The sequence below is a fragment of the Escherichia sp. WS33 genome (genome assembly GCF_046486385.1).
Classification (GTDB): domain Bacteria; phylum Pseudomonadota; class Gammaproteobacteria; order Enterobacterales; family Enterobacteriaceae; genus ECMA0423.
Window position 1 is genome coordinate 115344 of the sequence record NZ_JBJQLJ010000004.1, and the last position, 57671, is coordinate 173014.

The 57671-nt window shown below is 50.7% G+C and carries 48 protein-coding genes and 3 tRNA genes (1 of these 51 only partly in view); 30 read left to right on the forward strand and 21 right to left on the reverse strand.

The features are described from left to right. Positions 1-17 precede the first annotated feature (17 nt). The 4 genes from yqeJ to ACJHXA_RS05260 form a co-directional block, all read right to left on the reverse strand. Positions 18-500, reverse strand: a complete 483-nt coding sequence (gene yqeJ, locus ACJHXA_RS05245; protein WP_283512259.1) for a protein YqeJ — start codon at positions 498-500, stop codon at positions 18-20. Beyond that, entirely contained in the window at positions 493-1302 is an 810-nt protein-coding gene (locus ACJHXA_RS05250) for a transcriptional regulator (RefSeq protein ID WP_001313226.1), read from the reverse strand. The genes yqeJ and ACJHXA_RS05250 overlap by 8 nt, the downstream gene beginning before the upstream one ends. 332 nt (positions 1303-1634) lie before the next feature. Beyond that, a complete protein-coding gene (locus ACJHXA_RS05255; protein WP_001406068.1) occupies positions 1635-2267 on the reverse strand; it encodes a helix-turn-helix transcriptional regulator in 633 nt (210 codons plus the stop codon). Positions 2268-2726: 459 nt separating this feature from the next. Next, positions 2727-3956, reverse strand: a complete 1230-nt coding sequence (locus tag ACJHXA_RS05260) for an amino acid permease (protein ID WP_000065950.1) — start codon at positions 3954-3956, stop codon at positions 2727-2729. Between the two features lie 254 nt (positions 3957-4210). On the opposite strand from ACJHXA_RS05260, the gene ACJHXA_RS05265 reads away from it, so the two are divergent. From ACJHXA_RS05265 to ygeA, 5 genes are all read left to right on the forward strand, one after another. After that, entirely contained in the window at positions 4211-5392 is a 1182-nt protein-coding gene (locus tag ACJHXA_RS05265) for an acetyl-CoA C-acetyltransferase (RefSeq protein WP_000656029.1), read from the forward strand. 286 nt (positions 5393-5678) lie between these two features. Beyond that, the gene (gene kduI, locus ACJHXA_RS05270; protein ID WP_283512260.1) at positions 5679-6515 is read left to right on the forward strand and encodes a 5-dehydro-4-deoxy-D-glucuronate isomerase; all 837 of its coding nucleotides are present in this window, start codon (positions 5679-5681) and stop codon (positions 6513-6515) included. A gap of 29 nt (positions 6516-6544) precedes the next feature. After that, complete coding sequence (gene kduD / locus ACJHXA_RS05275; RefSeq protein WP_000603518.1) at positions 6545-7306, forward strand: 2-dehydro-3-deoxy-D-gluconate 5-dehydrogenase KduD; 762 nt, start codon at positions 6545-6547, stop codon at positions 7304-7306. A 307-nt stretch (positions 7307-7613) separates the two neighbouring features. Beyond that, entirely contained in the window at positions 7614-9032 is a 1419-nt protein-coding gene (gene araE, locus ACJHXA_RS05280) for an arabinose-proton symporter AraE (RefSeq protein ID WP_000256438.1), read from the forward strand. Positions 9033-9160: 128 nt separating this feature from the next. After that, positions 9161-9853: an amino acid racemase gene (gene ygeA, locus ACJHXA_RS05285; protein WP_000848664.1), complete on the forward strand. Its 693-nt coding sequence runs from the start codon at positions 9161-9163 to the stop codon at positions 9851-9853. On the opposite strand, the gene lysR is transcribed toward ygeA, so the two are convergent. Continuing rightward, positions 9840-10775 carry a DNA-binding transcriptional regulator LysR gene (lysR, locus tag ACJHXA_RS05290; protein ID WP_000741827.1) on the reverse strand — a complete coding sequence of 312 codons (936 nt, stop codon included), beginning with the start codon at positions 10773-10775 and terminating at the stop codon, positions 9840-9842. The two genes, ygeA and lysR, sit on opposite strands and share 14 nt — an antisense overlap. Positions 10776-10896: 121 nt before the next feature. On the opposite strand from lysR, the gene lysA reads away from it, so the two are divergent. Next, positions 10897-12159 (forward strand): diaminopimelate decarboxylase, encoded by a 1263-nt coding sequence (lysA, locus tag ACJHXA_RS05295; RefSeq protein ID WP_072711698.1) that lies wholly within the window; start codon positions 10897-10899, stop codon positions 12157-12159. 6 nt (positions 12160-12165) lie between these two features. Here lysA and galR read toward each other — a convergent pair whose 3' ends face one another. Next, a complete protein-coding gene (gene galR / locus ACJHXA_RS05300; protein ID WP_000201048.1) occupies positions 12166-13197 on the reverse strand; it encodes an HTH-type transcriptional regulator GalR in 1032 nt (343 codons plus the stop codon). A gap of 585 nt (positions 13198-13782) precedes the next feature. Here galR and aas point away from each other — a divergent pair. Together aas and lplT are read left to right on the forward strand one after the other, a co-directional pair. Beyond that, positions 13783-15942, forward strand: a complete 2160-nt coding sequence (gene aas / locus ACJHXA_RS05305; protein WP_000899049.1) for a bifunctional acyl-ACP--phospholipid O-acyltransferase/long-chain-fatty-acid--ACP ligase — start codon at positions 13783-13785, stop codon at positions 15940-15942. After that, on the forward strand, positions 15935-17128 hold the full coding sequence (lplT, locus tag ACJHXA_RS05310; protein ID WP_000004616.1) for a lysophospholipid transporter LplT: 1194 nt from the start codon (positions 15935-15937) through the stop codon (positions 17126-17128). The genes aas and lplT overlap by 8 nt, the downstream gene beginning before the upstream one ends. A 31-nt stretch (positions 17129-17159) precedes the next feature. On the opposite strand, the gene ACJHXA_RS05315 is transcribed toward lplT, so the two are convergent. The 4 genes from ACJHXA_RS05315 to mutH all read right to left on the reverse strand — a co-directional run bounded on the left by ACJHXA_RS05315 (position 17160) and on the right by mutH (position 20135). After that, positions 17160-18200 (reverse strand): NADP(H)-dependent aldo-keto reductase, encoded by a 1041-nt coding sequence (locus ACJHXA_RS05315; RefSeq protein WP_039023468.1) that lies wholly within the window; start codon positions 18198-18200, stop codon positions 17160-17162. 107 nt (positions 18201-18307) lie between these two features. Continuing rightward, positions 18308-18526: a lipoprotein YgdR gene (gene ygdR, locus ACJHXA_RS05320; RefSeq protein ID WP_000758655.1), complete on the reverse strand. Its 219-nt coding sequence runs from the start codon at positions 18524-18526 to the stop codon at positions 18308-18310. A gap of 137 nt (positions 18527-18663) precedes the next feature. Next, complete coding sequence (locus ACJHXA_RS05325; protein ID WP_000895624.1) at positions 18664-19377, reverse strand: TerC family protein; 714 nt, start codon at positions 19375-19377, stop codon at positions 18664-18666. 68 nt (positions 19378-19445) lie between these two features. After that, positions 19446-20135, reverse strand: coding sequence for a DNA mismatch repair endonuclease MutH (mutH, locus tag ACJHXA_RS05330; protein WP_000082188.1), 690 nt, complete (start codon positions 20133-20135; stop codon positions 19446-19448). Between the two features lie 185 nt (positions 20136-20320). Here mutH and ygdT point away from each other — a divergent pair, with 185 nt between their 5' ends. The 13 genes from ygdT (at position 20321) to recD (ending at position 39163) form a co-directional block, all read left to right on the forward strand. After that, positions 20321-20467 (forward strand): protein YgdT, encoded by a 147-nt coding sequence (gene ygdT, locus ACJHXA_RS05335; RefSeq protein WP_000953278.1) that lies wholly within the window; start codon positions 20321-20323, stop codon positions 20465-20467. Positions 20468-20819: 352 nt separating this feature from the next. Then, complete coding sequence (gene rppH / locus ACJHXA_RS05340; RefSeq protein ID WP_000564489.1) at positions 20820-21350, forward strand: RNA pyrophosphohydrolase; 531 nt, start codon at positions 20820-20822, stop codon at positions 21348-21350. 12 nt (positions 21351-21362) lie between these two features. Continuing rightward, positions 21363-23609, forward strand: coding sequence for a phosphoenolpyruvate--protein phosphotransferase (gene ptsP / locus ACJHXA_RS05345; protein WP_000957914.1), 2247 nt, complete (start codon positions 21363-21365; stop codon positions 23607-23609). Positions 23610-23759: 150 nt separating this feature from the next. Beyond that, positions 23760-24635 (forward strand): prolipoprotein diacylglyceryl transferase, encoded by an 876-nt coding sequence (lgt, locus tag ACJHXA_RS05350; RefSeq protein ID WP_000204658.1) that lies wholly within the window; start codon positions 23760-23762, stop codon positions 24633-24635. A 6-nt stretch (positions 24636-24641) separates the two neighbouring features. Next, entirely contained in the window at positions 24642-25436 is a 795-nt protein-coding gene (gene thyA, locus ACJHXA_RS05355; RefSeq protein ID WP_000816232.1) for a thymidylate synthase, read from the forward strand. Between the two features lie 184 nt (positions 25437-25620). Continuing rightward, the gene (locus tag ACJHXA_RS05360) at positions 25621-26091 is read left to right on the forward strand and encodes a prepilin peptidase-dependent protein (RefSeq protein ID WP_000857051.1); all 471 of its coding nucleotides are present in this window, start codon (positions 25621-25623) and stop codon (positions 26089-26091) included. Continuing rightward, positions 26082-26645, forward strand: coding sequence for a prepilin peptidase-dependent protein (locus tag ACJHXA_RS05365; protein WP_001144322.1), 564 nt, complete (start codon positions 26082-26084; stop codon positions 26643-26645). Before ACJHXA_RS05360 ends, ACJHXA_RS05365 begins: the two co-directional genes overlap by 10 nt. Continuing rightward, positions 26642-27049 carry a DUF2509 family protein gene (locus ACJHXA_RS05370; RefSeq protein WP_001078393.1) on the forward strand — a complete coding sequence of 136 codons (408 nt, stop codon included), beginning with the start codon at positions 26642-26644 and terminating at the stop codon, positions 27047-27049. Before ACJHXA_RS05365 ends, ACJHXA_RS05370 begins: the two co-directional genes overlap by 4 nt. Further along, complete coding sequence (locus ACJHXA_RS05375; RefSeq protein ID WP_001276478.1) at positions 27034-27357, forward strand: prepilin-type N-terminal cleavage/methylation domain-containing protein; 324 nt, start codon at positions 27034-27036, stop codon at positions 27355-27357. The genes ACJHXA_RS05370 and ACJHXA_RS05375 overlap by 16 nt, the downstream gene beginning before the upstream one ends. 12 nt (positions 27358-27369) lie before the next feature. Next, complete coding sequence (gene recC / locus ACJHXA_RS05380) at positions 27370-30738, forward strand: exodeoxyribonuclease V subunit gamma (RefSeq protein WP_000946870.1); 3369 nt, start codon at positions 27370-27372, stop codon at positions 30736-30738. Between the two features lie 175 nt (positions 30739-30913). Then, positions 30914-33802 carry a pitrilysin gene (gene ptrA / locus ACJHXA_RS05385; RefSeq protein WP_001138163.1) on the forward strand — a complete coding sequence of 963 codons (2889 nt, stop codon included), beginning with the start codon at positions 30914-30916 and terminating at the stop codon, positions 33800-33802. Beyond that, positions 33795-37337 carry an exodeoxyribonuclease V subunit beta gene (gene recB / locus ACJHXA_RS05390; protein ID WP_153677277.1) on the forward strand — a complete coding sequence of 1181 codons (3543 nt, stop codon included), beginning with the start codon at positions 33795-33797 and terminating at the stop codon, positions 37335-37337. Before ptrA ends, recB begins: the two co-directional genes overlap by 8 nt. Continuing rightward, positions 37337-39163, forward strand: coding sequence for an exodeoxyribonuclease V subunit alpha (gene recD, locus ACJHXA_RS05395; protein ID WP_000775946.1), 1827 nt, complete (start codon positions 37337-37339; stop codon positions 39161-39163). Before recB ends, recD begins: the two co-directional genes overlap by 1 nt. 61 nt (positions 39164-39224) lie before the next feature. On the opposite strand, the gene argA is transcribed toward recD, so the two are convergent. After that, on the reverse strand, positions 39225-40556 hold the full coding sequence (gene argA / locus ACJHXA_RS05400) for an amino-acid N-acetyltransferase (RefSeq protein WP_000237948.1): 1332 nt from the start codon (positions 40554-40556) through the stop codon (positions 39225-39227). Positions 40557-40787: 231 nt separating this feature from the next. Here argA and amiC point away from each other — a divergent pair, with 231 nt between their 5' ends. After that, a complete protein-coding gene (gene amiC, locus ACJHXA_RS05405; protein WP_000016907.1) occupies positions 40788-42041 on the forward strand; it encodes an N-acetylmuramoyl-L-alanine amidase AmiC in 1254 nt (417 codons plus the stop codon). 74 nt (positions 42042-42115) lie between these two features. Here amiC and ACJHXA_RS05410 read toward each other — a convergent pair. The 3 genes from ACJHXA_RS05410 to ACJHXA_RS05420 all read right to left on the reverse strand — a co-directional run bounded on the left by ACJHXA_RS05410 (position 42116) and on the right by ACJHXA_RS05420 (position 42412). Beyond that, positions 42116-42192 (reverse strand) — tRNA-Met (locus tag ACJHXA_RS05410). 33 nt (positions 42193-42225) lie between these two features. Further along, a tRNA-Met gene (locus ACJHXA_RS05415) sits at positions 42226-42302 on the reverse strand. Positions 42303-42335: 33 nt separating this feature from the next. Then, positions 42336-42412: transfer RNA gene (locus ACJHXA_RS05420), tRNA-Met, on the reverse strand. 208 nt (positions 42413-42620) lie between these two features. On the opposite strand from ACJHXA_RS05420, the gene mltA reads away from it, so the two are divergent. After that, a complete protein-coding gene (gene mltA, locus ACJHXA_RS05425) occupies positions 42621-43718 on the forward strand; it encodes a murein transglycosylase A (protein ID WP_000678646.1) in 1098 nt (365 codons plus the stop codon). A gap of 76 nt (positions 43719-43794) precedes the next feature. Next, positions 43795-44601 carry a tRNA cyclic N6-threonylcarbamoyladenosine(37) synthase TcdA gene (gene tcdA / locus ACJHXA_RS05430; RefSeq protein ID WP_000117728.1) on the forward strand — a complete coding sequence of 269 codons (807 nt, stop codon included), beginning with the start codon at positions 43795-43797 and terminating at the stop codon, positions 44599-44601. A gap of 50 nt (positions 44602-44651) precedes the next feature. On the opposite strand, the gene csdE is transcribed toward tcdA, so the two are convergent. Together csdE and csdA are read right to left on the reverse strand one after the other, a co-directional pair. Next, a complete protein-coding gene (csdE, locus tag ACJHXA_RS05435) occupies positions 44652-45095 on the reverse strand; it encodes a cysteine desulfurase sulfur acceptor subunit CsdE (RefSeq protein WP_000184253.1) in 444 nt (147 codons plus the stop codon). Further along, positions 45095-46300 (reverse strand): cysteine desulfurase CsdA, encoded by a 1206-nt coding sequence (gene csdA, locus ACJHXA_RS05440; RefSeq protein WP_001300698.1) that lies wholly within the window; start codon positions 46298-46300, stop codon positions 45095-45097. The genes csdE and csdA overlap by 1 nt, the downstream gene beginning before the upstream one ends. Positions 46301-46491: 191 nt before the next feature. Between csdA and ACJHXA_RS05445 the strand changes: the two genes are divergently transcribed. The 4 genes from ACJHXA_RS05445 (at position 46492) to rlmM (ending at position 49494) form a co-directional block, all read left to right on the forward strand. Continuing rightward, positions 46492-46719, forward strand: a complete 228-nt coding sequence (locus ACJHXA_RS05445) for a YgdI/YgdR family lipoprotein (protein WP_000750398.1) — start codon at positions 46492-46494, stop codon at positions 46717-46719. Between the two features lie 350 nt (positions 46720-47069). Continuing rightward, positions 47070-47987: a glycine cleavage system transcriptional regulator GcvA gene (gene gcvA / locus ACJHXA_RS05450; protein ID WP_000044401.1), complete on the forward strand. Its 918-nt coding sequence runs from the start codon at positions 47070-47072 to the stop codon at positions 47985-47987. An 18-nt stretch (positions 47988-48005) separates the two neighbouring features. Continuing rightward, a complete protein-coding gene (locus ACJHXA_RS05455; RefSeq protein WP_000203905.1) occupies positions 48006-48401 on the forward strand; it encodes a DUF423 domain-containing protein in 396 nt (131 codons plus the stop codon). Continuing rightward, on the forward strand, positions 48394-49494 hold the full coding sequence (rlmM, locus tag ACJHXA_RS05460) for a 23S rRNA (cytidine(2498)-2'-O)-methyltransferase RlmM (protein WP_001045520.1): 1101 nt from the start codon (positions 48394-48396) through the stop codon (positions 49492-49494). Before ACJHXA_RS05455 ends, rlmM begins: the two co-directional genes overlap by 8 nt. 43 nt (positions 49495-49537) lie before the next feature. On the opposite strand, the gene fucR is transcribed toward rlmM, so the two are convergent. The 5 genes from fucR to fucP form a co-directional block, all read right to left on the reverse strand. Then, a complete protein-coding gene (fucR, locus tag ACJHXA_RS05465) occupies positions 49538-50269 on the reverse strand; it encodes an L-fucose operon activator (RefSeq protein ID WP_000642344.1) in 732 nt (243 codons plus the stop codon). 57 nt (positions 50270-50326) lie between these two features. Further along, entirely contained in the window at positions 50327-50749 is a 423-nt protein-coding gene (gene fucU / locus ACJHXA_RS05470; RefSeq protein ID WP_000920840.1) for an L-fucose mutarotase, read from the reverse strand. Between the two features lies 1 nt (position 50750). Continuing rightward, positions 50751-52169 (reverse strand): L-fuculokinase, encoded by a 1419-nt coding sequence (gene fucK, locus ACJHXA_RS05475; protein WP_000808376.1) that lies wholly within the window; start codon positions 52167-52169, stop codon positions 50751-50753. A gap of 108 nt (positions 52170-52277) precedes the next feature. Continuing rightward, the gene (gene fucI / locus ACJHXA_RS05480; protein ID WP_000724173.1) at positions 52278-54053 is read right to left on the reverse strand and encodes an L-fucose isomerase; all 1776 of its coding nucleotides are present in this window, start codon (positions 54051-54053) and stop codon (positions 52278-52280) included. Between the two features lie 32 nt (positions 54054-54085). Further along, positions 54086-55402 (reverse strand): L-fucose:H+ symporter permease, encoded by a 1317-nt coding sequence (gene fucP / locus ACJHXA_RS05485; RefSeq protein WP_000528603.1) that lies wholly within the window; start codon positions 55400-55402, stop codon positions 54086-54088. 546 nt (positions 55403-55948) lie between these two features. Here fucP and fucA point away from each other — a divergent pair. Next, positions 55949-56596, forward strand: a complete 648-nt coding sequence (gene fucA / locus ACJHXA_RS05490) for an L-fuculose-phosphate aldolase (protein ID WP_000440782.1) — start codon at positions 55949-55951, stop codon at positions 56594-56596. A 27-nt stretch (positions 56597-56623) separates the two neighbouring features. Further along, positions 56624-57671 carry the 5' portion of a lactaldehyde reductase gene (gene fucO / locus ACJHXA_RS05495; protein WP_000013588.1) on the forward strand. Its footprint extends 101 nt past the window's final position, so only the first 1048 of its 1149 coding nucleotides appear in the window; its start codon is at positions 56624-56626; its stop codon lies off the right edge, out of view.

Below are 57671 nucleotides of genomic sequence, written 5' to 3' on the forward strand. Positions count from 1 at the left end.
TTGTTATCTATTTTAGTTTACCTTGCACAATGCATTATTGCTCTGTTACCAATGCTCAAAATAAAAGCATGCTTACCTTGCTTTAGTATATTATAGCTTACACTTTTTTCTGGAAAGACATAAAAATCAGGAATAAGTTGTACAAGTCTATCATCATCAACTTGATCCATAATCTCAAACTTATTAACTTTCTTTGATGTTAAATGGGCTGTGTCATAGTTTTCAATCCATGTGTATTCAATATTTCGCCGTATTGATTTACTTTCTCTGTTACCTTGTTGCCAGGTTCCACTCAACGCAACAGTTCCTGTTTTATTTTTTTTGTTAAACATAAAGTCGATGGTAAGATTTGCTCGTCCCTGGTCATTAAAAATTACCCAATTTGCAGTGCATGTTTCGTTATATATCATTTTTTCTGCAGTGTAAGAATAGACAGTGAAGAGAATAAACCCACTGATAAAAACTAAAATAAATAATAAGTTTTTTTTATGATCAATCACGATTAACCTCACGGTAAGACAGGGTTAAACAGCCAGCCACTTCATGTTGGTTATAGTTTTTATTGCATGCCATAACAATCATCCCCGGTGAGGATTTTGCAAGAGGGAAGTATAACCACGGATATTTTTTACAGTTAATCCCCGAATCCAGTATCCGTGTTTTATATTTATCGAACTCTTTCAACCCATCAATTGTATCTTCTGTTACATTAAAATGGCAGCCATTAATTTCCGCAACAGTCTTGTAATCCTTGAAAAATGGTTTCGGTTGATTATTATTCCATAGCCAATATGCAGAATATGCGCCTATGACAAATGCGCTCAACATAATTAGATAACTTTTTATATGTTTGAGGATTTTGTTATTGAAATTCTTTGCGCCACCAATGCTCTCTTTGTATCCCGCATTAACTTTTATGGCAGGTGGGGCATTGTGTGTATGTGCGTCTGTTGATGAGTTTATTACATGATTTTGTATGTTAATGTCATTATGGATCTTGAATCCTCTTCTCGGTACGGTTGCAATAAGCGAGTGGGTAGTATCACCAACAGCGCGAAATCCGCGTCTGATAATGGATATGTTCTGATATAACGTGTTAGTAGGCACACGCATACCTTCTTCTTCCCAGACTCTGGTGAAAAAATCTTGTTGTGCAACCACATCAGGAAAAGCTTCAAGTAGAAGTGATAAACAACGACTGGCTGGCGTTGTCAGAACGACGTTAAGATCGGCGTTATGTACCGATATTAATTTTCGGTGCTCAGGCCAGAACTCGATATTATCGTTAATAATCCAGTACATACGTCAATAAACACTAAATCAATCGAAATGGAAATCACATAGTTTGCTAAGTATATTGGTATTTACGGCATAAATATATATTAATTTTATATTTATCATGATGATTGAAATGAGGCTTTAATGTCGCAACGTAAAACTTTATGTAAATTAACATGGTTAACATTTATGCCACTATTGTTTGTAAGTTCATATTTCGTAATGCTTCTGAATTTTTCGTGTGATGGTTTTAAATACTATGTGTTTACTCTTGAGGGGACGGCCTATTTATAAAATACGGGCATTTCCATAAATGCCCGTATAAACAGAGTATGATTCTTGCAGATTGTTGAGTATCAATGTTGGACTGAATGTGAACGAATAAATAATTCGTTTATTTTACCAGCCATTCTCTTTTCGATTCGTTGCTTGTACGCGTAGATGCTACGGATATCCATATCCAGAACTTCAGCAATCTGATATGGATTATAACCAGAAACCATATACCCCATTATGGTGAATTCCATCTGAGTTAATGTGTTACCTCTGGTAAATGATAAATAACGACCAATAAATAGTTGTCTGATCTTTTCATTGGCAACATCAAGACCATCATCATTATATATGACAGCAGATATTGCTGAGTTGTGTTTTCGCCAGTAATTAGCTAACGATTGCATATTGCGGTCGCTGACTAAAACAATCCCCATGTCAGTACTTGCAAGATAGTCAATCCAGTCTTTTTCAAGGAATAGACGTAAAAAACTTACTGAAAAATCGACAAAAATATATCCGCTTAATCTCGCATTGTGGTTTTTTGTTAAGATACCTTCTACCACACCACGATTAAAATATGAACTTTCTTCGGGCCACATACAAAAACACGAGTTTGCGCAGTACTGCAAACGCGGTGACTCTTCTGGCATTATTTGGCAATGCATTGAGCAACTATTGCATGTAAGACTTTTATAACGACTACAAAGCCCCATGTTAAGAACCTCCCTATCCGTATATAATTGCATAATTTCATTGGTGATTGATGATGTCAATACACCATGATTTTGTAATTTTGCTGGAAAAAATTGCGATTAATCTGTATTTGCTATAATTCTGATTAAGACATTTTAAAATGCATTTCTCGTTATTAAATATGATTATGTTTCACTGATTTAATCTTACCTGGTTGAGGGTGGTTCAGATAACTATCTCATGGTATGAGAATATCTATATCGCAAATTGTTTTTGAATGACCAGAAGATATCTTGCGAATCTAAGTTATGCATCTTAAATAGTCTTATTTAAGATGTTCAGATCTCTTTGTGTGTTTAACTAACTGATAATACTAGGATATGATGAGGGAAGTGATAGTGCGGAATAATAACGAATGAACATTATGAAAACTGGAATGGTTCAAAATTGTAGCAATTTTGAACCATTCACAATGGATATCAGCTAAAGAACATTACCGATACGCACAGGATACCCACGATCAGCGTAATCAGATTTCCGATGGAACGCCAGGGTTTAAGCGCCGGGATCAGATACGTTGACAACGTAGGCATGATGAAAAGTATCATGGCAATGAGCGGGCCGCTGATCGCGTAAATCATCGAAATCGCGTTCGGGTTAATGCAACAAACAATGAAGGTGATCAGCGATACCAACATAATTGATAGTGCGCGGTTAAATGCACGACTTTTCTTTACACCAACCTGCTGTAGTGTTGTTTTGACGACCTCCGTGGCACCTTCAATAACGCCAAAGTACGTACCCAGGAATGATTTCGACATCGCAACTACTGCGACAATAATCCCGGAAATTGACAGCCATGCTGGGGCGTTCGGCAGCATAGAAAGCGCCGATAAAATGGTGACCCCTTCTTCTTTAGCCGCTTCAATATACGAAGGTGGAATAGAAAGCAGGCAGCTAAAGACAAAGAACAGTACACTTATGCAGATGATGAGATAAGCGACTTTCATAATTTTTTTGCATTTATCCATAGCGTGTTCGCCATATTTTTCACGTCTGTCTATGGCAAACGTAGAAATAATGGGCGTATGGCTAAAGGCGAAAACCATCACGGGAATCGATATCCATATCTGGTGAAGGGTATTCTGATTGAACTCTACCTGGGTCGTTAATAGATCAGGTTGCCAACTACCGACAAGGTAAATGGAAAGAAATAAGAAATAGGCAATCAATGGGAATACCAAAAAACCCATTACCCGAATGGTTGCATGGCGTCCCATCAGAAAAATGAGATTCAGGATTAATACAACACCCAGACTCACCAACATACGGATGCGAAGATCAATAACCATATGCTTTGCCAGCTGTTCCGTAAGTGAGTTGGTAATTGCCACTGCATATATCAACACGACGACAAAAAAGGCGATGAAGTACAGCGTGGTAATCAGATTACCAATCTTCTTGCCATAGTAGTGTGTTACTGCGCCCGTTATCCCTTCACCTGCTGATGTTTTCGATGAGAGGATGAACTGGCATAAGGCTTTATGTGGCCAATATGTTAAAGGCCAGGCGACCAGAGCAGTAATAAACAGGACCACAGCCCCTGCCGAACCTAACTGAATAGGAAGGAAGAGCGTGCCTGCACCAACGGCTGTGCCGTAGAGCGCGAAACTCCACAGAGTTTCTTCTTTAGACCAAATATTAGACATTATCTGAACGTATCATCTACAAATTAAACAAAATGGAGGGCAATTTACCATAAACCAGGTTAAGTATGGGAGATTAACGCCCTATCTACCCCTCTATTGGTGGGTTAGTGGTTGCAAACCTTACGTGCCAGTTATGACTCTGACTACTGCTCAGGCATATTTCCTTTGTGATAAAAATCACTTTTTTTAAACAATTAAGATAACTGTAATTAACAATCATTTACTATTGCACTGTTAATTGGTGCGAGGTTGTGATGAAAGACGTTGTGATTGTCGGGGCGTTACGGACACCTATCGGCTGCTTTCGCGGTGCGTTAGCGGGTCATTCCGCCGTGGAACTTGGTAGTCTGGTCGTGAAAGCGTTAATAGAACGTACCGGCGTTCCTGCATATGCGGTGGATGAAGTAATTCTTGGTCAGGTGTTGACTGCAGGGGCAGGGCAGAATCCGGCAAGGCAATCGGCTATTAAAGGTGGTCTGCCTAATAGCGTTTCTGCAATCACGATTAATGACGTCTGCGGTTCCGGACTTAAAGCACTGCATCTGGCTACTCAGGCGATACAGTGTGGCGAGGCTGATATTGTCATCGCCGGTGGCCAGGAAAACATGAGCCGCGCACCACATGTTCTGACTGATAGCCGCACCGGTGCACAGCTTGGCAATAGCCAGCTGGTTGACAGTCTTGTGCATGATGGGTTATGGGATGCCTTCAATGATTATCATATTGGTGTCACCGCCGAAAATCTGGCTCGCGAATATGGCATCAGCCGTCAATTGCAGGATGCTTACGCACTTAGCTCGCAACAAAAAGCGCGAGCGGCGATTGACGCCGGACGATTTAAAGATGAGATCGTCCCGGTAATGACCCAAAGTAACGGTCAGACGTTGGTTGTTGATACCGATGAACAGCCACGCACTGACGCCAGTGCAGAAGGTTTAGCCCGTTTAAATCCTTCATTTGATAGTCTCGGTTCTGTGACAGCGGGTAATGCATCATCCATAAACGATGGCGCAGCTGCGGTAATGATGATGAGCGAAGCCAAAGCACGAGCGTTGAATTTACCCGTGCTGGCCCGCATTCGCGCATTTGCCAGCGTTGGTGTAGATCCGGCATTGATGGGAATTGCGCCGGTGTATGCGACCCGCCGTTGCCTGGAGCGTGTAGGCTGGCAGTTGGCTGATGTCGATCTTATCGAGGCTAATGAAGCGTTTGCTGCACAGGCGCTTTCGGTTGGCAAGATGCTTGAGTGGGATGAGCGTCGGGTCAATGTCAATGGTGGTGCGATCGCACTTGGTCACCCGATAGGCGCTTCCGGTTGCCGAATCCTGGTTTCTCTGGTTCATGAAATGGTGAAACGTAATGCCCGCAAAGGACTGGCAACGCTTTGTATCGGCGGGGGCCAGGGCGTGGCATTGACCATTGAACGTGACGAATAGCTCTGCATTTCCTCCTTACCGATAAATATCTGCCGTCATTAATCTGTTGAATAATGATGGCTGGCAAGTCGACATACATTTTCTGGGCTCCCTCATTTTTCCATTCTCATGACATATTCGTGATCGACACTGCACTTTTTTTAATCCTTAACTTAAAAATGAAACATTGTTTTATTTTTAATTGAAAACCCTAGCCCATGGGCATATCATCCCTTTATAGAGAAAACGAAACAGTGTTTCACTATCGTTTTCTATTTTCACGCTTCACTGATTATCGGAGGTTGATGTGGACGTAAGACAGAGCATCCACAGTGCGCACGCAAAAACGCTGGATACCCAAGGGCTGCGCAATGAATTTTTGGTTGAAAAGGTATTTGTCGCCGATGAGTACACCATGGTTTACAGCCACATTGACCGAATTATTGTTGGCGGCATTATGCCGATAACTAAAACGGTTTCCGTTGGCGGGGAAGTTGGTAAACAACTCGGCGTAAGCTATTTCCTTGAACGTCGCGAGTTAGGTGTTATCAATATTGGCGGTGCCGGTACGATTACTGTCGATGGCCAATGCTATGAAATCGGTCACCGCGACGCCCTGTATGTTGGTAAAGGTGCAAAAGAAGTTGTCTTTGCCAGTATTGATACCGGCACTCCGGCGAAGTTTTATTACAATTGCGCACCCGCGCATACGACGTATCCCACCAAAAAAGTCACACCGGACGAAGTATCTCCAGTCACGTTAGGCGATAACCTCACCAGTAACCGTCGCACGATTAACAAATATTTTGTCCCGGATGTACTGGAAACCTGCCAATTGAGTATGGGGCTGACGGAGCTGGCTCCGGGTAACTTGTGGAACACCATGCCGTGTCACACCCACGAGCGCCGGATGGAAGTTTATTTCTATTTCAATATGGATGATGACGCCTGCGTTTTCCACATGATGGGGCAGCCGCAAGAAACGCATCATATTGTGATGCATAACGAGCAGGCGGTGATCTCCCCGAGCTGGTCGATTCATTCCGGCGTCGGAACCAAAGCTTATACCTTTATCTGGGGCATGGTCGGTGAAAACCAGGTCTTTGATGATATGGACCATGTGGCCGTTAAAGATTTGCGCTAGTTGTGGGCATAAACGAATAAGGTATTGTTATGATTTTAAGTGCATTTTCTCTCGAAGGTAAAGTTGCGGTCGTCACTGGCTGTGATACTGGGCTGGGCCAGGGGATGGCGTTGGGGCTGGCGCAAGCGGGCTGTGACATTGTTGGCATTAACATCGTTGAACCGACTGAAACCATCAAGCAGGTCACGGCGCTGGGGCGTCGTTTTTTAAGCCTGACCGCCGATCTGCGAAAGATTGATGGTATTCCAGCACTGCTGGATCGCGCGGTAGCGGAGTTTGGTCATATTGATATCCTGGTGAATAACGCCGGATTGATTCGCCGCGAAGACGCTCTCGAGTTCAGCGAAAAAGACTGGGACGATGTCATGAACCTGAATATCAAGAGCGTATTCTTCATGTCTCAGGCAGCGGCGAAACACTTTATCGCGCAAGGCAATGGCGGCAAGATTATCAATATCGCGTCAATGCTCTCCTTCCAGGGCGGGATCCGTGTGCCTTCTTATACCGCATCAAAAAGCGGCGTGATGGGTGTGACGCGATTGATGGCGAACGAATGGGCTAAACACAACATTAATGTTAATGCGATAGCCCCGGGTTACATGGCGACCAACAATACTCAACAACTACGGGCAGATGAACAACGTAGCGCGGAAATCCTCGACCGCATTCCAGCTGGCCGTTGGGGACTGCCGAGTGACCTGATGGGGCCGGTAGTGTTCCTTGCCTCCAGCGCTTCAGATTATGTGAATGGTTATACCATTGCCGTGGATGGCGGTTGGCTGGCGCGTTAATTCATTCTTCTTACTTTTATGACCCTGCCGCATGGCAGGGTTTTTTATATCTGTAGATCATCATAATCCATATCATGGTTATGAAATAATCCATATCAATTAATGAACTTTATGAATTTTATCTGCTGTAAAATTAGGTGGTTAATAATAATATCAATAATTCAACTTAATTTGAAAATTGGAATATCCATCACATAACGACATGTCGTAGCAATTTAATCCATATTTATGCTGTTTCCGACCTGACACCTGCGTGAGTTGTTCACGTATTTTTTCACTATGTCTTACTCTCTGCTGGCAGGAAAAAATGGTTACTATCAATACGGAATCTGCTTTAACGCCACGTTCTTTGCGGGATACGCGGCGTATGAATATGTTTGTTTCGGTAGCTGCTGCGGTCGCAGGATTGTTATTTGGTCTTGATATCGGCGTAATCGCCGGAGCGTTGCCGTTCATTACCGATCACTTTGTGCTGACCAGTCGTTTGCAGGAATGGGTGGTTAGTAGCATGATGCTCGGCGCAGCAATTGGTGCGCTGTTTAATGGTTGGCTGTCGTTCCGCCTGGGTCGTAAATACAGCCTGATGGCGGGGGCCATCCTGTTTGTACTCGGTTCTATAGGGTCCGCTTTTGCGACCAGCGTAGAGATGTTAATCGCCGCTCGTGTGGTGCTGGGCATTGCTGTCGGGATCGCGTCTTACACCGCTCCTCTGTATCTTTCTGAAATGGCAAGTGAAAACGTTCGCGGTAAGATGATCAGTATGTACCAGTTGATGGTCACACTCGGCATCGTGCTGGCGTTTTTATCCGATACAGCGTTCAGTTATAGCGGTAACTGGCGCGCAATGTTGGGGGTTCTTGCTTTACCAGCAGTCCTGCTGATTATTCTGGTGGTCTTCCTGCCAAATAGCCCGCGCTGGCTGGCGGAAAAGGGGCGTCATATTGAGGCGGAAGAAGTGTTGCGTATGCTGCGCGATACGTCGGAAAAAGCGCGAGAAGAACTCAACGAAATTCGTGAAAGCCTGAAGTTAAAACAAGGCGGTTGGGCACTGTTTAAGATCAACCGTAACGTCCGTCGTGCTGTGTTTCTCGGTATGTTGTTGCAGGCGATGCAGCAGTTTACCGGTATGAACATCATCATGTACTATGCGCCGCGTATCTTCAAAATGGCGGGCTTTACGACCACAGAACAACAGATGATTGCGACTCTGGTCGTGGGACTGACCTTTATGTTCGCGACCTTCATTGCGGTCTTTACGGTAGATAAAGCAGGTCGTAAACCGGCTCTGAAAATTGGTTTCAGCGTGATGGCGTTAGGCACTCTGGTGCTGGGCTATTGCCTGATGCAGTTTGATAACGGTACGGCTTCCAGTGGCTTGTCCTGGCTCTCTGTTGGCATGACGATGATGTGTATTGCCGGTTATGCGATGAGCGCCGCGCCAGTGGTGTGGATCCTGTGCTCTGAAATTCAGCCGCTGAAATGCCGCGATTTCGGTATTACCTGTTCGACGACGACAAACTGGGTGTCGAATATGATTATCGGCGCGACCTTCCTGACACTGCTTGATAGCATTGGCGCTGCCGGTACGTTCTGGCTCTACACTGCGCTGAACATTGCGTTTGTGGGCATCACTTTCTGGCTCATTCCGGAAACCAAAAATGTCACGCTGGAACATATCGAACGCAAACTGATGGCAGGCGAGAAGTTGAGAAATATCGGCGTCTGATTTCACGGGCCGGATGTGCTGTACATCCGGCCCTTTTTTCGTTAATAGAGATCGGGCACCTGGCCGTTGAGGCGTTTGTCTCGTTCCTTATTCAGCCTTGTTGCGGTAACACACATCAGGAGAGAGGAATGAAAACAATTGGTTTGCTGGGAGGAATGAGCTGGGAATCCACCATTCCTTACTATCGTCTGATAAATGAAGGCATTAAACAGCGGCTTGGTGGGCTTCACTCTGCGCAAGTGCTGCTACATAGCGTCGATTTTCATGAAATAGAAGAGTGCCAGCGTCGCGGGGAATGGGATAAAACCGGGGACATTCTGGCTGAGGCGGCGCTTGGCTTACAGCGGGCGGGCGCAGAAGGTATTGTGTTATGTACCAATACGATGCATAAAGTGGCGGATGCCATTGAGTCACGTTGCACTCTGCCTTTCTTACACATTGCGGATGCCACCGGACGTGCAATTACCGGGGCCGGAATGACTCGTGTGGCGCTGCTGGGTACGCGTTACACCATGGAACAGGATTTTTATCGCGGGCGGCTGACGGAACAATTTTCCATCAATTGTCTTATTCCTGAAGCGGATGAACGGGCGAAAATTAATCAGATTATTTTTGAAGAACTGTGTCTGGGGCAATTTACCGAAGCGTCACGCGCTTATTATGCGCAAGTGATTGCTCGCCTTGCAGAACAGGGCGCACAGGGCGTCATTTTTGGCTGCACAGAAATTGGTTTACTGGTGCCAGAAGAGCGCAGTGTTTTGCCTGTGTTTGATACCGCGGCGATCCATGCCGAGGATGCTGTCGCTTTTATGCTGTCGTAGCTGACGACAAAATCGCGTCAAGAGAAGTGACCAGTTTCGGTAACCCCGCTTGTAAATGCTCACTAAACGCCTGCACCAGCGCTGATGACGGGCGGTGCAGGGGGCGGATCAGGCTGACGGTGAACGGAACCGCAATACTGAACCGCCGCACCACTAAACCGCTTGCCGCATAATCCAGTGCGGTGAGCGGGTTAACCACCGAAACACCTACCCCCGCCCGTACCATTGCGCAGACTGACGCGGCGCTGTGGGTTTCTACGATCATGCGTCGTTTAACCTGATGTTCAGTAAATAGCTGATCCAGCAACTGGCGATAGCTGTCAGTACGGGAAAGGCTGATGTAGTTCTCACCCTGAAAATCATCCGGCGTTAATACCTTTTTTACCGCCAGCGGATGACCCGGAGGTAACACACACACTTCATCTAAAGAGAGTAATTCGGTACGTTCTGTTCCCGCAGGCGTATGGAGTGTCTCAGTGAGTCCTAAATCATGACGCTGGGCCGAGAGCCACTCTTCAAGTAGCGGTGATTCCTGGGGCACGATATTTAAGCTGACATCGGGATAACGTGCCAGAAAGGGTTGCAGGAGCTGCGGTAAAAAAGATTGCGAAAAGACCGGCAGGCAGGCAATAGACAGTTCTCCCTGGCGAAACTCGCGCAGACTTTCTGCGGCGCTGACAATGCGATCCAGTCCGTACCAGGATCGTTGCACTTCTTCAAACAGACGCAGTCCTTGCACGGTAGGATGTAATCGTCCACGTACGCGCTCAAACAATTTTAGCCCGATCACCTTCTCAAAGCGCGCCAGTTCGCGGCTGACGGTTGGCTGTGAGGTGTGTAGCAGGTGTGCTGCCTCAGTCAGGCTTCCGGCGGTCATTACCGCATGAAAAATTTCAATATGACGTAAGTTAACGGCGGCCATTAGCGCTCTCTCGCAATCCGGTAATCCATATCATTTTTGCATAGACTCGACATAAATCGATATTTTTTATTCTTTTTATGATGTGGCGTAATCATAAAAAAGCACTCATCTGGAGTTTGTTATGCCACATTCACTGTTCAGCACCGATACCGATCTCACCGCCGAAAATCTGCTGCGTTTGCCCGCTGAATTTGGCTGCCCGGTGTGGGTCTACGATGCGCAAATTATTCGTCGGCAGATTGCAGCGCTGAAACAGTTTGATGTGGTGCGCTTTGCACAGAAAGCCTGTTCCAATATTCATATTTTGCGCTTAATGCGTGAGCAGGGCGTGAAAGTGGATTCCGTCTCGTTAGGCGAAATAGAGCGTGCGTTGGCGGCGGGTTACAATCCGCAAACGCACCCCGATGATATTGTTTTTACGGCAGATGTTATCGATCAGGCGACGCTTGAACGCGTCAGTGAATTGCAAATTCCGGTGAATGCGGGTTCTGTTGATATGCTCGACCAACTGGGCCAGGTTTCGCCAGGGCATCGGGTATGGCTGCGCGTTAACCCGGGGTTTGGTCACGGACATAGCCAAAAAACCAATACCGGTGGCGAAAACAGCAAGCACGGTATCTGGTACACCGATCTGCCCGCCGCACTGGACGTGATACAACGTCATCATCTGCAGCTGGTCGGCATTCACATGCACATTGGTTCTGGCGTTGATTATGCCCATCTGGAACAGGTGTGTGGTGCTATGGTGCGTCAGGTCATCGAATTCGGTCAGGATTTACAGGCTATTTCTGCGGGCGGTGGGCTTTCTGTTCCTTATCAACAGGGTGAAGAGGCGGTTGATACCGAACATTATTATGGTCTGTGGAATGCCGCGCGTGAGCAAATCGCCCGCCATTTGGGCCACCCTGTGAAACTGGAAATTGAACCGGGTCGCTTCCTGGTAGCGCAGTCTGGCGTATTAATTACTCAGGTGCGGAGCGTCAAACAAATGGGTAGCCGCCACTTTGTGCTGGTTGATGCTGGGTTCAACGATCTGATGCGCCCGGCAATGTACGGTAGTTACCACCATATCAGTGCCCTGGCAGCTGATGGTCGTTCTCTGGAACACGCGCCAACGGTGGAAACCGTCGTCGCCGGGCCATTATGTGAATCGGGCGATGTCTTTACCCAGCAGGAAGGGGGAAATGTTGAACCCCGCGCCTTGCCGGAAGTGAAGGCGGGTGATTATCTGGTACTGCATGATACAGGGGCATATGGCGCATCAATGTCATCCAACTACAACAGCCGTCCGCTGTTACCAGAAGTTCTGTTTGATAATGGTCAGGCGCGGTTGATTCGCCGTCGCCAGACCATCGAAGAATTACTGGCGCTGGAATTGCTTTAACTGCGGTTAGTCGCTGGTTGCATGATGACTTGCCTCCAGCGACGGAGTTGACACTGAATGGCGACGTACCAGCGTCGGACTAAAGACATTAGTAATTTCCGGGAGAGGGCGATTATCCGCCAGCGCCAAAGCCAGTTCGGCAGCCTGGGTCGCCATCGTCACGATTGGGTAACGCACGGTGGTCAGGCGCGGGCGCACATAGCGTGACACCAGCACATCATCAAAGCCAATTAACGAAATCTCACCCGGTACATCAATACCATTATCATTGAGAACGCCCATCGCACCCGCCGCCATTGAATCGTTATAACAGGCTACCGCAGTGAAATTTCTTCCTCGTCCCAAAAGCTCGGTCATTGCCTGTTCGCCGCCGCTTTCGTCTGGTTCGCCAAATGTCACCAGCCGGTCATTGGCCGCAATACCACTTTCAGCAAGGGCATCGTAATACCCTTGCAGACGATCTTCGGCGTCAGAAATAGAGTGGTTAGAGCACAGATAACCAATGCGGGTATGACCTTGCTGAATTAAATGACGCGTTGCCAGCCAGGCACCGTAACGATCGTCAAGAGCAATACAACGGTTTTCAAAGCCAGGCAGGATACGGTTGATCAGCACCATACCGGGCATTTGTTTCATTAATGAGGCTAAATCGGCATCCGGGATCATTTTGGCATGGACGACCAACGCAGCACAGCGATGGCGGATCAGTTGCTCAATAGCCTGACGCTCTTTTTGTTCGTTGTGGTAACCGTTGCCAATCAATAAGAAATTACCGGTGTGATAAGCCACCTGTTCGACCGCTTTCACCATTGCACCGAAAAACGGATCGGAAACATCACCAACGATCAGACCGACCGTTTCAGTGGTCTGCTGCGCCAGCGCACGGGCGTTGGCGTTCGGGTGATAGCTAAGAGACTCCATTGCACTATGCACAGCCAGCCGGGAAGCTTCGCTGGCTTTAGGTGAATTATTAATGACGCGGGAAACGGTGGCGACTGAAACGCCTGCCAGTCGGGCTACATCCTTTATGGTCGCCATGAAAATACCTTAGTGGGTAAACGCTTACATTCTTTCAGTGTTACGGAAAACGCCCGTTGGTTCAAGGGGTGGCGTGTTTTCATCGTGGGAATGTGAGCCAAACGCAAATAAGTAAGACAAAAAAAGAGATTGCAAACCTTTGGTTACACTTTGCGAAACGCTGTTGCGATTGACCGCTGGTGGCGTTTGGCTTCAGGTTGCTAAAGTGGTGATCCCAGAGGTATTGATAGGTGAAGTCAACTTCGGGTTGAGCACATGAATTACACCAGCCTGCGCAGATGCGCAGGTTTTTTTTGGCCGGTCATCAATCTGTAACAGTAACCGACAATTTACACACCTCGTTGCATTTCCCTTCATTCCTTTGCGTTTTCTCGCTGGCGAAGAGTCGTCGTGCAGACCACAATCAAGATCCCAGAGGTATTGATTGGTGAGATTATTCGGTACGCTCTTCGTACCCTGTCTCTTGCACCAACCTGCGCGGATGCGCAGGTTTTTTTTCGCACCTAATTTACTGTCGCTCGCGTTCTTTATCTCGTGTAATCTCCCTCCATTCGCTTTTACTGAATCAGAGCAAAGGGAGTTGGAATGCTTTTTAGCTTTTTTCGAAATTTGTGCCGTGTTTTGTATCGCGTTCGCGTTACGGGTGACACCCAGGCACTGAAGGGCGAGCGCGTTCTAATTACGCCTAATCACGTCTCTTTTATTGATGGCATTTTGCTTGGACTGTTTTTACCTGTGCGTCCAGTGTTTGCCGTTTACACCTCAATAAGCCAACAGTGGTATATGCGTTGGCTGAAATCATTTATCGACTTTGTTCCTCTCGACCCGACGCAACCTATGGCTATTAAACATCTGGTACGTCTGGTGGAACAGGGCCGACCAGTGGTGATTTTCCCTGAAGGACGCATCACCACTACAGGCTCGCTGATGAAAATCTACGATGGCGCGGGTTTTGTCGCGGCGAAGTCTGGTGCAACGGTTATTCCTGTGCGTATTGAAGGGGCGGAACTTACGCACTTCAGCCGCCTGAAAGGTCTGGTTAAACGTCGCTTGTTCCCGCAAATTACTCTGCATATTTTGCCACCAACGCAGGTGGCGATGCCGGATGCGCCGCGTGCCCGTGACCGTCGCAAAATCGCTGGTGAAATGCTGCATCAAATAATGATGGAAGCGCGTATGGCGGTGCGCCCGCGTGAAACTCTGTACGAATCTTTACTGAGTGCAATGTACCGCTTCGGAGCCGGGAAGAAATGTGTCGAAGACGTCAACTTTACCCCAGACTCCTATCGCAAATTGCTTACGAAAACGCTGTTTGTTGGACGCATCCTTGAAAAATACAGTGTTGAAGGCGAACGCATCGGCTTAATGCTGCCCAATGCAGGCATCAGTGCGGCAGTGATTTTTGGGGCCATCGCGCGTCGCCGCATTCCCGCAATGATGAACTACACTGCTGGGGTAAAAGGGCTGACCAGTGCTATTACGGCGGCTGAAATCAAAACCATCTTCACTTCCCGCCAGTTTCTCGATAAAGGCAAACTCTGGCATCTGCCGGAGCAACTTACTCAGGTGCGCTGGGTCTATCTGGAAGATTTAAAAGCAGATGTCACCACTGCCGACAAAGTATGGATCTTCGCTCATTTGCTGATGCCGCGCCTGGCGCAGGTAAAACAGCAGCCGGAAGAAGAGGCGCTGATCCTCTTTACCTCCGGTTCTGAAGGCCATCCAAAAGGCGTCGTCCATAGCCATAAAAGCATTCTGGCGAACGTCGAGCAGATTAAAACGATTGCCGACTTCACCACCAACGATCGCTTTATGTCGGCATTACCGCTGTTTCACTCCTTTGGGCTGACGGTAGGCCTGTTTACGCCACTGCTTACAGGTGCAGAAGTGTTCCTTTATCCAAGCCCGCTGCATTACCGCATTGTGCCGGAGTTGGTGTATGACCGCAGTTGCACCGTGTTGTTCGGTACCTCGACTTTCCTCGGTCACTACGCGCGTTTCGCCAACCCGTATGACTTCTATCGTCTACGCTATGTGGTGGCAGGCGCAGAAAAACTACAAGAAAGTACCAAACAGCTTTGGCAGGATAAATTTGGCCTGCGCATCCTTGAAGGCTATGGTGTAACCGAGTGCGCGCCTGTCGTTTCTATCAACGTACCGATGGCGGCGAAACCCGGTACGGTAGGGCGTATTCTACCAGGAATGGATGCGCGCCTGTTGTCGGTCCCTGGTATCGAAGAGGGCGGACGCCTGCAACTGAAAGGGCCGAACATAATGAACGGCTATCTGCGGGTGGAGAAGCCAGGTGTACTGGAAGTGCCCACCGCCGAGAATGTTCGCGGCGAAATGGAGCGCGGCTGGTATGACACTGGCGATATTGTGCGTTTTGACGAGCAGGGCTTTGTGCAGATTCAGGGCCGCGCAAAACGCTTTGCCAAAATTGCAGGCGAAATGGTGTCGCTGGAAATGGTGGAACAACTGGCACTTGGTGTTTCGCCAGATAAAGTCCATGCCACTGCGATTAAGAGCGATGCCAGCAAAGGCGAGGCACTGGTGCTTTTCACCACAGATAACGAACTGACGCGCGATAAGTTGCAACAGTATGCCCGCGAGCACGGCGTGCCGGAGCTTGCTGTACCGCGCGATATTCGCTATCTGAAACAGATGCCATTACTTGGCAGCGGCAAACCTGACTTTGTCACGTTGAAAAGCTGGGTAGACGAAGCGGAACAACACGATGAGTGAGTCAGTGCACACTAACACTTCGTTGTGGTCGAAGGGGATGAAAGCGGTTATCGTGGCGCAGTTTCTCTCTGCGTTTGGCGATAATGCCCTACTGTTTGCCACTCTGGCGTTACTGAAAGCGCAGTTCTATCCGGAGTGGAGCCAGCCCATCCTGCAAATGGTGTTTGTAGGTGCTTACATTCTTTTTGCGCCGTTTGTCGGGCAGGTGGCGGATAGCTTCGCCAAAGGCCGGGTGATGATGTTTGCCAACGGCCTGAAGCTGCTGGGCGCAGCCAGTATCTGCTTTGGTATCAATCCGTTTCTCGGCTATACGCTGGTGGGTGTTGGTGCTGCAGCCTATTCACCGGCGAAATACGGTATTCTCGGCGAATTAACCACGGGTAGTAAGTTAGTGAAAGCTAACGGTTTAATGGAAGCTTCTACCATAGCGGCGATTTTGCTCGGTTCCGTAGCCGGTGGTGTGCTGGCTGACTGGCATGTCCTCGTCGCCCTGGCCGCATGCGCACTGGCCTACGGTGGTGCGGTCGTTGCCAATATCTACATTCCCAAACTGGCGGCGGCGCGTCCGGGGCAGTCCTGGAATCTCATCAACATGACCCGCAGTTTCCTGAATGCCTGCACCTCGCTATGGCGCAATGGTGAAACGCGTTTTTCGCTGGTGGGCACCAGTTTATTCTGGGGAGCGGGTGTCACGCTGCGTTTCCTGTTGGTGCTGTGGGTACCGGTGGCGCTGGGCATTACCGATAACGCTACGCCCACCTATCTCAACGCGATGGTAGCGATTGGTATCGTGGTTGGCGCAGGTGCGGCAGCGAAGTTAGTTACGCTGGAAACCGTGTCACGCTGTATGCCAGCCGGGATTTTGATTGGCGTGGTGGTACTGATTTTTTCCCTGCAACACGAGCTGCTGCCAGCCTATGCCTTGTTGATGCTGATTGGCGTGATGGGGGGCTTTTTTGTCGTTCCGCTCAATGCGTTGCTACAGGAGCGGGGTAAAAAAAGCGTCGGGGCGGGGAATGCGATTGCAGTACAAAACCTTGGCGAAAACAGCGCCATGTTGTTGATGCTGGGCATTTACTCGCTGGCGGTAATGATAGGCATCCCGGTCGTGCCCATTGGCATTGGCTTCGGTGCGCTGTTTGCGCTGGCAATAACGGCGCTGTGGATCTGGCAGCGCCGTCATTAATATTTAACGCCGGTTTTAACCGGCGTTAATCTTATGGTGCCGGATAAGTATAAACCTGATGCACCGCTTCAATTTCAGCTAATACGTCTTCGCTTAACTCCAGATGCAAACTTTCGATGTTAGTTTTCAGCTGATCCATCGTGGTTGCGCCCAGCAGAGTGCTGGCAACAAACGGTTGACGGCGTACAAACGCGAGCGCCATCTGAGCAGGGTCCAGGCCATGACGTCTGGCGATATCAACATACGCCGCGACGGCTTTTTGCGTTTGCTCACCGCTATAGCGGGTGAACCGACTAAAGAGCGTATTACGTGCGCCAGCGGGTTTTGCACCATTGAGATATTTCCCGGTCAGCGTGCCGAAACCCAGGCACGAATAGGCCAGCAGTTCGACCCCTTCATACTGGCTGACTTCTGCCAGACCTACTTCAAAACTGCGGTTTAACAGACTGTAAGGGTTCTGAATGGTGACAATACGCGGCAGATCGTGTTTGTCCGCTAGATGCAGGTAGCGCATTACGCCAAATGCAGTTTCGTTCGACACGCCGATATAACGAATTTTTCCCGCGTGTTGGTACTCTGCCAGTGCGTCCAGCGTATCCAGCAGCGAAACCGCAGGCGCAGAATCCGTCCAGCTATAACCGAGTTTGCCGAAGCAGTTGGTCGGGCGCTGCGGCCAGTGCACCTGATAAAGATCGAGGTAATCAGTCTGTAGGCGCTTGAGGCTGTCATGCAGCGCTTCGCGGATATTCTTCCGATCCAGCGCCTGATCCGGGCGGATGCCCTTGTCATTATTGCGCGACGGTCCGCTCACTTTGGAGGCGATAATTAACTTTTCGCGGCTGCCATGTTTCGCCAGCCAGTTGCCGACGTAGGTTTCGGTTAACCCTTGCGTTTCGGGGCGCGGAGGTACTGGGTACATTTCGGCAACGTCGATAAGGTTAATGCCCTGAGCGACGGCATAGTCGAGTTGTGCGTGGGCGTCGGCTTCGCTGTTCTGTTCACCAAACGTCATCGTGCCAAGCCCCAGCGTGCTGACTTCCAGCGAACTGTGGGGTATACGGTGATATTGCATAGCCGTTTCCTTTTTATAATCACGACATAAGGAATATAAAAATGGCAGAGGGAAGGGAAAAGGGAAAGAGAAAAATCTTAAGGCCAGCCGGATGCTGACCTTATTTGTTAACGTTCAATAATTTGCGAAACATCATCACGGTTAATTTGCATCGCGTTACCTTGCTGATCGTGATAACTCACCAGCCCGGTATCATCATCAATTTCAGGTTTTCCATCGGTCAAAATCATACGGCCATCTTTGGTCGCCATGACGTAATCACTGGAACACCCGGAAACAGCAAACGCCAGTCCGACTGCAGAAATTATTACTGCCCATTTTTTCATCCGGTTATCCTCATTTGGCCTACCTATGATAATAGTCTGTTTATAAACCGACGTTATATATCTTGAAAGCAGGAAAATCTTAAACTGTGAGGGTAAAAGGAGTGAGTACGCCCTCCCGCAGGAGAGCGTACGGAGTATCAGAGCGGATTCTTTTTGTTGCGAATCAAGTTGAGGCTTTCAACCGCAATAGAGAAGAACATCGCGAAGTAGATGTAACCTTTCGGTACGTGGATGTCGAAACTTTCCAGAATCAGGGTAAAGCCCACCAGAATCAGGAAAGAGAGCGCCAGCATTTTTACCGAAGGATGGCGTTCGACAAAATCACCAATCGAGCGCGCGGCGAACATCATCACGCCTACGGCAATCACCACGGCTGCCATCATAATAAACAGGTGATCTGACAGACCCACAGCCGTAATCACCGAGTCGAGGCTAAAGATAATATCCAGCAGCATAATCTGCACGATAGCGCCGAGGAATGATGAAACGCGTGTTTTCAGCCCTTCTTCTTCACCTTCAATGGATTCGTGGATTTCCTTGCTGGCTTTCCAGATAAGGAACAAGCCACCCAGAAGCAGAATCAAATCACGGGCAGAAATTTCCTGACTGAATATTGTAAAAAGCGGATTTGTCAGGCGCGTAACCCAGGCGATTGATGCCAGCAGCGCCAGACGCATAACCATGGCTCCCGCCAACCCCAGACGGCGCGCATGAGCACGTTGTGCTGTGGGAAGCTTTGCCACCACCAGAGAAAGGAAAATAATATTGTCGATCCCAAGAACGATCTCCAGCAGCGTCAGCGTACCGAGCGCAAGCCAGGCGTTAGGATCGGTTATCCATGCAAATAACATCTAAAAAGCCCTGCCAAAAAAATGAAGCGGTAATTATATGCCCGGAAAGCGGCAGGTCAAAGCGATGGCTACTGGATCAGAAAATGACGGGCCAGTAGTGCACTGGTGAAATTCTTCTTCAAATAAAAGCCGCGTGGCAGCGTCAGAATCCGTTCGCCCCGGGCACCAATGGCTTCGGTAAGCGCTTTCGCATTCGCTGCTTTCGGTCTTATCTGTAAATATTCCCCGTGACGAGCGGTGATCCGCTCAACCTGACCGAGAACAATCATATCCATTAATTCTTCCCAGTCTTCGCGTAGCTGTCGGTCTTCCTCTTCATTCGGGCTCCACAGCAACGGTGATCCTACGCGACGCTGCGCCAGCGGGATGCTGCGCTCGCCTTCAACCGGTATCCACAGTACGCGTTTGAGCTTGTGGCGCACATGGCTGGTTTCCCAGGTCACCCCGCTATTACCCGTTAACGGGGCAACACAAACGAATGTTGTTTCCAGCGGACGACCAAGACTATCCACAGGGATAGTTTTAAGTTCCACGCCCAGAGCGGCAAAATCTTGCTCAGGTTTACTCCCTGCGCTGGCACCTAGCCAGATCTCCAGTAACACGCCAATCCAGCCCTTATCGCGTTTTAAATTCTCTGGCGTAACAAGCCCGGCAAGTGCCGCCAGTTCTCCCAATGTATAACCAGAAAGTTGCTGTGCTTGCGCTAACAACTGTTCTTCAGTTTCGGGAGGAGAGAGCAGTGGGCGAGGTTGGGACATGTCATGATACCTTGATTAAAAAACAAACAGCAATTATGTGCCGAATATTCGCAGTGTAACTTTTTCCACATGTGTTGTTCAATTCCCTGATTTATATTGCTTTTTAGGCTGCCGGTAATCGAGTTGCGCAACACTGCAATAGGTTTTCCAAATCTGGTCACTGAAAATAAACAGGATCTTACACCATGTTATCCACAGAAAGCTGGGATAACTGTGAAAAACCTCCACTACTGTTTCCATTTACAGCCTTGACGTGCGATGAAACTCCAGTTTTTAGTGGTTCAGTGCTTAACTTAGTGGCACATTCTGTGGATAAATACGGCATTGGTTGATCTTTCGCCAACCCGTAAATGAGAGGTGTGACCTGGGTCACGAATTACTCTTTTTCATTACTCAAATTACATGTAATGCATTGACTAATAATGAATATTTTAAAATGTCTATATCGGGCTTATTCAGAATGCTCCGGGTTTTCCCGTAGTAATTCCGTAGTTCTTCACAACTCTATCCACAGAAAAGGTGAATAAAAACGGCTATCCACCCCTTCCTCTGTTTATAACTCTGCACATAACTGTGAGTTATTCAATTGTTATTAGTGTGTAATGCCCTGCAGAGAGTGGTTTACCGTCTTCCTGGAGTATGAAACAATCATTCGTATATAAAGCTTTATTTTGAGGTAGTCCGGTGATTGATGACGATGGCTACCGCCCAAACGTAGGTATCGTGATTTGTAATCGCCAGGGGCAGGTAATGTGGGCCCGGCGATTTGGTCAGCACTCCTGGCAATTTCCGCAAGGCGGAATCAACCCCGGAGAATCCGCAGAGCAGGCGATGTACCGTGAATTGTTTGAAGAAGTAGGATTAAGCCGCAAAGACGTTCGAATCCTTGCTTCAACGCGTAACTGGTTGCGCTACAAATTACCGAAACGTTTGGTGCGTTGGGACACGAAGCCGGTTTGTATCGGCCAAAAACAAAAATGGTTTCTCTTGCAGCTGGTGAGCGGCGATGCAGAAATCAATATGCAAACCAGCAGTACACCAGAGTTTGACGGCTGGCGATGGGTAAGTTACTGGTATCCGGTCAGACAGGTGGTGTCATTTAAACGTGATGTCTACCGTAGGGTAATGAAAGAGTTCGCGAGTGTGGTGATGTCACTGCAGGAAAATACGCCAAAACCACAAAACGCATCTGCTTATCGACGTAAAAGAGGTTAAGTCACGCCAATTATGCTCACTCGCCTGCGCGAAATAGTCGAAAAGGTAGCCAGCGCACCACGCCTGAATGAGGCGTTAAATATTCTGGTTACCGACATCTGTCTTGCGATGGATACCGAGGTCTGTTCGGTCTACCTGGCCGATCATGATCGACGTTGTTACTACCTGATGGCGACCCGGGGGCTGAAAAAACCACGCGGTCGCACTGTAACGCTCGCGTTTGATGAAGGGATCGTCGGCCTGGTTGGCAGGCTGGCGGAACCGATAAACCTTGCAGATGCGCAAAAGCACCCCAGCTTCAAATACATCCCCTCCGTAAAAGAAGAACGTTTCCGCGCGTTTTTAGGCGTACCAATTATTCAACGTCGCCAGTTGCTTGGTGTACTGGTGGTACAGCAACGAGAGTTGCGCCAGTATGACGAAAGTGAAGAATCCTTCCTGGTGACGCTTGCCACCCAGATGGCAGCTATTCTTTCTCAGTCGCAGTTGACTGCCCTGTTTGGGCAATATCGCCAGACGCGAATCCGCGCATTACCGGCAGCACCTGGTGTGGCGATTGCCGAAGGCTGGCAGGATGCCACGTTACCTTTAATGGAACAGGTGTATCAGGCATCAACGCTGGATCCGGCTCTGGAACGCGAACGACTGACCGGGGCGCTGGAAGAAGCGGCAAACGAGTTTCGCCGCTACAGCAAACGCTTTGCCGCCGGTGCACAAAAAGAAACGGCGGCTATTTTCGATCTTTACTCGCACCTGCTTTCGGACACCCGGCTGCGTCGCGAATTGTTTGCCGAGGTTGATAAAGGCTCGGTGGCAGAGTGGGCGGTAAAAACGGTCATTGAAAAATTTGCCGAACAGTTTGCCGCGCTAAGCGATAACTATCTCAAAGAGCGGGCTGGCGATTTACGTGCGCTGGGTCAGCGATTGCTGTTTCATCTTGATGACGCTAATCAAGGGCCGAACGCCTGGCCGGAACGTTTCATTCTGGTGGCAGATGAACTGTCAGCGACAACTCTTGCTGAGCTGCCCCAGGATCGCTTAGTCGGTGTTGTCGTGCGAGATGGCGCAGCCAACTCCCATGCTGCGATCATGGTACGTGCGCTGGGGATCCCTACCGTGATGGGCGCGGATATTCAGCCTTCGGTGCTGCATCGTAGGACGCTGATCGTTGATGGCTATCGCGGTGAATTGCTGGTCGATCCGGAGCCGGTACTGCTGCAAGAATATCAGCGGCTAATTAGTGAAGAGATTGAGCTTAGCCGTCTGGCGGAAGATGACGTCAATTTACCCGCGCAGTTAAAAAGCGGTGAGCGTATAAAAGTCATGCTCAATGCTGGTTTAAGCCCGGAACATGAAGAAAAACTGGGCAGCCGTATTGATGGCATCGGTCTTTATCGCACTGAAATCCCATTCATGCTGCAAAGTGGTTTCCCGTCGGAAGAAGAACAGGTGGCGCAGTATCAGGGGATGCTGCAAATGTTCAATGATAAACCCGTCACCTTGCGTACGCTGGATGTCGGAGCAGATAAGCAGCTGCCTTACATGCCGATCAGCGAAGAGAATCCATGCCTGGGTTGGCGTGGGATTCGCATTACGCTCGATCAGCCGGAGATCTTCTTGATTCAGGTGCGGGCGATGCTGCGTGCTAATGCCGCTACGGGCAACCTGAATATTCTGTTGCCGATGGTCACAAGCCTCGATGAAGTTGATGAAGCACGCCGCCTGATTGAACGTGCCGGACGTGAAGTCGAGGAGATGATCGGTTACGAAATTCCCAAACCACGTATCGGCATCATGCTGGAAGTGCCGTCAATGGTATTTATGCTGCCGCATCTGGCAAAGCGGGTCGATTTCATCTCTGTTGGCACCAACGATCTGACTCAATACATTCTGGCCGTTGATCGCAACAATACCCGGGTGGCGAACATTTATGACAGTCTTCATCCTGCAATGTTACGAGCTCTGGCGATGATCGCCCGGGAAGCGGAAATACATGGAATCGATCTCCGTTTGTGCGGTGAAATGGCGGGCGATCCCATGTGCGTGGCAATCCTCATTGGGCTTGGGTATCGCCATCTGTCTATGAACGGACGTTCTGTAGCGCGGGTAAAATACCTGCTGCGGCGCATTGATTATGCCGAAGCAGAAAATCTTGCGCAGCGTAGTCTGGAAGCGCAACTGGCGACCGAAGTTCGCCATCAGGTTGCAGCCTTTATGGAGCGTCGCGGCATGGGCGGGCTGATTCGCGGAGGGTTATAGCGCGGATCATATACATATCTTTTAACGGTATCCGGCAACCAGCCAGGTCCCCTTGTGCTATTATTCGTACCTTTGGAGCGCCTGAAACCTGCGGCGCGCATTTCAATCGCTGTTCTCTTTCAGCGAAATAACAAGAACTTGTGGTGACAGATGACCAGTAGCTATCTGCATTTTCCGGAGTTTGATCCGGTCATTTTCTCAATAGGACCCGTGGCGCTTCACTGGTACGGCCTGATGTATCTGGTGGGTTTCATTTTTGCAATGTGGCTGGCAACACGACGGGCGAATCGTCCGGGCAGCGGCTGGACCAAAAATGAAGTTGAAAACTTACTCTATGCGGGCTTCCTCGGCGTCTTCCTCGGGGGACGTATTGGTTATGTTCTGTTCTACAATTTCCCGCAGTTTATGGCCGATCCGCTGTATCTGTTCCGTGTCTGGGACGGCGGCATGTCTTTCCACGGCGGCCTGATTGGCGTTATCGTGGTGATGATTATCTTTGCCCGCCGTACTAAACGTTCCTTCTTCCAGGTTTCTGATTTTATCGCACCACTCATTCCGTTTGGTCTTGGTGCCGGGCGTCTGGGCAACTTTATTAACGGTGAATTGTGGGGCCGCGTTGACCCGAACTTCCCGTTTGCCATGCTGTTCCCAGGCTCCCGTACAGAAGATATTTTGCTGCTGCAAACCAACCCGCAGTGGCAATCCATTTTCGACACTTACGGTGTGCTGCCGCGCCACCCATCACAGCTTTACGAGCTGCTGCTGGAAGGTGTGGTGCTGTTTATTATCCTCAACCTGTATATTCGTAAACCGCGCCCAATGGGAGCTGTCTCTGGCTTGTTCCTGATTGGCTACGGCGCGTTTCGCATCATTGTTGAGTTTTTCCGCCAGCCCGACGCGCAGTTTACCGGTGCCTGGGTGCAGTACATCAGCATGGGGCAAATTCTTTCCATCCCGATGATTGTCGCGGGTGTGATCATGATGGTCTGGGCATATCGTCGCAGCCCACAGCAACACGTTTCCTGAGGAACCATGAAACAGTATTTAGAACTGATGCAAAAAGTGCTCGACGAAGGCACACAGAAAAACGACCGTACCGGAACCGGAACGCTTTCCATTTTTGGTCATCAGATGCGTTTTAACCTGCAGGATGGATTCCCGCTGGTGACAACTAAACGTTGCCACCTGCGTTCCATCATCCACGAACTGCTGTGGTTTCTGCAGGGCGACACTAACATTGCTTATCTACACGAAAACAATGTCACCATCTGGGACGAATGGGCCGATGAAAACGGCGACCTCGGACCAGTGTATGGTAAACAGTGGCGCGCCTGGCCAACGCCAGATGGTCGTCATATTGACCAGATCACTACGGTACTGAACCAGCTGAAAAACGACCCGGATTCGCGCCGCATTATTGTTTCAGCGTGGAACGTAGGCGAACTGGATAAAATGGCGCTGGCACCGTGCCATGCGTTCTTCCAGTTCTATGTGGCAGACGGCAAACTCTCTTGCCAGCTTTATCAGCGCTCCTGTGACGTTTTCCTCGGCCTGCCGTTTAACATTGCCAGCTACGCGTTACTGGTGCATATGATGGCGCAGCAGTGTGATCTGGAAGTGGGCGATTTTGTCTGGACGGGGGGCGACACGCACCTGTACAGCAATCATATGGATCAAACTCATCTGCAATTAAGCCGCGAACCGCGTCCGCTGCCGAAGTTGATTATCAAACGTAAACCCGAATCCATCTTCGACTACCGTTTCGAAGACTTTGAGATTGAAGGCTACGATCCACATCCGGGCATTAAAGCGCCGGTGGCTATCTAATTACGAAACATCCTGCCAGAGCCGACGCCAGTGTGCGTCGGTTTTTTTTACCCTCCGTTAAATTCTTCGAGACGCCTTCCCGAAATTTTACAACGTCCTGCAACGGCGTAAATAGTCCGGAAGATGCGCCGAAGAAATAGAAACTGGCCCTCGTCTTTTTTTCTCCTCGCTCCATACTGCCGGCATGAAAACACAACGTGGTTATACGCTGATTGAAACGCTGGTCGCGATGCTGATTTTGGTCATGCTAAGCGCAAGTGGACTCTATGGCTGGCAATACTGGCAGCAGTCGCAACGGCTATGGCAAACCGCCAGCCAGGCGCGGGACTATTTGCTCTATTTACGTGAAGATGCCAACTGGCATAACCGCGACCACAGTATCAGCGTTATCAGGGAGGGGACGTTATGGTGCCTTGTGAGTTCCGCTGCTGGGGCCAATACCTGTCATGGCAGTTCACCATTGGTCTTTGTGCCACGCTGGCCCGAAGTCGAAATGAGCGACCTGACACCTTCGCTTGCTTTCTTTGGCCTGCGCAATACCGCATGGGCCGGGCATATTCGCTTCAAAAACTCAACGGGCGAGTGGTGGCTGGTGGTTTCGCCGTGGGGAAGACTCCGGCTTTGTCAGCAAGGAGAAACAGAAGGATGCCTGTAAAAGAGCAAGGTTTTTCTCTGCTGGAAGTGTTGATTGCTATGGCGATCAGTAGCGTATTGTTGCTGGGGGCTGCACGCTTTCTGCCTGCGTTACAGCGTGAAAGTTTAACGAGCACCCGTAAGCTGGCGCTGGAAGATGAAATCTGGCTGCGGGTATTTACCGTCGCGAAGCATCTCCAGAGGGCGGGTTATTGTCATGGCAGCTGTACCGGCGAAGGGCTGGAAATTGTCGGACAGGGTGACTGTATCATTGTGCAGTGGGATGCGAACAGTAACGGTATCTGGGATCGCGAACCGGTAAAAGAGTCTGACCAGATTGGATTTCGTCTGAAGGAGCATGTGCTGGAAACGCTACGCGGTGCGACATCCTGTGAAGGTAAGGGCTGGGATAAAGTCACTAATCCGGATGCCATCATTATCGACACTTTTCAGGTCGTACGTCAGGATGTCAGCGGCTTCTCGCCGGTGTTGACGGTTAATATGCGTGCTGCCAGTAAGTCTGAACCGCAAACCGTGGTGGATGCCAGCTATAGCGTGACAGGATTCAACCTGTGAACCGCGAAAAAGGTGTTTCGTCACTGGCTCTGGTTCTGATGCTGCTGGTTTTGGGTAGCTTGCTATTGCAAGGAATGAGTCAGCAGGATCGCAGTTTTGCCTCTCGCGTGAGCATGGAAAGTCAGTCATTGCGCCGCCAGGCCATCGTTCAGTCGGCGCTGGCGTGGGGGAAAATGCACTCCTGGCAGACGCAGCCCGCAGTTCAGTGCTCGCAGTACGCTGGAACCGATGCCCGGGTTTGTTTGCGTTTACTGGCAGATAATGAAGCCTTATTGGTTGCCGGTTATGAAGGCGTTTCGTTGTGGCGAACAGGCGAAGTCATTGATGGAAACATTGTTTTTTCGCCACGCGGCTGGAGCGATTTTTGTCCGCTGAAAGAGAGGGCGTTATGTCAGCTTCCCTGAAGAATCAACAAGGCTTTAGCCTGCCGGAGGTAATGGTTGCGATGGTGCTGATGGTGATGATTGTCACTGCGTTATCGGGTATCCAGCGAACATTAATGAACAGTCTCGCCAGCAGAAACCAGTACCAACAGCTCTGGCGGCATGGTTGGCAGCAAACGCAACTGCGCGCGATTTCGCCACCTGCCAACTGGCAGGTCAACCGAATGCAGACATCGCAGGCGGGATGTGTCAGCATCAGCGTTACGCTAGTTTCACCCGGGGGCAGAGAAGGCGAGATGACCCGCCTGCATTGCCCGAATCGTCAGTAGTCAGGAGCCGCTATGTTAAGGGTCTACCATTCCAATCGTCTGGACGTGCTGGAAGCGTTGATGGAGTTTATTGTCGAACGCGAACGGCTGGACGATCCTTTCGAACCAGAGATGATTCTGGTGCAAAGTACCGGTATGGCGCAGTGGCTGCAAATGACCCTGTCGCAAAAGTTTGGTATTGCGGCAAACATTGATTTTCCGCTGCCAGCGAGCTTTATCTGGGATATGTTCGTCCGGGTGTTACCGGAGATCCCCAAAGAGAGCGCCTTTAACAAACAGAGCATGAGCTGGAAACTGATGACTCTGCTGCCGCAATTGCTGGATCGCGAAGACTTTACCCTGTTGCGGCATTATCTGACTGACGATAGCGACAAGCGAAAACTGTTCCAGCTTTCCTCAAAAGCGGCGGACCTGTTTGACCAGTATCTGGTCTATCGCCCGGAGTGGCTGGCACAGTGGGAAACAGGACATTTGGTTGAAGGGCTGGGAGAAGCACAGGCCTGGCAAGCGCCGTTGTGGAAGGCGCTGGTGGAATATACCCATGAACTCGGACAACCGCGTTGGCACCGCGCCAATCTCTATCAGCGCTTTATCGAAACGCTGGAGTCCGCGACGACCTGCCCGCCGGGGTTACCTTCGCGCGTCTTTATATGCGGTATTTCCGCGTTACCGCCTGTTTATCTCCAGGCGCTCCAGGCGCTGGGTAAACATATTGAAATCCATCTCCTGTTTACCAACCCCTGCCGTTATTACTGGGGCGATATTAAAGATCCTGCTTATCTGGCGAAACTGCTGACCCGTCAGCGTCGACACAGTTTTGAAGATCGCGAATTGCCGCTATTTCGTGATAGCGAAAATGCCGGGCAGCTCTTTAACAGCGATGGTGAACAGGATGTCGGCAACCCGCTGCTGGCTTCATGGGGTAAGCTTGGGCGCGACTACATTTATCTCCTTTCTGACCTGGAGAGCAGCCAGGAGCTGGACGCCTTTGTCGATGTCACGCCAGATAACCTGCTGCATAACATTCAGTCTGACATTCTGGAACTGGAAAACCGTGCCGTTGCTGGTGTGAACATCGAAGAGTTTTCCCGTAGCGATAACAAACGCCCGCTTGATCCACTGGATAGCAGTATCACCTTCCACGTTTGCCATAGCCCGCAGCGTGAAGTTGAAGTTTTGCACGATCGCCTGCTGGCGATGCTGGAAGAAGACCCGACACTTACTCCGCGCGACATCATCGTGATGGTGGCTGATATCGACAGCTACAGTCCGTTTATTCAGGCTGTGTTTGGTAGCGCACCTGCGGATCGTTACCTGCCTTACGCCATTTCCGACCGTCGGGCGCGGCAGTCGCATCCGGTACTGGAAGCGTTTATCAGCCTGTTATCGTTGCCAGACAGCCGCTTTGTGTCGGAAGACGTGCTGGCATTACTGGATGTGCCGGTGCTGGCGGCGCGGTTTGACATCACCGAAGAAGGGCTGCGTTATTTACGCCAGTGGGTCAACGAATCCGGCATTCGTTGGGGGATAGATGACGACAACGTTCGCGAGCTGGAACTCCCCACCACCGGACAACACACCTGGCGATTTGGCCTGACGCGTATGTTGCTGGGCTACGCGATGGAGAGCGCGCAGGGCGAGTGGCAATCGGTTCTACCTTATGATGAATCGAGCGGCTTAATTGCAGAACTGGTGGGGCATCTGGCTTCACTGCTAATGCAGCTAAACATCTGGCGTCGCGGGCTGGCACAGGAGCGTCCGCTAGAAGAGTGGTTGCCGGTTTGTCGCGATATGCTCAACGCCTTCTTCCTGCCGGATGCGGAAACCGAAGCGGCGATGACGCTGATCGAACAACAATGGCAGGCGATTATCGCCGAAGGTTTAGGTGCGCAGTATGGCGACGCGGTGCCGCTGTCACTATTGCGTGATGAACTGGCGCAGCGTCTGGATCAAGAACGTATCAGCCAGCGTTTTCTCGCCGGACCGGTTAACATTTGTACTCTGATGCCAATGCGTTCAATTCCGTTCAAAGTGGTTTGCCTGCTGGGAATGAACGACGGCGTTTATCCACGTCAGCTTGCGCCATTGGGCTTTGACCTGATGAGCCAGAAACCGAAGCGTGGCGACCGTAGCCGTCGCGATGACGACCGCTACCTGTTCCTGGAAGCGTTAATTTCCGCGCAGCAAAAACTCTATATCAGCTATATCGGGCGTTCCATTCAGGATAACAGTGAACGTTTCCCGTCGGTACTGGTGCAGGAACTGATCGACTACATCGGGCAAAGTCATTATCTACCGGGCGATGAAGCGCTCAACTGTGATGAAAGCGAGGCAAGGGTAAAAGCGCATCTTACTTGCCTCCATACCCGGATGCCGTTTGATCCGCAAAACTACCAGCCAGGCGAACGACAAAGCTATGCTCGTGAATGGCTACCTGCGGCCAGCCAGGCTGGTAAAGCACATTCTGAATTTGTTCAGCCGCTGCCGTTTACCTTACCGGAAACCGTGCCGCTGGAAACGCTACAACGATTCTGGGCACATCCGGTGCGGGCGTTCTTCCAGATGCGTTTGCAGGTGAACTTCCGTACTGAAGACAGCGAAATCCCAGACACCGAGCCATTTATTCTGGAAGGGCTTAGCCGTTATCAAATCAATCAGCAGTTATTGAATGCACTGGTTGAGCAGGATGATGCCGAACGCTTGTTCCGCCGCTTCCGGGCGGCAGGGGATTTACCGTATGGCGCTTTTGGTGAAATTTTCTGGGAAACACAGTGCCAGGAGATGCAGCAGCTTGCCGACAGAGTCATTGCCTGTCGCCAGCCGGGGCAGAGTATGGAAATTGATCTCGCCTGCAACGGTGTGCAGATAACTGGCTGGTTGCCGCAGGTGCAGCCGGATGGCCTGTTGCGCTGGCGTCCCTCTTTATTAAGTGTGGCGCAGGGAATGCAACTTTGGCTGGAACACCTTGTCTACTGTGCCAGCGGTGGTAATGGTGAAAGTCGCCTTTTTCTACGCAAAGACGGCGAGTGGCGTTTTCCGCCGCTTGCAGCCGAACAGGCTTTGCATTACCTCTCACAACTGATTGAGGGGTATCGTGAAGGGATGTCCGCGCCATTGCTGGTGTTACCTGAAAGTGGCGGCGCGTGGCTAAAAACCTGTTATGACGCGCAAAACGATGCCATGCTGGATGACGATTCCACGTTGCAAAAAGCCCGTACGAAATTCCTTCAGGCTTACGAAGGCAACATGATGGTGCGTGGCGAAGGTGATGATATCTGGTATCAAAGGCTCTGGCGGCAATTAACACCAGAGACAATGGAGGCCATCGTTGAACAGTCGCAACGTTTCCTGTTACCGCTGTTTCGCTTTAATCAGTCATGAGTGCTGTATAAAAATTGCGCAATCTATCCGCTTACTTTATGATGCGCACCAGTCACGGACTGATGGATATATAGACATAGGCTGACTCGTGCAGCACAAGATTAAATTCTGGCAGATGATTTGCGTTAACCTGTTGAATCTGGCCAGAAAATAAAGTTGATTATGAGGTCCGTGAATGCCCCGCAGCACCTGGTTCAAAGCATTATTGTTGTTTGTTGCCCTTTGGGCACCCTTAAGTCAGGCAGAAACGGGATGGCAGCCGATTCAGGAAACCATCCGTAAAAGTGATAAAGATAACCGCCAGTATCAGGCTATACGTCTGGATAACGGTATGGTGGTCTTGCTGGTTTCTGATCCGCAGGCAGTTAAATCGCTCTCGGCGCTGGTGGTGCCCGTTGGGTCGCTGGAAGATCCCGAGGCGTACCAGGGGCTGGCACATTACCTTGAACATATGAGTCTGATGGGGTCGAAAAAGTACCCGCAGGCTGACAGTCTGGCCGAATATCTCAAAATGCACGGCGGTAGTCACAATGCCAGCACTGCGCCGTATCGCACGGCTTTCTATCTGGAAGTTGAGAACGACGCCTTGCCTGGTGCGGTAGACCGCCTGGCCGATGCTATTGCTGAACCTTTGCTCGACAAGAAATATGCCGAACGTGAGCGTAATGCGGTGAACGCTGAATTAACCATGGCGCGTACGCGTGACGGGATGCGCATGGCACAGGTCAGCGCAGAAACCATTAACCCGGCACACCCCGGTTCAAAGTTTTCTGGTGGTAACCTCGAAACTTTAAGCGATAAACCTGGTAATCCGGTGCAGCAGGCGCTGAAAGATTTCCACGAGAAGTACTATTCCGCCAATCTGATGAAGGCGGTTATTTACAGCAATAAACCGCTGCCGGAGTTGGCAAAAATGGCGGCGGACACCTTTGGTCGCGTGCCGAACAAAGAGAGCAAAAAACCGGAAATCACCGTGCCGGTAGTCACCGACGCGCAAAAGGGCATTATCATTCATTACGTCCCGGCACTGCCGCGTAAAGTTCTGCGCGTTGAGTTTCGCATCGATAACAACTCAGCGAAGTTCCGTAGTAAAACGGATGAATTGATTACCTATCTGATTGGTAATCGCAGCCCAGGTACACTTTCCGACTGGCTGCAAAAGCAGGGATTAGTTGAGGGCATTAGCGCCAACTCCGATCCTATCGTCAACGGCAACAGCGGCGTATTAGCGATCTCTGCGTCTTTAACCGATAAAGGCCTGGCTAATCGCGATCAGGTTGTGGCGGCAATTTTTAGCTATCTCAATCTGTTACGTGAAAAAGGCATTGATAAACAATACTTCGATGAACTGGCGAATGTGCTGGATATCGACTTCCGTTATCCGTCGATCACCCGTGATATGGATTACGTCGAATGGCTGGCAGATACCATGATTCGCGTTCCGGTTGAGCATACGCTGGATGCAGTCAATATTGCCGATCGGTACGATGCTAAAGCAGTAAAAGAACGTCTGGCGATGATGACGCCGCAGAATGCGCGTATCTGGTATATCAGCCCGAAAGAGCCGCACAATAAAACGGCTTATTTTGTCGATGCGCCGTATCAGGTCGATAAAATCAGCGAACAAACTTTCGCTGACTGGCAGCAAAAAGCTGCCAATATTGCGCTCTCCTTACCGGAGCTTAACCCCTATATTCCTGACGATTTCTCGCTGATTAAGTCAGAGAAGAAATATGACCATCCAGAGCTGATTGTTGATGAGTCGAATCTGCGCGTGGTGTATGCGCCAAGCCGTTATTTTTCCAGCGAACCCAAAGCTGATGTCAGCCTGATTTTGCGTAATCCGAAAGCCATGGACAGCGCCCGCAATCAGGTGATGTTTGCGCTCAATGATTATCTCGCAGGGCTGGCGCTTGATCAGTTAAGCAACCAGGCGTCGGTTGGTGGCATAAGTTTTTCCACCAACGCTAACAACGGCCTTATGGTTAATGCTAATGGTTACACCCAGCGTCTGCCGCAGCTGTTCCAGGCATTGCTCGAGGGGTACTTTAGCTATACCGCTACGGAAGATCAGCTTGAGCAGGCGAAGTCCTGGTATAACCAGATGATGGATTCCGCAGAAAAGGGTAAAGCGTTTGAGCAGGCGATTATGCCCGCGCAGATGCTCTCGCAAGTGCCGTACTTCTCGCGAGATGAACGGCGTAAAATTTTGCCCTCCATTACGTTGAAAGAGGTGCTGGCCTATCGCGACGCCTTAAAATCAGGGGCTCGACCAGAGTTTATGGTTATCGGCAACATGACCGAGGCCCAGGCAACAACGCTGGCACGCGATGTGCAAAAACAGTTGGGCGCTGATGGTTCAGAGTGGTGTCGAAACAAAGATGTAGTGGTCGATAAAAAACAATCCGTCATCTTTGAAAAAGCCGGTAACAGCACCGACTCCGCACTGGCAGCGGTATTTGTACCGACTGGCTACGATGAATACACCAGCTCAGCCTATAGCTCTCTGTTGGGGCAGATCGTACAGCCGTGGTTCTACAATCAGTTGCGTACCGAAGAACAATTGGGCTATGCCGTGTTTGCGTTTCCAATGAGCGTGGGGCGTCAGTGGGGCATGGGCTTCCTTTTGCAAAGCAATGATAAACAGCCTTCATTCTTGTGGGAGCGTTACAAGGCGTTTTTCCCAACCGCAGAGGCAAAATTGCGAGCGATGAAGCCAGATGAGTTTGCGCAAATCCAGCAGGCGGTAATTACCCAGATGCTGCAGGCACCGCAAACGCTCGGCGAAGAAGCATCGAAGTTAAGTAAAGATTTCGATCGCGGCAATATGCGCTTCGATTCGCGTGATAAAATCGTGGCCCAGATAAAACTGCTGACGCCGCAAAAACTTGCTGATTTCTTCCATCAGGCGGTGGTCGAGCCGCAAGGCATGGCTATCCTGTCGCAGATTTCCGGCAGCCAGAACGGGAAAGCCGAATATGTGCATCCTGAAGGCTGGAAAGTGTGGGAGAACGTCAGCGCGTTGCAGCAAACAATGCCCCTGATGAGTGAAAAGAATGAGTGATGTCGCCGAGACACTAGATCCTTTGCGCTTGCCCTTACAGGGCGAGCGCCTGATTGAAGCCTCTGCCGGCACAGGCAAAACCTTTACGATTGCGGCGCTCTATTTGCGCCTGTTACTTGGACTAGGCGGTTCCGCCGCCTTTCCCCGCCCGCTGACCGTTGAAGAACTGCTGGTGGTCACCTTTACCGAGGCTGCCACGGCAGAATTGCGCGGTCGTATCCGTAGCAATATCCACGAGTTGCGCATCGCCTGTCTGCGTGAAACCACCGACAATCCACTGTACGAACGCCTGCTGGAAGAGATCGACGATAAAGCGCAAGCCGCGCAGTGGTTGTTGTTAGCCGAACGGCAGATGGATGAAGCGGCAGTCTTTACTATTCACGGTTTTTGCCAGCGCATGCTCAACCTGAATGCCTTTGAATCCGGTATGCTGTTTGAGCAGCAGCTGATTGAAGATGAGTCTCTGCTACGCTACCAGGCCTGCGCCGATTTCTGGCGTCGCCACTGCTACCCGCTGCCGCGTGAAATTGCCCTGGTGGTCTTTGAAACCTGGAAAGGGCCGCAGGCGTTGCTGCGCGATATTAATCGTTATCTGCAAGGCGAAGCACCGGTTATCAAAGCACCGCCGCCCGATGATGAAACGCTGGCTTCCCGCCACGCGCAAATTGTGGCGCGTATTGATACGGTAAAACAGCAGTGGCGCGACGCAGTGGGTGAACTGGATGCGCTGATCGAATCTTCTGGTATTGATCGACGCAAGTTTAACCGTAGCAATCAGGCTAAATGGATCGAGAAGATCAGCGCCTGGGCAGAAGAAGAGACCAACAGTTATCAGTTACCGGAGTCGCTGGAAAAATTCTCTCAGCGTTTCTTAGAAGATCGCACGAAAGCCGGGGGGGAAACCCCGCGACATCCACTGTTTGAGGCGATCGAACAACTGCTTGCAGAACCATTGTCGATCCGTGATCTGGTGATAACCCGCGCATTGGCTGAGATCCGCGAAACAGTAGCGCGTGAAAAACGCCGCCGTGGCGAATTGGGTTTTGATGACATGTTAAGTCGGCTCGATTCCGCGCTGCGTAGCGAAAGCGGCGAGGTGTTGGCAGCGGCGATCCGTACGCGATTCCCGGTGGCAATGATTGATGAATTTCAGGATACCGACCCCCAGCAGTACCGAATTTTTCGCCGTATCTGGCACCATCAGCCGGAAACCGCATTGTTGCTGATTGGCGACCCGAAACAGGCCATATATGCATTCCGGGGTGCGGATATCTTCACTTATATGAAGGCGCGTAGCGAAGTTCACGCCCACTACACTTTAGACACCAACTGGCGTTCCGCACCAGGAATGGTGAACAGTGTGAACAAGCTTTTCAGCCAGACTGATGACGCGTTCATGTTTCGCGAAATACCGTTTATTCCAGTGAAATCAGCCGGGAAAAATCAGGCGTTACGTTTTGTGTTTAAAGGTGAAACGCAGCCTGCGATGAAAATGTGGCTGATGGAAGGCGAAAGCTGCGGCGTTGGCGACTATCAAAGTACCATGGCGCAGGTATGTGCTGCGCAAATCCGCGACTGGCTACAAGCCGGACAGCGGGGCGAAGCGTTGCTGATGAACGGCGACGACGCGCGTCCGGTGCGTGCTTCGGACATCAGTGTGCTGGTGCGCAGCCGCCAGGAGGCCGCCCAGGTGCGCGACGCCTTAACGTTGCTGGAAATCCCTTCCGTTTACCTTTCGAACCGCGACAGTGTTTTTGAAACTCTGGAAGCGCAGGAAATGCTTTGGTTGTTGCAGGCGGTGATGACGCCCGAACGTGAGAACACCCTGCGTAGTGCGCTGGCAACGTCAATGATGGGGCTGAACGCGCTGGATATCGAAACGCTGAACAATGACGAACATGCGTGGGATGTGGTAGTCGAAGAGTTCGATGGTTATCGGCAAATCTGGCGCAAACGTGGCGTTATGCCGATGCTGCGGGCGCTGATGTCGGCGCGTAACATTGCTGAAAACTTGCTGGCAACGGCAGGCGGTGAGCGGCGTCTTACCGATATCTTGCATATCAGCGAACTGCTACAAGAAGCCGGAACGCAGCTGGAAAGTGAACATGCGCTGGTACGCTGGTTATCGCAACATATCCTCGAGCCAGACAGTAATGCCTCCAGCCAACAAATGCGTCTCGAAAGTGATAAACATCTGGTGCAGATTGTCACGATCCACAAATCGAAAGGGCTGGAATATCCATTGGTCTGGCTGCCGTTTATCACCAATTTCCGCGTCCAGGATCAGGCGTTTTATCACGATCGCCACTCGTTTGAGGCAGTTTTGGATCTTAACGCTGCGCCAGAAAGCGTCGACCTCGCGGAGGTCGAACGTCTGGCGGAAGATCTGCGTTTGCTTTACGTGGCGCTGACGCGTTCGGTTTGGCATTGCAGTCTCGGCGTTGCACCGCTGGTGCGCCGTCGTGGCGATAAAAAAGGTGACACCGACGTCCACCAAAGTGCGCTCGGGCGTTTGCTGCAAAAAGGGGAACCGCAAGATGCGGCAGGGCTTCGCACCTGTATTGAAGCGTTATGCGATGATGATATTGCCTGGCAAACGGCACAAACTGGTGATAACCAGCCCTGGCAGGTTAATGATGCTTTAACTGCAGAACTGAATGCGAGGACACTACAACGATTGCCCGGCGATAACTGGCGTGTCACCAGCTACTCCGGCTTGCAGCAGCGTGGTCACGGTATCGCTCAGGATCTGATGCCACGGCTGGATGTTGATGCCGCAGGCGTGGTCAGCATCGTTGAAGAACCGACGTTAACACCGCATCAGTTCCCGCGCGGTGCGTCACCGGGGACATTCTTGCACAGTTTGTTTGAAGACCTCGATTTTACCCAGCCGGTTGACCCGAACTGGGTACAGGAAAAACTGGAACTCGGCGGCTTTGAATCGCAGTGGGAACCGGTGTTGACCGAGTGGATCACGGCTGTCCTCCAGGCACCTCTCAATGAAACGGGTGTTAGCCTGAGTCAGCTTTCCGACCGCGATAAACAGGTGGAGATGGAGTTTTACCTGCCGATTAGCGAACCGCTCATCGCCAGCCAGCTTGATGCACTAATTCGCCAGTTTGACCCGCTATCCGCTGGCTGCCCGCCGCTGGAGTTCATGCAGGTACGCGGCATGTTAAAAGGCTTTATCGACCTGGTATTCCGCCACGAAGGGCGTTATTACCTGCTCGACTATAAATCCAACTGGCTGGGTGAAGACAGTTCGGCTTACACCCAACAGGCTATGGCAGCAGCGATGCAGGCACACCGCTATGATCTGCAATATCAGCTTTATACCCTGGCGCTGCATCGTTATCTGCGCCATCGCATTGCTGATTACGACTATGATCGTCACTTTGGCGGCGTTATCTATCTGTTCCTGCGTGGCGTTGATAAAGAACATCCGCAACAAGGGATTTACACAACCCGACCCAACGCCGGGTTGATTGCCCTGATGGATGAGATGTTTGCCGGTATGACCCTGGAGGAGGCGTAATGAAATTGCAAAAGCAATTACTGGAAGCTGTGGAGCACAAACAGCTACGCCCGCTGGATGTGCAATTTGCCCTGACCGTGGCGGGAGATGAACATCCTGCCGTCACCCTCGCGGCGGCACTGTTAAGTCATGATGCCGGAGAGGGACACGTCTGTTTGCCGCTTTCACGACTGGAAAATAACGAGGCGTCGCATCCGCTGTTGGCGACCTGTGTCAGTGAAATCGGTGAGCTACAAAATTGGGAAGAATGCTTGCTGGCTTCTCAAGCGGTCAGCAGGGGAGATGAACCCACGCCGATGATCCTCTGTGGCGATCGTCTTTATTTGAATCGCATGTGGTGTAACGAGCGGACGGTAGCGCGCTTCTTCAATGAGGTGAATCATGCCATTGAGGTTGATGAAGCTCTACTGGCGCAAACCCTGGACAAACTTTTTCCAGTAAGCGATGAAATTAACTGGCAAAAAGTTGCAGCGGCAGTGGCGCTGACGCGGCGGATCTCGGTGATTTCCGGCGGCCCAGGCACCGGTAAAACGACCACCGTGGCGAAGTTACTGGCAGCGTTAATTCAAATGGCCGACGGCGAACGCTGCCGTATCCGTCTGGCTGCACCAACGGGTAAAGCTGCCGCGCGCTTAACCGAATCTCTCGGCAAGGCTTTGCGACAGTTACCGCTGACCGATGAACAAAAGAAACGCATTCCGGAAGATGCCAGTACTTTGCACCGATTGCTGGGTGCGCAGCCGGGTAGCCAGCGTTTACGTCATCATGCCGGTAACCCGCTGCATCTTGATGTGCTGGTGGTAGATGAAGCGTCAATGATCGATCTGCCTATGATGTCGAGACTGATCGACGCCTTGCCCGATCATGCGCGAGTGATCTTTCTCGGCGATCGTGATCAACTGGCCTCGGTTGAGGCTGGGGCTGTGCTGGGCGATATCTGCGCTTATGCCAATGCCGGCTTTACCGCCGAGCGTGCCGGGCAGCTAAGCCGCCTGACGGGAACTCACGTTCCGGCAGGAACTGGCACAGAAGCGGCATCTTTGCGCGACAGTCTCTGCCTGCTGCAAAAAAGCTATCGTTTCGGCAGTGATTCTGGCATTGGTCAGTTAGCTGCGGCGATCAACCGTGGTGATAAAACGGCAGTGAAAACCGTTTTTCAGCAGGATTTTACTGATATCGAAAAACGGCTTTTACAGAGCGGAGAAGATTATATTGCGATGCTTGAGGAAGCTCTTGCGGGTTATGGACGTTATCTGGATCTGCTGCAAGCGCGTGCCGAGCCGGATTTAATCATTCAGGCGTTCAATGAGTACCAACTTTTGTGCGCCCTGCGGGAAGGGCCGTTTGGCGTGGCTGGACTGAATGAGCGAATTGAGCAGTTTATGCAACAGAAGCGCAAAATTCATCGTCATCCGCACTCTCGTTGGTACGAAGGTCGACCGGTAATGATTGCCCGTAATGACAGCGCGCTTGGGTTGTTTAATGGCGATATCGGTATTGCGCTGGATCGCGGGCAGGGGACGCGCGTCTGGTTTGCGATGCCGGACGGCAATATTAAGTCTGTGCAACCGAGTCGCTTGCCAGAGCACGAAACTACGTGGGCGATGACGGTACATAAATCGCAGGGATCGGAGTTCGACCATGCGGCGTTGATTTTACCGAGCCAACGCACGCCGGTAGTAACGCGAGAGCTGGTATACACCGCGGTGACCCGCGCGCGTCGCCGTCTGTCGCTGTATGCCGATGAGCGTATATTAAGTGCGGCAATCGCCACTCGTACTGAGCGGCGCAGTGGTCTGGCGGCGTTGTTTAGTTCGCGGGAATAAACGTAATTGCCGGATGCGACGCACGAGTGTTACGCATGTCGCATCCGACAATTTTCATCGCTTACCCTAAATCCGCCATCAACACTTTGGATTTACGCTGGTAGTTGTACAACTGCTTTTTGCTCTCGGGCAGTAAATCAATATCCACCGGGGTAAATCCACGTTCCTGGAACCAGTGAATACTGCGCGTGGTCAGCACAAACAATTTGCTTAAGCCGCTCTGCTTCGCCTGAGCGGTAATGCGTTCCAGCAGAACCTCGCCCCGTGATGAACTGCGGTAATCCGGGTGAACTGCCACACAGGCCATTTCCCCAATCTTCTCTTCCGGGAACGGATAGAGCGCGGCGCAGGCAATAGTCGTGTTATCGCGCTGAATAATGGTGAATTTGTCGATTTCCATCTCCAGCTGCTCGCGAGAACGGCGCACCAGAATACCTTGCTGCTCCAGCGGGCGAATCAACTCCAGAATACCGCCAATATCGTTGATTGTTGCGCGACGAATCTGCTCGGCGCTTTCCATCACAATCTGCGTACCGATACCGTCGCGTGAGAACAACTCTTGCAACAGCGCGCCATCTTCCTGATAACTGATTAAATGACAGCGACGCACGCCGCTGCGGCAGGCTTTCACTGCGCCACGCAAAAAGCGCACCGTACCGGAGTTGTAATCGCCTTTCTCTTCCTGGGCTTCTACCCGCGCTTGCGCTTCGTTAGGGAAAAGTTCTGAGACAATATCACCGTCGTCATTAGTAACGCCCTGGGAAGAGCAAAAACCAATCATCTTTTCAGCTTTCAGTTTGATGGCTAGTTGAGTGGCAATCTCTTCCGAGGTCAGATTAAAGCTCTCGCCAGTGACTGAAACAGCGACCGGCCCCATTAGCACTATTGCACCGCTGTCCAGTTGACGATGGATCGCGTCTTCATCAATCCGCCGGATACGCCCGCTATGGCAGTAATCCACGCCGTCATCGACGCCCAGCGGCTGGGCAATAATAAAATTGCCACTAACGACGTTGATATGCGCGCCCTGTAGCGGCGTGTTATTGAGACTCATCGACAGGCGAGCAGTAATATCCAGTTGCAATGTTCCCGCAGCCTGCTTCACCAGTTCCAGTGTTTTGGCGTCGGTCACACGTATATTCTTGTGATACAGCGGTTCGTGGTGATGCGCAGCCAGATTTGCGTCGATCTGCGGACGTGCGCCATAGACCACCACCAGACGGATGCCGAGGCTGTGCAACAACCCGATATCATTAACGATACTGGAGAAATTCTCATGCTCAATGGCTTCACCGCCGAGCATGATGACAAACGTTTTTCCCCGGTGGGTATTGATATAGGGAACCGAATGGCGGAATCCCTCGACCAACTCGGTTTTACGTTCCTTTACCACGGCACACCCCTTTGCATTATTATTCGAAATTATTGTATTTTTATTTTGTTTTTTCGCAGGGTGCAAGTGTAAATTTTATGCGAGAGCGACTTTTTTATCAGTAATGCCGTGAATATAAAAAGAATGTTTACCGTTTATTAGATGACAGATTATGCGTCTTTCGCTAAAGTTTCCGGTCAAATTAGTCGTTTACTTGTTACACAGCTTAGATTTCTTTTGCTCGGGAGAGGCATGTCAGGATCCAACACTGCAATCAGCCGTCGTCGTTTACTGCAAGGCGCGGGCGCTATGTGGCTATTGAGCGTAAGTCAGGTCAGCCTGGCTGCGGTTAGCCAGGTCGTGGCGGTGCGCGTCTGGCCTGCGTCCAGCTACACCCGCGTGACGGTAGAATCAAATCGTCAGCTGAAATATAAGCAGTTCGCGTTGAGTAACCCGGAACGCGTGGTGGTGGATATCGAAGATGTAAACCTGAACTCGGTACTCAAGGGGATGGCGGCACAAATTCGTGCAGACGACCCGTTCATCAAGTCGGCGCGCGTCGGGCAATTTGACCCGCAGACCGTACGGATGGTTTTTGAATTAAAGCAAAACGTAAAACCGCAGCTGTTTGCCCTTGCGCCGGTCGCCGGGTTTAAAGAGCGTCTGGTGATGGACCTCTATCCGGCCAATGCACAGGATATGCAGGACCCGCTGCTGGCGCTGCTGGAGGATTACAACAAAGGCGACCTCGAAAAGCAGGTGCCGCCAGCACAAAGTGGTCCACAACCGGGTAAAGCAGGGCGCGATCGTCCTATTGTTATTATGCTTGACCCTGGCCACGGCGGCGAAGACTCCGGTGCGGTGGGGAAATACAAAACGCGCGAAAAAGACGTGGTATTGCAAATAGCTCGCCGTCTGCGCTCTCTGATCGAGAAAGAGGGCAATATGAAGGTGTACATGACGCGCAATGAAGACATCTTCATTCCGTTGCAAGTGCGCGTAGCAAAAGCCCAGAAACAGCGTGCCGACCTGTTTGTCTCTATCCATGCCGACGCCTTTACCAGTCGCCAGCCGAGCGGTTCCTCAGTGTTTGCGCTCTCAACCAAAGGCGCAACCAGTACTGCGGCAAAATATCTGGCACAGACCCAGAACGCCTCGGACTTGATTGGTGGCGTGAGCAAAAGCGGTGACCGCTATGTCGACCACACCATGTTCGATATGGTGCAGTCGCTGACCATTGCCGACAGCCTTAAGTTTGGTAAAGCGGTGCTGAATAAGCTCGGTAAAATCAACAAGCTGCATAAAAATCAGGTTGAACAGGCCGGGTTTGCCGTGCTGAAAGCGCCTGATATTCCCTCCATTCTGGTCGAAACGGCGTTTATCAGTAACGTTGAGGAAGAGCGTAAACTGAAAACGGCGACTTTCCAGCAGGAAGTTGCGGAGTCTATTCTTGCGGGAATTAAAGCGTATTTTGCCGATGGGGCGACGCTGGCGAGAAGGGGATGATAAAAAGGCGCTGAATGGCGCTTTTTTTATGGGAGAGCAGAAACAAAAAAACACCCGTTAGGGTGTTCAATAATTGGTTGCGGGGGCCGGATTTGAACCGACGACCTTCGGGTTATGAGCCCGACGAGCTACCAGGCTGCTCCACCCCGCGTCACCGTATTGCTTTTACTTCATCAAATTTGATTGGTTGCGGGGGCCGGATTTGAACCGACGACCTTCGGGTTATGAGCCCGACGAGCTACCAGGCTGCTCCACCCCGCGTCACCGTACTGCTTTACTTCATCAAATTTTAATTGGTTGCGGGGGCCGGATTTGAACCGACGACCTTCGGGTTATGAGCCCGACGAGCTACCAGGCTGCTCCACCCCGCGTCCGTGGATGCGCACTATACTCCGCTCGCGTTTTCATGCAACCTTTTTTTTACCCCGATCACGGATTTGGCATGATTTTGAACAAAAACAAATCACTAAAGCCTATTTTTTGTGCAAAATTTGCGTCAGGGAGAGGCTGCTCATTTCATTAAACGCGGCGGTTTGTTATCTTCGTTGCGCCTTATTTTTTAACCTGAAGAAGAGAACAATGAAAGGACGTTGGGTAAAGTACCTTCTTATGGGCACGGTTGTGGCAATGCTTGCCGCCTGCTCTTCCAAACCAACCGATCGCGGACAGCAATATAAAGACGGGAAATTTACCCAGCCTTTCTCTCTGGTGAACCAGCCAGATGCCGTTGGCGCGCCGATTAACGCCGGTGATTTTGCCGAGCAAATTAACCATATCCGTAATTCGTCACCGCGTCTGTATGGCAACCAGAGTAATGTTTATAACGCGGTGCAAGAGTGGCTGCGCGCAGGCGGTGATACCCGCAATATGCGCCAGTTCGGCATTGATGCCTGGCAGATGGAAGGTGCCGACAACTATGGTAACGTGCAGTTTACAGGCTATTACACGCCGGTAATTCAGGCGCGCCATACCCGCCAGGGCGAGTTCCAGTATCCGATTTACCGTATGCCGCCAAAACGTGGTCGTCTGCCGTCTCGTGCGGAGATCTACGCAGGGGCGCTGAGTGATAAATATATTCTCGCTTACAGCAACTCCCTGATGGATAACTTCATTATGGATGTGCAGGGTAGCGGGTATATCGACTTTGGTGATGGCAGTCCGCTTAACTTTTTCAGCTATGCAGGGAAAAACGGTCATGCCTATCGCAGCATTGGTAAGGTGCTGATCGACCGTGGCGAAGTGAAAAAAGAAGATATGTCGATGCAGGCGATTCGTCATTGGGGCGAAACACACAGTGAAGCCGAGGTTCGCGAGCTGCTGGAACAGAACCCGTCTTTCGTTTTCTTTAAACCGCAATCTTTTGCACCGGTGAAAGGGGCAAGTGCGGTGCCGCTGGTTGGCCGTGCTTCTGTTGCCTCCGATCGTTCAATTATTCCGCCAGGTACTACCTTGCTGGCAGAAGTGCCGCTGCTGGATAATAACGGCAAATTTAACGGTCAGTACGAATTGCGTCTGATGGTGGCGCTGGATGTCGGTGGCGCAATCAAAGGCCAACACTTCGATATCTATCAAGGGATCGGGCCGGAAGCCGGACATCGCGCAGGTTGGTACAACCACTATGGACGTGTCTGGGTGCTGAAAACCGCCCCGGGCGCAGGTAACGTCTTTAGCGGCTGATGTGTTATTCTGTATACCGTTTTTACGGATACGCCAGGGTGAGGGATAACCTCACCCTTTTTAATTCTGAGGTGCTATGTCTGTGGTAATTAGTGATGCATGGCGTCAGCGTTTTGGTGGCACAGCGCGTCTGTATGGTGAAAAAGCGTTGCAACTGTTTGCTGACGCGCATATTTGTGTGGTTGGTATCGGTGGTGTCGGTTCCTGGGCGGCGGAAGCGCTGGCGCGCACGGGGATTGGCGCAATCACGCTTATCGATATGGATGATGTGTGCGTCACCAATACCAATCGGCAAATTCACGCTCTGCGCGATAACGTCGGGCTGGCAAAAGCGGAAGTCATGGCGGAGCGTATTCGCCAGATTAACCCGGAGTGCCGTGTAACGGTGGTGGATGATTTCGTGACGCCGGATAACGTAGCGCAGTATATGAGCGTGGGTTATTCGTACGTGATTGATGCCATTGATAGTGTACGGCCCAAAGCGGCGCTGATTGCTTATTGTCGGCGCAATAAAATCCCGCTGGTCACGACCGGTGGCGCGGGTGGGCAGATTGACCCGACGCAGATTCAGGTTACCGATCTGGCGAAAACGATTCAGGATCCGCTGGCGGCGAAGTTGCGCGAGCGCCTGAAAAGCGATTTTGGCGTAGTGAAAAACAGTAAAGGTAAGCTCGGCGTCGATTGCGTGTTTTCTACTGAAGCGCTGGTGTACCCGCAGTCAGACGGTACTGTGTGTGCGATGAAAGCCACGGCAGAAGGGCCGAAGCGGATGGATTGTGCATCTGGATTTGGCGCGGCAACGATGGTGACCGCCACCTTTGGGTTTGTTGCGGTTTCTCATGCGCTGAAGAAGATGATGGCGAAAGCGGCGCGTCAGGGTTAAACAATCAGGTCGGATGCGACGCGAACGTCTTATCCGACCTGGTTCTGTGCTTAAACCTGCTTCGCCGCAGCGATAATCGCCTCGCTTAACGCATTCAACCCCTGGCTGCGTGAGGCGCTAAGCTGTGCACGCAATCCCAGCTCATCAAACAATGCCAGCGGCGACTGTGCCTGCAATTCGGCGACGGTTTTCCCCTCAACGGCAGTCAACAACACCGCCAACAGGCCGCGCACAATGCGCCCTTCGCTGTCGCCAAAGAAGTGCATTTTACCGTTTTCAGTCACGGTATATCCCAGCCAGACGCGGTTTTCGCATCCGGCAATCTCTTTAGCCTGCGCTTTTAACTCGTCTGGCAAAGCCGGAAGCTGTTTCCCCAGCATGATCAACTGGCGATATTTATCTTCCCATTGCGACAACGGTGCGAAGGTATTGCGTAACGTTTCTGCGGTTACGGTTGTGCCGAACGGATGTCCGGCGAATTGCGGGTTTGTCATTAATCCACCAATAATTCCAGCGCGCGGTCAACGGCATTCACCAGCGCATCCACATCACTCTTTGTATTATATGGCGCAAAAGAGGCGCGCAGTGTGCCGGTTACGCCTAATTCTGCCAGTAGCGGCTGAGCGCAATGCTGCCCGGCCCGCAGGGCAATACCGTACTCCGCCAGCAGCGTCACCATATCGCTATGATGAACGCCAGCAAAATCAAAGGCCAGCAGGCTGGAATCCTGGCAGCGGAATGAACGAAAGCCGGGACGTTTCGCCAGCGCATCTTCCGCCAGCGTTGCTAAGCTACGGCTCCAGCTTTCGGCCTGGTTGATATCGTAATCTGCCAGCCATTCCAGCGCCGCGCTTAACCCTATGACACCAGCGACATTTGGCGTTCCAGCTTCCAGTTTCCACGGCGCAGATTGAGTCGTGAAGCCGTCAAAACTCACTTCGTGAACCATTTTGCCGCCGCCCAGCCAGGGCGACATCGCCTCCAGCAGTTCTGATTTACCATACAGCACGCCGATACCTGTCGGGCCATACAGTTTGTGACCTGAAAAAGCATAGAAATCAATATCCAGTTGCTGAACATCCGCGGGGAAATGCACTGCCCCCTGAGCACCATCAACCATCACCACCATCCCGGCTGAATGAGCAAAGGTAATCGCTCGCGCCAGATCCGGGCAACCGCCAGTAACGTTCGACATCTGACCCAACGCCAGAATCCGACTACGGGGAGTAATCAGTTCTGGCAACAAATCGACATCCGGCAGTCGCTGCGCATTAAGCGGCAATTTCACCACTTTGGCTCCAGTTTGTTGGGCGACCATCAGCCAGGGGACGAGGTTGGCGTGGTGTTCTGCCACGCTGACAATAATCTCATCGCCCGGTTGCAGACGCGGACGCGCATAGCATTGTGCCACCATGTTGATGGATTCAGTGGTGCCGCGCGTCCAGACGATAGTTTTATCATCCGGTGCATTCAGTAATTGCGCCACTTTCTCTCGTGCAGCTTCATAACGCGCGGTCAGGCGTTGGGCTTCGGCAAACTGGCTGCGATGGACGTTTCCGGCGCTCAGACTGTAAAACTGTTGGGTGGCTTCAACCACGGCTTCAGGTTTAAGCGCGGTCGCGGCGCTGTCGAGATAGACGCCCGCATCCTGTAGTGCGGGAAACTGGGCGCGAAACTGCGCGGGATTAAAAACGTTCATGGTACTCCTCGGCTTGATGCACCGATCGTGACGCAAAATTCACTTTGATACAAGGAGAGTGCTAACCATCAGAATTATCTGGATATCCTGGCGAAGCCGCGCAAGTAACATATGCTGAATAGTGTTAGGCGTTAATTTTAGCCTGTTAATCAATACTATTAAGATTTATTAATCGCTTTAAGGAGAAGATGATGAAAAAGACTGCCGCAATTATTTCTGCCTGTATGCTGACTTTTGCCCTGAGCGCCTGTTCCGGTTCGAACTATGTGATGCACACCAATGACGGACGTACCATCGTCTCTGACGGCAAACCACAGACTGATAACGATACCGGTATGATTTCGTATAAAGACGCTAATGGCAACAAACAGCAGATCAACCGTACTGACGTGAAAGAGATGGTCGAACTGGATCAGTAATTCGCGATCGCAAGGTAAAAAAAAGCACCGCAATTAGGCGGTGCTACATTAATCACTATGGACAGACAGGGTAAATGTACAGGAAGTGAAAAAAGGTAGCTTTGCTACCATGGTCTGAATCGCAGACCAATTGCAAACACAACAACACAACATCACAACCGTAAGCCAAAAGTTCACCAGAACACGCATTCCGATAAAACTTTTCGTTCCGGCTCAGGAAGTGCCGCCACTATAGGTATTTGCTGGTAGAAGCTCAACGGACAATTTATAATGGCTCAGATTAAAAAAACTAATAGGTTACACAGTGTGATCTAATTGTTAAATTCATTTAACATCAAAGTTTAAAAGCCATGTCTAAACGATTACCACCGCTAAATGCCTTACGAGTTTTTGATGCCGCAGCACGCCATTTAAGTTTCACTCGCGCAGCAGAAGAGCTTTTTGTGACCCAGGCCGCAGTAAGTCATCAAATCAAGTCTCTTGAGGATTTTTTGGGGCTAAAACTGTTCCGCCGCCGTAATCGTTCACTCCTGCTGACCGAGGAAGGGCAAAGCTATTTCCTCGATATCAAAGAGATATTTTCGCAATTAACCGAAGCGACGCGTAAACTCCAGGCCCGTAGCGCCAAGGGGGCGTTGACGGTCAGTTTACTCCCCAGTTTCGCCATTCATTGGTTGGTTCCGCGACTTTCCAGCTTTAATTCAGCTTATCCGGGAATTGACGTTCGAATCCAGGCGGTTGATCGTCAGGAAGATAAGCTGGCGGATGATGTTGATGTGGCGATATTTTATGGTCGGGGCAACTGGCCGGGGCTACGGGTGGAAAAACTGTACGCCGAATATTTATTGCCGGTGTGTTCGCCGCTACTGCTGACAGGCGAAAAACCCTTGAAGACCCCGGAAGATCTGGCTAAACATACGTTATTACATGATGCGTCACGCCGTGACTGGCAGACATATACCCGACAGTTGGGGTTAAATCATATCAACGTTCAGCAAGGGCCAATTTTTAGTCATAGCGCCATGGTGCTGCAAGCGGCTATTCACGGGCAGGGAGTGGCGTTGGCAAATAACGTGATGGCGCAATCTGAAATCGAGGCCGGACGTCTTGTTTGCCCGTTTAATGATGTTCTGGTCAGTAAAAACGCTTTTTATCTGGTTTGTCATGACAGCCAGGCAGAACTGGGTAAAATAGCCGCCTTTCGCCAATGGATCCTGGCGAAAGCCGCTGCTGAACAAGAAAAATTCCGCTTTCGTTATGAACAATAATTTACGTAGGGTACGACCATGACCAGCCGTTTCATGCTGATTTTCGCCGCCATTAGCGGCTTCATTTTTGTGGCTCTGGGCGCTTTTGGCGCGCATGTGTTAAGTAAAACCATGGGGGCCGTTGAGATGGGCTGGATCCAGACCGGCCTCGAATACCAGGCGTTTCATACGCTGGCGATCTTAGGTCTGGCGGTGGCAATGCAGCGTCGCATCAGTATCTGGTTTTACTGGAGTAGCGTTTTCCTCGCGTTAGGCACGGTGTTGTTCAGCGGCAGCCTTTATTGCCTGGCGCTGTCCCATCTGCGTTTGTGGGCGTTTGTCACTCCGGTTGGCGGCGTGAGCTTCCTCGCGGGCTGGGCGTTAATGTTAGTTGGTGCTATCCGTTTAAAGCGCAAGGGCGTAAGTCATGAATAAGGTTGTATTGCTGTGCCGTCCGGGCTTTGAAAAAGAGTGCGCCGCAGAAATTACCGATAAAGCCGGCCAGCGGGAAATTTTCGGTTTTGCCCGCGTGAAAGAGAATGCGGGTTATGTCATTTATGAATGTTATCAACCTGATGATGGCGATAAGTTAATCCGTGAGCTGCCGTTCAGTTCATTAATTTTTGCCCGCCAGTGGTTTGTGGTGGGGGAACTCCTGCAGCATTTGCCGCCAGAAGATCGTATTACCCCCATTGTCGGCATGTTACAGGGCGTAGTAGAGAAGGGCGGTGAACTGCGTGTTGAAGTTGCCGATACCAACGAAAGCAAAGAGTTACTGAAATTCTGCCGTAAATTTACTGTTCCGCTACGCGCTGCCTTGCGCGATGCCGGGGTGCTGGCGAACTATGAAACGCCGAAGCGTCCGGTTGTGCATGTATTCTTTATTGCACCAGGCTGCTGCTATACCGGTTACTCATACAGCAACAATAATTCGCCGTTCTATATGGGCATTCCGCGCCTGAAATTTCCGGCAGATGCGCCGAGTCGTTCCACGCTCAAACTGGAAGAGGCATTTCATGTGTTTATTCCTGCGGATGAGTGGGATGAACGCCTGGCGAACGGGATGTGGGCGGTGGATTTAGGCGCTTGCCCTGGCGGCTGGACCTACCAACTGGTGAAGCGCAACATGTGGGTTTATTCCGTCGACAACGGCCCGATGGCGCAAAGTCTGATGGATACCGGACAGGTGACGTGGCTGCGGGAAGACGGTTTCAAATTCCGTCCGACGCGCAGCAATATCTCCTGGATGGTATGCGATATGGTTGAAAAACCGGCGAAAGTTGCGGCATTGATGGCGCAGTGGCTGGTTAATGGCTGGTGCCGTGAAACCATTTTCAACCTCAAACTGCCGATGAAAAAACGCTACGAAGAAGTGTCACACAATCTGGCGTATATTCAGGCACAGCTTGATGAACATGGCATAAATGCTCAGATTCAGGCGCGGCAGTTGTATCACGATCGCGAAGAAGTGACGGTGCACGTCCGCCGCATCTGGGCTGCGGTGGGTGGTCGTCGCGACGAGCGATAACAGGCAAGGCCGGGGCGTCGTCTCCGGCCTGCTACCCTTTCCGTCAGGCTGTTACCAAAGAAGTTGCAACCTGGCGCTCATCAGAAATAATGTGCGTTACCTCATCCAGATGCCCGATGCGGGCTTCCCCTGAACGATTAAATTTACTTTTATCAATCAATAACAACGATTGCGCGGCACGTTTTAATAGCATCGATTTGTAATCAGCGTTGATGGCATTGGAGTCCCACAATGCGCCGCTGCTATCGATCCCTTCACAAGAAAAAATAAACAGATCGATTTCCAGCGATTTAAGTTGGGAAATCAGCGAGGGATTGACGTAACAGCCATATTTGCGCTCAAGTGTGCCGCCGGAACTGATCAGTTGAATGCGTTCGCGTTTACCGAGTTCATGGCAAATCGGATGGCTATTGGTGAAGACCTGAATGTTGATGTCAGGCAACTGGCGTGCCAGATACCAGCAAGTTGAACTGGCGTCTAAGGCTATCACCATCCCTTCTTCAATCCACGCGAGCGCCTCGCGCGCGATATCTGCTTTATGCGCATAATGGCTTTTCAGCCGGATGTGAAAGGGATCGCCACTGTCTTGATTTTGACGGTGGATATATTTAGCGCGTCCATGATTGCGCAGAATTTTACCCTGCGTCTGTAATTCATTGAGATCGCGACGAATGGTTTCTTTACTGACCTTTAGCTGTTCAGAGAGAGCTTCCGTGGTCAGGCTGGTATGGTTCAGCAGCAGGTCGACTATCGCTTGCTGGCGTGCCGCTTTCATATTTTTCACCCCATCATTCGATAACCGCCCGCGTCATGCGGGCGTACCGGTATGAGATTACGGTGTTACCCCTTTTTTTAAAAGAATATTCCCGTACTTCGCTCGTTCGCCTGTGATAACGATCGCAAAGGCTTTTTGCGCCCGTTCATAAAACGCAAAACGATTGATGCGGATGATGTCAGGACACGGGGCTTGTAGTGAAAGCGCATTACGGTAACGTCGTTCTACTTCAGGATCGAGAGTGTCACCTTCTACCGCTGCCATCATCACCAGCGGCGGTGCATAACTGTCCAGCTCAAATAACGGGATAATCGCCTGGAGCAAGTCGCTCACCAACAGGCCATCAGCGCGGATCACCTGCGGTCCCATCGAATGGGCGGGAAAGTGAGCATCGGAAAAAATAATTTCATCTCCATGTCCCATCTCTGCCAGCACTTTCAATAGTTCGGGAGAAATTAACGGCGAAATTGTTTTCAGCATTTCACACTTCCTCTATAAATTCAGGTTCAGTTTGCGGGTAGAAATAACGGTACTGATAATGAATCTGTGCACGGGCTTCTTCCGGGCTGTTGAATTCCCCTACGCCATACCAACCGAACAGCGCAGCTCCTGCGACGGTCGTTTCGGCATCGTCGAGAACTTTTACCGGAATATCAAGCATATTGGCTTTAATCTGATTCCACAATGTGTTGCGACTTCCTCCACCGACTAACAATAATTCAGAGGCCTTAAAGTGCCCGATTTTTTCCAGCATCTGTAGATTGCGCTGTAATTGCGCAGTTAACCCTTCCAGCGCCGCGCGATAGAAATGCCCCCGCGTGGTATTAAGCGTCACTCCTTGCCAGCCAGCGTTCTGACACGACAATAAATCACACTGCATTTTTACGCCATCCGCGCCAGGCGCGATCAGACGAGCTTCTTCAATCAACATTTGCCAGGGTGTTTCAGCCGTCCAGAACAGTTTTCTCACCCATTCCAGCACGCCGGATGCCAGCCATTGCATACCTGGGTTATACAACCCTGCCTGGCTATCCAGTTCGCAGGTGGAACCGGCGTACTGACTTAACAGCGAAGTATCAACCTGGGCGCTACGGACCATTAAAATTTCCCATGTACCGGAAGAGAGCACGGGTTCATTTTGGTCGGCACCAGCGCCAAAAAGGGCGAACTGGGTATCGTGACCTGCGGAAATCACCGGTATGCCAACGGGTAAGCCGAGCATTGCTGCGGCGCTGTTCTGTAGCGTACCAATCTGTTCACCCGCTTCCACCAGACGAGGGAAGAGTCGGCGTGGAATACCGGTGGCTTGTAAAATTTGCGGACTGAAATCGCGTTGCTGGATATCCAGCATCTGGCTGGTTCCGGCCATCGTGATATCAGTAGTGAATTCGCCGGTTAAACGGTGGTTAATCAGCGACGAAATAAAGAGCCAGGCGTGCGCGCGTTCCAGCAGTTGTGGATGATTTTCTTTCAACCACACCAACTTATATAACGTATTGAAACTAAAGGCTCCGACGCCAGAAATAGCCTGCAACCGCTGTGCGGAGATCAACTGTTCAATATTGTCCATAACCGCTGCTGTTCGCGGACATTTCCAGCTAATGATCGGATAGAGCAGATTGCCTTGCTTATCTACCAGAGCGCCATCCACACCAAAGGTGGTGACGGCGATACCGCGGATGTGGCATTCAGTCAGTTCACTATTGATTTGCCGACAGCAATCAGCAAAGCGTTGCAAAATGGCGTCTAAAGACCACTGGTGCCAGGTGTTGTTTTCCATCGCGATATCGCTGGCATTAGGCGTTGAGGCGCGGGCAACAATTTTTCCCTGCCGATTAACCGCGATGGCCCTGACATTGGTCGCGCCACAGTCGAGTACCAGGATAACTTCTTGTTTCATAATCGCTCCTGCAATATAGCCGGATAACATTGCTTATCCGGCTAACCACTCTTGCTTGTTCAGGCCCGGTAGCCGGAGCGACCGGGCATCACATCAGGGAGTAATGTATTAACGCTTGTACAACGGGCCGTAGTTCTGGCAAGCGCGGTAATCCTGGCCTTCAATATCCATGCCGTGCGCAGCCCAGGCAGAAGGACGATACACTTTGGTCTCTTCAACGTTGTGCATACATACCGGGATACGCAGCATGGAGGCGAGAGTGATAAAGTCTGCGCCAACGTGGCCGATGGTCAGAACCCCATGGTTAGCGCCCCAGTTCGCCATTACCGAGTACACATCCGTAAACGGCCCTTTACCGGTGAGGCGCGGTGCAAACCAGGTGGTTGGCCAGGTTGAGTTGGTGCGTTTGTTGAGGATGTCATGCACATCCTTCGGCAATTCCACGCTCCAGCCTTCCGCGATTTGCAGTACCGGTCCCAGGCCTTTGATGATGTTGACACGGGTCATGGTGAACGGGACGCCGCCTTCGGTAAGGAAGCGGGAAGAGTAACCGCCGCCACGGAAGTATTCGTGGATCGCCGGGCACCATTCGGTAGCGGCGAGGCAAGCGTCAGCCTCTTGCTGAGAGATTTCCCAGTGCGGCTTCATCGTCGGGTTACCTTCGCTGTCGCGTTGTTTACAGGAACCGTCCAGCGCAGCAGAACCGGAGTTGATCAAATGGATGATGCCGTGTTCTGCCAGTCCATCGAGTTTATGCCCCGTTACACGCTCAATTGCTTCTGGTGACCAGTAGGTACGCACATCGGCAAATACCTGAGCGGTGCCGGTGAGCTGGTGACCCATTAGCATTGCCACGCCGTTAAGACTGTCGTTTTCGGTCGCCACGACAAAGGGTTCGCGCACGCCATTCCAGTCAAATGAACTGTTAAGGATCGCTTCGGCGGTGTCACCATTGGGATATTGATCGGTCCAGTGACGTTGCCCCTGGAAGCCCGCAGCGATGGCGTTGTAGCCAAGTGATTCTTCCACGCGACCAATATCGGCCAGTTTGCTGTTGCCTTGCATCATGTCGCGGATACACATCGCCATCAGTAAACTTTCGCGCAGAACTGCGCGGCTTTGCTCGGCATTGCGTTGATACTGTTTGTTATTTTCATCTTCGCCATAGCGGAAGTTTTTATCAGCCCAGGTCAGTGCCATTTCCAGTTCGGCTTCGTCGTAAATCTTCTGATCGATACGGCGACGCAGTTCGGTCATATCCACCGCCTGGACTTTCATTCCCAGCCAGGATTCAAAGAAGTTGTGATCAACAATAGAACCGGCGATACCCATCGAAACGCCGCCCAGCGACAGATAGCTTTTACCTTTCATGCTGGCGACGGCCAAACCGGCGCGGGCAAAGCGCAGCAGTTTTTCTTCAACATCGGCAGGAATCGATGTGTCATCGGCATCCTGAACGTCATGACCGTAAATGGAGAATGCCGGGATGCCTTTCTGGCTGTGAGCTGCCAGAGCCGCTGCCAGGTAAACAGCGCCGGGACGTTCAGTGCCGTTAAAGCCCCAAATGGCTTTCGGGCGGGTTGGATCCATGTCGATGGTTTCACTGCCATAGCACCAGCAAGGCGTTACCGTAATGGTGAGGCCTACATTCTGACTGCTGAATTTTTCTTCGCAAGCAGCGGCTTCAGCCATACCCGCGATACAGGTATCGGAAATGACACACTCGACGGCAGCTCCGCAGGCATGGCGCAGTTTCTCGGTCAGCAGTGCGGCCGTAGCTTTCGCCATATTCATTGTTTGTTCTTCAAGCGACTCACGAACACCCATGCGACGACCGTCAATAACCGGGCGGATACCAATTTTCGGTAAGCTGATTTTTTTCATTACAGATTCCTCACTTTATTCGGAAAATATGTTCAGTTAGTTGCCGTTTGAGAGCGGAAACGGGCAAAGATAAAGATGACCGCGAAGCAGAGTGCGGGGATCAGTTCAGCAGTGGGGATGTTGCCCGCCGCGTCACTGACAAAACCCATGACCGGAGTGACAATACCGCCGCCAATGATGGTCATAACGATGAAGGACGAACCGTATTTGGTGTCCTGGCCGAGATTCTTAATGCCCAGCGAGAAGATTGTTGGGTACTGAATCGACATAAAGGCGCTGCATAAAGTCAGGGCTATTAAGCCCACATGACCGCCAGCGAAGGCTGAGATCAGGCACAGTGCCATAGCGATTAATGCGTAGGCGGCCAGGACTTTGTGTGGTGCGAAGCGACTGATGAGCCAGGTACCGGTGAAACGACCAATAAAGAAGCACACCATGGTTCCGGTTAAATAGTTAGCGGCAAAGCCTGCAGTCATACCTGGAATTTCTTCTACAGCGTAGCGAATCAAATAGCTCCAGCAGGCCGTTTGTGCGCCAACGTAGCAGAATTGCGCTAATACCGCCCAGCGCCAGTGACGAATACGCGCCAGACGAGAAAGCGATGCGGAGAACGATCCTTGTTTGGCGTCACTGTGATTATCACTCTGCAATGCCGGGAATTTCGTCAGCATGATCAGCAGGGCGACCAGTAACACGATAGCCACGATGATCATATAAGGTGTCTGTACCGATAATACCAGGCTGTGTTTATACGCACTCAATTGCTCTGGAGACATTTTATCGAGAACGTCTTGCGATTGATGTGGCACGTTAGACAAAATAAGACTTTGCCCAAAGACAACCGCGATAATTGCGCCAAACGAGTTAAATGTTTGCGCAAGATTTAAGCGGAAGTGACCACTGCTTTCCGGCCCTAATACCGTAACAAAAGGGTTTGCGGCAGTTTCCAGACAACCTAATCCGGCTGCAATAATAAATAGGCCAACTAAAAATAAGGTGTAGTTCATTATTTCTGCAGCGGGCCAGAATAATGCAGCGCCCAAGGCATATAAAAATAATCCGGTAATAATCCCTGCTTTATAACTGAGTTTTTTCATCAATATCCCAGCAGGGATTGGGATAATGAAATAACCAAAGTAAAAGGCCGATTGGATCAGGCCAGCCTGGAAATTTGTCAGCGTAAAAGCCTGCTGGAATTGAGGTAATAAAATGTCGTTAAGGTTATTGGCTACCGCCCAAAGAAAAAACAGTGAGCACAGCAGCGCGAATGGAATAATGTAACTTCTGCTTTGCCCTGCATCTTTATCTACCGCACGGTAACTCTGCGTTTGTATTGATGTGTTTCCCATAGCATCCTCTTAGGTTCAGAAGCTTAAGCACGTAATCGGTTATGTTTTCAAAAGTGCAAAACCAGCGAGTTCGGGCTTCATATCAGTGAATATTTGCCTGTCTGAAATGAACTCATGGATTCATTTTCAAATAAAAAACGCTCTGTAATATGACGGCGGTCACACTTATTAGCTGGAAGGTGACTTTATGTGACTACCATCACTTTAATAATCGAAATTTCATGCCCGTTTCAGAAAATAAATCATAAAAAACACAAACCAGATGACCGTATTAATTGTTTATGCCGAAAACGGGCATTCCTGGCTTGAGTGAATAGAAAAATGACCGTTTTGATAAATATTTTTAAGAGCGGTCATTTTTAATGGGGTTATAAAAAGAGAACTTGCAGTTATTTACTGTGATTAGTTGAACCAGGTCACAAAATATAAGCTTGTGAATTTCTTTCTGGTTAATCAGGAAGAAGATGGTGGGTAATTAAACGGCTAATTCAATAGTGTGAAAGGAACAACATTATTGCCCTGTTTTGAATCAGAGAGAGGTAGCTAATGGAACGAAATAAACTTGCTCGTCAGATTATTGACACTTGCCTGGAAATGACCCGCCTGGGACTGAACCAGGGGACAGCGGGGAACGTCAGTGTACGTTATCAGGATGGGATGCTGATTACGCCTACAGGCATTCCATATGAAAAACTGACGGAGTCGCATATTGTCTTTATTGATGGCAACGGTAAACATGAGGAAGGAAAGCTCCCCTCAAGCGAATGGCGTTTCCATATGGCGGCCTATCAAAGCAGACCGGATGCCAACGCGGTTGTTCACAATCATGCCGTTCATTGCACGGCAGTTTCCATTCTTAACCGATCGATCCCCGCTATTCACTACATGATTGCGGCGGCTGGCGGTAATTCTATTCCTTGCGCGCCTTATGCGACCTTTGGAACACGTGAACTTTCTGAACATGTTGCGCAGGCTCTCAAAAATCGTAAGGCAACTTTGTTACAACATCATGGGCTTATCGCTTGTGAGGTGAATCTGGAAAAAGCGTTATGGCTGGCGCATGAAGTTGAAGTGCTGGCGCAACTTTACCTGACGACCCTGGCGATTACGGACCCGGTGCCAGTGCTGAGCGATGAAGAGATTGCCGTAGTGCTGGAGAAATTCAAAACCTATGGGTTACGAATTGAAGAGTAATTTCGTAAAGCAACAAGGAGAAGGATGATGGCTAACAGAATGATTCTGAACGAAACGGCATGGTTTGGTCGGGGTGCTGTTGGGGCTTTAACCGATGAGGTGAAACGCCGTGGTTATCAGAAGGCGCTGATCGTCACCGATAAAACGCTGGTGCAATGCGGCGTGGTGGCGAAAGTGACCGATAAGATGGATGCTGCAGGGCTGGCATGGGCGATTTACGACGGCGTAGTGCCCAACCCAACAATTACTGTCGTCAAAGAAGGGCTCGGTGTATTCCAGAATAGCGGCGCGGATTACCTGATCGCTATTGGTGGTGGTTCTCCACAGGATACTTGTAAAGCGATTGGCATTATCAGCAACAACCCGGAGTTTGCCGATGTGCGTAGCCTGGAAGGACTTTCCCCGACCAATAAACCCAGTGTACCGATTCTGGCAATCCCCACCACAGCAGGCACTGCGGCAGAAGTGACCATTAACTACGTGATCACTGACGAAGAAAAACGGCGCAAGTTTGTTTGCGTTGATCCGCATGATATCCCGCAGGTGGCGTTTATTGACGCTGACATGATGGATGGTATGCCTCCAGCGCTGAAAGCTGCGACGGGTGTCGATGCGCTCACTCATGCTATTGAGGGGTATATTACCCGTGGCGCGTGGGCGCTAACCGATGCACTGCACATTAAAGCGATTGAAATCATTGCTGGGGCGCTGCGAGGATCGGTTGCTGGTGATAAGGATGCCGGAGAAGAAATGGCGCTCGGGCAGTATGTTGCGGGTATGGGCTTCTCGAATGTTGGGTTAGGGTTGGTGCATGGTATGGCGCATCCACTGGGCGCGTTTTATAACACTCCACACGGTGTTGCAAACGCCATCCTGCTACCGCATGTCATGCGCTATAACGCTGACTTTACCGGTGAGAAGTACCGCGATATCGCGCGCGTTATGGGCGTGAAAGTGGAAGGTATGAGCCTGGAAGAGGCGCGTAATGCCGCTGTTGAAGCGGTGTTTGCTCTCAACCGTGATGTCGGTATTCCGCCACATTTGCGTGATGTTGGGGTACGCAAGGAAGACATTC

Excerpts from the sequence above, each read along its gene's own strand:
- ACJHXA_RS05250 (WP_001313226.1), bottom strand. The coding sequence starts at position 1,302 with ATGTACTGGATTATTAACGATAATATCGAGTTCTGGCCTGAGCACCGA.
- ACJHXA_RS05255 (WP_001406068.1), bottom strand. The coding sequence starts at position 2,267 with ATGGGGCTTTGTAGTCGTTATAAAAGTCTTACATGCAATAGTTGCTCA.
- ACJHXA_RS05260 (WP_000065950.1), bottom strand. The coding sequence starts at position 3,956 with ATGTCTAATATTTGGTCTAAAGAAGAAACTCTGTGGAGTTTCGCGCTC.
- ACJHXA_RS05265 (WP_000656029.1), top strand. The coding sequence starts at position 4,211 with ATGAAAGACGTTGTGATTGTCGGGGCGTTACGGACACCTATCGGCTGC.
- kduD (WP_000603518.1), top strand. The coding sequence starts at position 6,545 with ATGATTTTAAGTGCATTTTCTCTCGAAGGTAAAGTTGCGGTCGTCACT.
- araE (WP_000256438.1), top strand. The coding sequence starts at position 7,614 with ATGGTTACTATCAATACGGAATCTGCTTTAACGCCACGTTCTTTGCGG.
- ygeA (WP_000848664.1), top strand. The coding sequence starts at position 9,161 with ATGAAAACAATTGGTTTGCTGGGAGGAATGAGCTGGGAATCCACCATT.
- lysR (WP_000741827.1), bottom strand. The coding sequence starts at position 10,775 with ATGGCCGCCGTTAACTTACGTCATATTGAAATTTTTCATGCGGTAATG.
- lysA (WP_072711698.1), top strand. The coding sequence starts at position 10,897 with ATGCCACATTCACTGTTCAGCACCGATACCGATCTCACCGCCGAAAAT.
- galR (WP_000201048.1), bottom strand. The coding sequence starts at position 13,197 with ATGGCGACCATAAAGGATGTAGCCCGACTGGCAGGCGTTTCAGTCGCC.
- aas (WP_000899049.1), top strand. The coding sequence starts at position 13,783 with ATGCTTTTTAGCTTTTTTCGAAATTTGTGCCGTGTTTTGTATCGCGTT.
- lplT (WP_000004616.1), top strand. The coding sequence starts at position 15,935 with ATGAGTGAGTCAGTGCACACTAACACTTCGTTGTGGTCGAAGGGGATG.
- ACJHXA_RS05315 (WP_039023468.1), bottom strand. The coding sequence starts at position 18,200 with ATGCAATATCACCGTATACCCCACAGTTCGCTGGAAGTCAGCACGCTG.
- ygdR (WP_000758655.1), bottom strand. The coding sequence starts at position 18,526 with ATGAAAAAATGGGCAGTAATAATTTCTGCAGTCGGACTGGCGTTTGCT.
- ACJHXA_RS05325 (WP_000895624.1), bottom strand. The coding sequence starts at position 19,377 with ATGTTATTTGCATGGATAACCGATCCTAACGCCTGGCTTGCGCTCGGT.
- mutH (WP_000082188.1), bottom strand. The coding sequence starts at position 20,135 with ATGTCCCAACCTCGCCCACTGCTCTCTCCTCCCGAAACTGAAGAACAG.
- ygdT (WP_000953278.1), top strand. The coding sequence starts at position 20,321 with ATGTTATCCACAGAAAGCTGGGATAACTGTGAAAAACCTCCACTACTG.
- ptsP (WP_000957914.1), top strand. The coding sequence starts at position 21,363 with ATGCTCACTCGCCTGCGCGAAATAGTCGAAAAGGTAGCCAGCGCACCA.
- lgt (WP_000204658.1), top strand. The coding sequence starts at position 23,760 with ATGACCAGTAGCTATCTGCATTTTCCGGAGTTTGATCCGGTCATTTTC.
- thyA (WP_000816232.1), top strand. The coding sequence starts at position 24,642 with ATGAAACAGTATTTAGAACTGATGCAAAAAGTGCTCGACGAAGGCACA.
- ACJHXA_RS05360 (WP_000857051.1), top strand. The coding sequence starts at position 25,621 with ATGAAAACACAACGTGGTTATACGCTGATTGAAACGCTGGTCGCGATG.
- ACJHXA_RS05365 (WP_001144322.1), top strand. The coding sequence starts at position 26,082 with ATGCCTGTAAAAGAGCAAGGTTTTTCTCTGCTGGAAGTGTTGATTGCT.
- ACJHXA_RS05375 (WP_001276478.1), top strand. The coding sequence starts at position 27,034 with ATGTCAGCTTCCCTGAAGAATCAACAAGGCTTTAGCCTGCCGGAGGTA.
- recC (WP_000946870.1), top strand. The coding sequence starts at position 27,370 with ATGTTAAGGGTCTACCATTCCAATCGTCTGGACGTGCTGGAAGCGTTG.
- ptrA (WP_001138163.1), top strand. The coding sequence starts at position 30,914 with ATGCCCCGCAGCACCTGGTTCAAAGCATTATTGTTGTTTGTTGCCCTT.
- recB (WP_153677277.1), top strand. The coding sequence starts at position 33,795 with ATGAGTGATGTCGCCGAGACACTAGATCCTTTGCGCTTGCCCTTACAG.
- recD (WP_000775946.1), top strand. The coding sequence starts at position 37,337 with ATGAAATTGCAAAAGCAATTACTGGAAGCTGTGGAGCACAAACAGCTA.
- amiC (WP_000016907.1), top strand. The coding sequence starts at position 40,788 with ATGTCAGGATCCAACACTGCAATCAGCCGTCGTCGTTTACTGCAAGGC.
- mltA (WP_000678646.1), top strand. The coding sequence starts at position 42,621 with ATGAAAGGACGTTGGGTAAAGTACCTTCTTATGGGCACGGTTGTGGCA.
- tcdA (WP_000117728.1), top strand. The coding sequence starts at position 43,795 with ATGTCTGTGGTAATTAGTGATGCATGGCGTCAGCGTTTTGGTGGCACA.
- csdE (WP_000184253.1), bottom strand. The coding sequence starts at position 45,095 with ATGACAAACCCGCAATTCGCCGGACATCCGTTCGGCACAACCGTAACC.
- csdA (WP_001300698.1), bottom strand. The coding sequence starts at position 46,300 with ATGAACGTTTTTAATCCCGCGCAGTTTCGCGCCCAGTTTCCCGCACTA.
- ACJHXA_RS05445 (WP_000750398.1), top strand. The coding sequence starts at position 46,492 with ATGAAAAAGACTGCCGCAATTATTTCTGCCTGTATGCTGACTTTTGCC.
- gcvA (WP_000044401.1), top strand. The coding sequence starts at position 47,070 with ATGTCTAAACGATTACCACCGCTAAATGCCTTACGAGTTTTTGATGCC.
- ACJHXA_RS05455 (WP_000203905.1), top strand. The coding sequence starts at position 48,006 with ATGACCAGCCGTTTCATGCTGATTTTCGCCGCCATTAGCGGCTTCATT.
- rlmM (WP_001045520.1), top strand. The coding sequence starts at position 48,394 with ATGAATAAGGTTGTATTGCTGTGCCGTCCGGGCTTTGAAAAAGAGTGC.
- fucR (WP_000642344.1), bottom strand. The coding sequence starts at position 50,269 with ATGAAAGCGGCACGCCAGCAAGCGATAGTCGACCTGCTGCTGAACCAT.
- fucU (WP_000920840.1), bottom strand. The coding sequence starts at position 50,749 with ATGCTGAAAACAATTTCGCCGTTAATTTCTCCCGAACTATTGAAAGTG.
- fucK (WP_000808376.1), bottom strand. The coding sequence starts at position 52,169 with ATGAAACAAGAAGTTATCCTGGTACTCGACTGTGGCGCGACCAATGTC.
- fucI (WP_000724173.1), bottom strand. The coding sequence starts at position 54,053 with ATGAAAAAAATCAGCTTACCGAAAATTGGTATCCGCCCGGTTATTGAC.
- fucP (WP_000528603.1), bottom strand. The coding sequence starts at position 55,402 with ATGGGAAACACATCAATACAAACGCAGAGTTACCGTGCGGTAGATAAA.
- fucA (WP_000440782.1), top strand. The coding sequence starts at position 55,949 with ATGGAACGAAATAAACTTGCTCGTCAGATTATTGACACTTGCCTGGAA.